Annotated in this window: 46 protein-coding genes and 2 pseudogenes; 20 read left to right on the top strand and 28 right to left on the bottom strand. The window is 58.3% G+C overall.

The annotated features are described in order from the left end of the window. Nucleotides 1–450 (bottom strand): DUF2066 domain-containing protein (locus L9059_RS25910; protein ID WP_247293707.1); only part of this gene is annotated, 450 nt, incomplete at its 3' end. 381 nt (nt 451–831) lie between these two features. On the opposite strand from L9059_RS25910, the gene purM reads away from it, so the two are divergent. The 4 genes and pseudogenes from purM to L9059_RS25890 all read left to right on the top strand — a co-directional run. Beyond that, nucleotides 832–1,890 carry a phosphoribosylformylglycinamidine cyclo-ligase gene (purM, locus tag L9059_RS25905; RefSeq protein WP_150581682.1) on the top strand — a complete coding sequence of 353 codons (1,059 nt, stop codon included), beginning with the start codon at nt 832–834 and terminating at the stop codon, nt 1,888–1,890. Next, the gene (gene purN, locus L9059_RS25900) at nt 1,890–2,540 is read left to right on the top strand and encodes a phosphoribosylglycinamide formyltransferase (protein WP_247293704.1); all 651 of its coding nucleotides are present in this window, start codon (nt 1,890–1,892) and stop codon (nt 2,538–2,540) included. The genes purM and purN overlap by 1 nt, the downstream gene beginning before the upstream one ends. 8 nt (nt 2,541–2,548) lie before the next feature. Then, a complete protein-coding gene (locus L9059_RS25895) occupies nt 2,549–3,262 on the top strand; it encodes a DUF3108 domain-containing protein (RefSeq protein ID WP_122837993.1) in 714 nt (237 codons plus the stop codon). 232 nt (nt 3,263–3,494) lie between these two features. Then, nucleotides 3,495–3,572: pseudogene (locus tag L9059_RS25890) on the top strand (outer membrane lipoprotein carrier protein LolA); the annotation flags it as partial. Here L9059_RS25890 and L9059_RS25885 read toward each other — a convergent pair. Continuing rightward, nucleotides 3,568–4,572 carry an amidohydrolase family protein gene (locus L9059_RS25885; protein ID WP_247293702.1) on the bottom strand — a complete coding sequence of 335 codons (1,005 nt, stop codon included), beginning with the start codon at nt 4,570–4,572 and terminating at the stop codon, nt 3,568–3,570. The pseudogene L9059_RS25890 and the gene L9059_RS25885 sit on opposite strands and share 5 nt — an antisense overlap. 155 nt (nt 4,573–4,727) lie before the next feature. Between L9059_RS25885 and L9059_RS25880 the strand changes: the two genes are divergently transcribed. Then, nucleotides 4,728–5,144 carry an OsmC family protein gene (locus L9059_RS25880; RefSeq protein ID WP_247293700.1) on the top strand — a complete coding sequence of 139 codons (417 nt, stop codon included), beginning with the start codon at nt 4,728–4,730 and terminating at the stop codon, nt 5,142–5,144. Between the two features lie 61 nt (nt 5,145–5,205). Continuing rightward, nucleotides 5,206–6,066: a pirin family protein gene (locus tag L9059_RS25875; RefSeq protein WP_247293698.1), complete on the top strand. Its 861-nt coding sequence runs from the start codon at nt 5,206–5,208 to the stop codon at nt 6,064–6,066. 147 nt (nt 6,067–6,213) lie between these two features. Here L9059_RS25875 and htpG read toward each other — a convergent pair whose 3' ends face one another. The 3 genes from htpG to L9059_RS25860 form a co-directional block, all read right to left on the bottom strand. Further along, nucleotides 6,214–8,118 carry a molecular chaperone HtpG gene (gene htpG / locus L9059_RS25870; protein WP_247293696.1) on the bottom strand — a complete coding sequence of 635 codons (1,905 nt, stop codon included), beginning with the start codon at nt 8,116–8,118 and terminating at the stop codon, nt 6,214–6,216. A gap of 81 nt (nt 8,119–8,199) precedes the next feature. Further along, a complete protein-coding gene (locus tag L9059_RS25865) occupies nt 8,200–8,652 on the bottom strand; it encodes a PaaI family thioesterase (protein WP_247293695.1) in 453 nt (150 codons plus the stop codon). Beyond that, the gene (locus tag L9059_RS25860) at nt 8,649–9,125 is read right to left on the bottom strand and encodes a PaaI family thioesterase (RefSeq protein ID WP_247293694.1); all 477 of its coding nucleotides are present in this window, start codon (nt 9,123–9,125) and stop codon (nt 8,649–8,651) included. Before L9059_RS25860 ends, L9059_RS25865 begins: the two co-directional genes overlap by 4 nt. Before the next feature lie 158 nt (nt 9,126–9,283). Between L9059_RS25860 and L9059_RS25855 the strand changes: the two genes are divergently transcribed. Continuing rightward, nucleotides 9,284–9,520 (top strand): hypothetical protein, encoded by a 237-nt coding sequence (locus L9059_RS25855; protein WP_247293693.1) that lies wholly within the window; start codon nt 9,284–9,286, stop codon nt 9,518–9,520. Nucleotides 9,521–9,597: 77 nt separating this feature from the next. Here the strand turns inward: L9059_RS25855 and L9059_RS25850 are convergent, their stop codons facing one another. The 12 genes from L9059_RS25850 to sdhC form a co-directional block, all read right to left on the bottom strand. Beyond that, a complete protein-coding gene (locus tag L9059_RS25850; RefSeq protein ID WP_247293692.1) occupies nt 9,598–9,999 on the bottom strand; it encodes an MAPEG family protein in 402 nt (133 codons plus the stop codon). Continuing rightward, complete coding sequence (locus L9059_RS25845; protein WP_247293691.1) at nt 9,999–10,736, bottom strand: DUF599 domain-containing protein; 738 nt, start codon at nt 10,734–10,736, stop codon at nt 9,999–10,001. The genes L9059_RS25850 and L9059_RS25845 overlap by 1 nt, the downstream gene beginning before the upstream one ends. A 276-nt stretch (nt 10,737–11,012) precedes the next feature. Beyond that, nucleotides 11,013–12,326 (bottom strand): branched-chain amino acid transport system II carrier protein, encoded by a 1,314-nt coding sequence (gene brnQ / locus L9059_RS25840; protein ID WP_247293690.1) that lies wholly within the window; start codon nt 12,324–12,326, stop codon nt 11,013–11,015. A 421-nt stretch (nt 12,327–12,747) separates the two neighbouring features. Beyond that, nucleotides 12,748–13,629: a succinate--CoA ligase subunit alpha gene (gene sucD / locus L9059_RS25835; protein WP_010166265.1), complete on the bottom strand. Its 882-nt coding sequence runs from the start codon at nt 13,627–13,629 to the stop codon at nt 12,748–12,750. Further along, the gene (gene sucC, locus L9059_RS25830; protein ID WP_045057762.1) at nt 13,629–14,795 is read right to left on the bottom strand and encodes an ADP-forming succinate--CoA ligase subunit beta; all 1,167 of its coding nucleotides are present in this window, start codon (nt 14,793–14,795) and stop codon (nt 13,629–13,631) included. Before sucC ends, sucD begins: the two co-directional genes overlap by 1 nt. Before the next feature lie 199 nt (nt 14,796–14,994). Beyond that, a complete protein-coding gene (gene lpdA / locus L9059_RS25825; protein ID WP_247293689.1) occupies nt 14,995–16,431 on the bottom strand; it encodes a dihydrolipoyl dehydrogenase in 1,437 nt (478 codons plus the stop codon). 98 nt (nt 16,432–16,529) lie between these two features. Further along, entirely contained in the window at nt 16,530–17,753 is a 1,224-nt protein-coding gene (gene odhB / locus L9059_RS25820) for a 2-oxoglutarate dehydrogenase complex dihydrolipoyllysine-residue succinyltransferase (RefSeq protein WP_247293688.1), read from the bottom strand. A gap of 42 nt (nt 17,754–17,795) precedes the next feature. Further along, on the bottom strand, nt 17,796–20,627 hold the full coding sequence (locus tag L9059_RS25815; protein ID WP_247293686.1) for a 2-oxoglutarate dehydrogenase E1 component: 2,832 nt from the start codon (nt 20,625–20,627) through the stop codon (nt 17,796–17,798). Nucleotides 20,628–20,880: 253 nt separating this feature from the next. Further along, nucleotides 20,881–21,585, bottom strand: a complete 705-nt coding sequence (locus tag L9059_RS25810) for a succinate dehydrogenase iron-sulfur subunit (protein ID WP_045057758.1) — start codon at nt 21,583–21,585, stop codon at nt 20,881–20,883. An 11-nt stretch (nt 21,586–21,596) separates the two neighbouring features. After that, nucleotides 21,597–23,369 (bottom strand): succinate dehydrogenase flavoprotein subunit, encoded by a 1,773-nt coding sequence (gene sdhA, locus L9059_RS25805; protein WP_247293685.1) that lies wholly within the window; start codon nt 23,367–23,369, stop codon nt 21,597–21,599. Nucleotides 23,370–23,372: 3 nt separating this feature from the next. After that, on the bottom strand, nt 23,373–23,741 hold the full coding sequence (gene sdhD / locus L9059_RS25800) for a succinate dehydrogenase, hydrophobic membrane anchor protein (protein WP_007977503.1): 369 nt from the start codon (nt 23,739–23,741) through the stop codon (nt 23,373–23,375). Beyond that, nucleotides 23,735–24,109 (bottom strand): succinate dehydrogenase, cytochrome b556 subunit, encoded by a 375-nt coding sequence (gene sdhC / locus L9059_RS25795; RefSeq protein ID WP_247293684.1) that lies wholly within the window; start codon nt 24,107–24,109, stop codon nt 23,735–23,737. The genes sdhD and sdhC overlap by 7 nt, the downstream gene beginning before the upstream one ends. Before the next feature lie 362 nt (nt 24,110–24,471). On the opposite strand from sdhC, the gene gltA reads away from it, so the two are divergent. Continuing rightward, nucleotides 24,472–25,761 carry a citrate synthase gene (gene gltA, locus L9059_RS25790; RefSeq protein WP_003222994.1) on the top strand — a complete coding sequence of 430 codons (1,290 nt, stop codon included), beginning with the start codon at nt 24,472–24,474 and terminating at the stop codon, nt 25,759–25,761. A 173-nt stretch (nt 25,762–25,934) separates the two neighbouring features. On the opposite strand, the gene L9059_RS25785 is transcribed toward gltA, so the two are convergent. The 5 genes from L9059_RS25785 to L9059_RS25765 all read right to left on the bottom strand — a co-directional run bounded on the left by L9059_RS25785 (nt 25,935) and on the right by L9059_RS25765 (nt 31,210). Beyond that, nucleotides 25,935–26,066, bottom strand: coding sequence for a putative transporter small subunit (locus L9059_RS25785; protein ID WP_247293683.1), 132 nt, complete (start codon nt 26,064–26,066; stop codon nt 25,935–25,937). Continuing rightward, the gene (locus tag L9059_RS25780; protein WP_247293682.1) at nt 26,048–27,718 is read right to left on the bottom strand and encodes a sodium:solute symporter family protein; all 1,671 of its coding nucleotides are present in this window, start codon (nt 27,716–27,718) and stop codon (nt 26,048–26,050) included. Before L9059_RS25780 ends, L9059_RS25785 begins: the two co-directional genes overlap by 19 nt. 434 nt (nt 27,719–28,152) lie before the next feature. Beyond that, complete coding sequence (locus L9059_RS25775) at nt 28,153–29,811, bottom strand: cation acetate symporter (protein WP_247293681.1); 1,659 nt, start codon at nt 29,809–29,811, stop codon at nt 28,153–28,155. Next, entirely contained in the window at nt 29,808–30,119 is a 312-nt protein-coding gene (locus L9059_RS25770) for a DUF485 domain-containing protein (RefSeq protein WP_008148580.1), read from the bottom strand. Before L9059_RS25770 ends, L9059_RS25775 begins: the two co-directional genes overlap by 4 nt. A 239-nt stretch (nt 30,120–30,358) precedes the next feature. Continuing rightward, nucleotides 30,359–31,210 (bottom strand): glycine betaine ABC transporter substrate-binding protein, encoded by an 852-nt coding sequence (locus L9059_RS25765; RefSeq protein ID WP_247293680.1) that lies wholly within the window; start codon nt 31,208–31,210, stop codon nt 30,359–30,361. Nucleotides 31,211–31,512: 302 nt separating this feature from the next. Here L9059_RS25765 and L9059_RS25760 point away from each other — a divergent pair, with 302 nt between their 5' ends. Next, complete coding sequence (locus L9059_RS25760; RefSeq protein WP_247293679.1) at nt 31,513–33,108, top strand: glycoside hydrolase family 17 protein; 1,596 nt, start codon at nt 31,513–31,515, stop codon at nt 33,106–33,108. 57 nt (nt 33,109–33,165) lie between these two features. On the opposite strand, the gene L9059_RS25755 is transcribed toward L9059_RS25760, so the two are convergent. After that, the gene (locus tag L9059_RS25755) at nt 33,166–34,158 is read right to left on the bottom strand and encodes an RHS repeat-associated core domain-containing protein (RefSeq protein WP_247293678.1); all 993 of its coding nucleotides are present in this window, start codon (nt 34,156–34,158) and stop codon (nt 33,166–33,168) included. Between the two features lie 83 nt (nt 34,159–34,241). Continuing rightward, entirely contained in the window at nt 34,242–34,604 is a 363-nt protein-coding gene (locus L9059_RS25750; RefSeq protein WP_247293677.1) for a hypothetical protein, read from the bottom strand. 223 nt (nt 34,605–34,827) lie between these two features. Between L9059_RS25750 and L9059_RS25745 the strand changes: the two genes are divergently transcribed. Both L9059_RS25745 and L9059_RS25740 read left to right on the top strand, forming a co-directional pair. Continuing rightward, the gene (locus tag L9059_RS25745) at nt 34,828–36,126 is read left to right on the top strand and encodes a serine/threonine protein kinase (RefSeq protein WP_247293676.1); all 1,299 of its coding nucleotides are present in this window, start codon (nt 34,828–34,830) and stop codon (nt 36,124–36,126) included. Continuing rightward, nucleotides 36,119–36,907 (top strand): MlaA family lipoprotein, encoded by a 789-nt coding sequence (locus L9059_RS25740; protein WP_247293675.1) that lies wholly within the window; start codon nt 36,119–36,121, stop codon nt 36,905–36,907. Before L9059_RS25745 ends, L9059_RS25740 begins: the two co-directional genes overlap by 8 nt. 145 nt (nt 36,908–37,052) lie before the next feature. Here the strand turns inward: L9059_RS25740 and L9059_RS25735 are convergent, their stop codons facing one another. After that, complete coding sequence (locus L9059_RS25735; RefSeq protein ID WP_247293674.1) at nt 37,053–37,967, bottom strand: DUF808 domain-containing protein; 915 nt, start codon at nt 37,965–37,967, stop codon at nt 37,053–37,055. A 133-nt stretch (nt 37,968–38,100) separates the two neighbouring features. On the opposite strand from L9059_RS25735, the gene L9059_RS25730 reads away from it, so the two are divergent. Further along, nucleotides 38,101–38,706 carry a TetR/AcrR family transcriptional regulator gene (locus L9059_RS25730; protein ID WP_247293673.1) on the top strand — a complete coding sequence of 202 codons (606 nt, stop codon included), beginning with the start codon at nt 38,101–38,103 and terminating at the stop codon, nt 38,704–38,706. A gap of 246 nt (nt 38,707–38,952) precedes the next feature. Here the strand turns inward: L9059_RS25730 and L9059_RS25725 are convergent, their stop codons facing one another. Further along, a complete protein-coding gene (locus tag L9059_RS25725) occupies nt 38,953–39,411 on the bottom strand; it encodes an REP-associated tyrosine transposase (RefSeq protein ID WP_247293672.1) in 459 nt (152 codons plus the stop codon). A gap of 197 nt (nt 39,412–39,608) precedes the next feature. Further along, nucleotides 39,609–40,049: a GlcG/HbpS family heme-binding protein gene (locus tag L9059_RS25720; protein ID WP_247293671.1), complete on the bottom strand. Its 441-nt coding sequence runs from the start codon at nt 40,047–40,049 to the stop codon at nt 39,609–39,611. Between the two features lie 267 nt (nt 40,050–40,316). Here L9059_RS25720 and gcl point away from each other — a divergent pair, with 267 nt between their 5' ends. The 8 genes from gcl (at nt 40,317) to L9059_RS25680 (ending at nt 49,949) form a co-directional block, all read left to right on the top strand. Continuing rightward, nucleotides 40,317–42,092, top strand: a complete 1,776-nt coding sequence (gene gcl / locus L9059_RS25715) for a glyoxylate carboligase (RefSeq protein WP_247293670.1) — start codon at nt 40,317–40,319, stop codon at nt 42,090–42,092. A 127-nt stretch (nt 42,093–42,219) separates the two neighbouring features. Next, on the top strand, nt 42,220–43,002 hold the full coding sequence (gene hyi / locus L9059_RS25710) for a hydroxypyruvate isomerase (RefSeq protein ID WP_045061177.1): 783 nt from the start codon (nt 42,220–42,222) through the stop codon (nt 43,000–43,002). Nucleotides 43,003–43,161: 159 nt separating this feature from the next. Then, complete coding sequence (locus tag L9059_RS25705; RefSeq protein WP_247293669.1) at nt 43,162–44,052, top strand: 2-hydroxy-3-oxopropionate reductase; 891 nt, start codon at nt 43,162–43,164, stop codon at nt 44,050–44,052. 151 nt (nt 44,053–44,203) lie between these two features. Then, nucleotides 44,204–45,484 (top strand): glycerate kinase type-2 family protein, encoded by a 1,281-nt coding sequence (locus L9059_RS25700; protein ID WP_247293668.1) that lies wholly within the window; start codon nt 44,204–44,206, stop codon nt 45,482–45,484. After that, nucleotides 45,474–46,889 carry a pyruvate kinase gene (gene pyk, locus L9059_RS25695; protein ID WP_247293667.1) on the top strand — a complete coding sequence of 472 codons (1,416 nt, stop codon included), beginning with the start codon at nt 45,474–45,476 and terminating at the stop codon, nt 46,887–46,889. The genes L9059_RS25700 and pyk overlap by 11 nt, the downstream gene beginning before the upstream one ends. Nucleotides 46,890–47,077: 188 nt before the next feature. Beyond that, complete coding sequence (locus L9059_RS25690; protein WP_247293666.1) at nt 47,078–47,992, top strand: urea transporter; 915 nt, start codon at nt 47,078–47,080, stop codon at nt 47,990–47,992. Between the two features lie 21 nt (nt 47,993–48,013). After that, a complete protein-coding gene (locus L9059_RS25685) occupies nt 48,014–48,838 on the top strand; it encodes an ion transporter (RefSeq protein WP_247293665.1) in 825 nt (274 codons plus the stop codon). 112 nt (nt 48,839–48,950) lie between these two features. After that, nucleotides 48,951–49,949, top strand: coding sequence for a sulfate ABC transporter substrate-binding protein (locus tag L9059_RS25680; RefSeq protein WP_247293664.1), 999 nt, complete (start codon nt 48,951–48,953; stop codon nt 49,947–49,949). A gap of 82 nt (nt 49,950–50,031) precedes the next feature. Here the strand turns inward: L9059_RS25680 and L9059_RS25675 are convergent. Beyond that, nucleotides 50,032–50,178: pseudogene (locus L9059_RS25675) on the bottom strand (group II intron reverse transcriptase/maturase); the annotation flags it as partial.

The raw sequence follows: 50,178 nt of genomic DNA, 5'->3' as shown, positions 1-50,178 counted from the left end.
CGCACGACGCAGCGGCGCCGCGCTGGCCTGGCCATCGCCGACCAGGCTCGAACCCTCGGTGGCGTCGTTCAACCACCACCCCAGGATCGACGGCCGATTGGCACCCCACAGAGACAAACCGGCACGACGCAGCGCCTGCTCAGTGGTCGCAGGGTCAAAATCGACTTTCAACACCTGCGGCGGCCCCGCCTCGAAGCCGTACTGGCTGATGATCTGCTGCGGGTCCTTGCGGAGGGCGGCCAAGCCGGGGTTTTGCGCGGCCTTGGGATCGCCCGTCAGGCGCAACACCAGTGTGTCCAGTGCTTCCTGGGTCGCCTGGTCGCGAATCTCCGATGACTGGGCGCTCACAGGTTGACGCACTTGATAAAGACTTTTAACCGTTTCGGCATGACCTGCCAGGCTGAATAGCGACAAACAGCCCACAAACAAACATTTCGGAAAAAAAACCATGAAATATTCCTGAATATTGGAGCGGCTGGAACAGGCCGCGTGATCCGGACGAACATGGCTGTGACCACACCCTTCGACAGAACACTCACCCGGCCTGGGCAAGTTTTGCACTGTCATAACGATAGACGGTTAATAGCGCTACCTTATACAGGCATGAGCGAGACGACCAATACGGGATATGACGGTTTTTTTCGGCCGATATGCCCCTGCCGTCGGCGTGAGGATGGTCGCTGCCCTTCAAGCCTGATAAAATCGCGCGCCTTCGCAGACCGGCAACAGCCGGGCAGTGTCCGAATAGCGCACAAGGCTCTCGCCTTCGCAGTTTCGGCGTTCCCGCTGGACTCGGTCGTTACCCAGAAATCCCCCCTAAAGGCCTGGATCATGAGCAAGCAACCCTCCCTGAGCTACAAGGACGCCGGTGTAGACATCGACGCCGGTGAAGCATTGGTCGAACGCATCAAGAGCGTCGCCAAGCGCACTGCGCGCCCGGAAGTCATGGGCGGCCTGGGCGGTTTCGGCGCCCTCTGCGAAATCCCGGCCGGCTACAAGCAGCCTGTTCTGGTTTCCGGCACCGACGGCGTCGGCACCAAGCTACGCCTGGCGCTGAACCTGAACAAACACGACAGCATCGGCATCGACCTGGTGGCCATGTGCGTGAACGACCTGGTGGTCTGCGGCGCCGAGCCACTGTTCTTCCTCGACTACTACGCCACCGGCAAACTTAACGTCGAGACCGCGACCCAGGTTGTGACCGGCATCGGCGCTGGCTGCGAATTGTCGGGCTGCTCCCTGGTGGGCGGCGAAACCGCTGAAATGCCGGGCATGTACGAAGGCGAAGACTACGACCTGGCCGGTTTCTGCGTCGGCGTCGTTGAAAAATCCGAAATCATCGACGGTTCTAAAGTCGCTGCCGGCGATGCCCTGCTCGCCCTGCCGTCTTCCGGCCCGCACTCCAACGGTTACTCGCTGATCCGCAAAATCATCGAAGTGTCCGGTGCCGATATCGAAAACATCCAGCTCGACGGCAAACCGCTGACAGACCTGCTGATGGCCCCGACCCGCATCTATGTGAAGCCGCTGCTCAAGCTGATCAAGGACACCGGCGCCGTCAAGGCCATGGCCCACATCACCGGTGGTGGCCTGCTGGACAACATCCCGCGCGTTCTGCCAAAAGGCGCCCAAGCGGTGGTTGACGTTGCAAGCTGGACTCGCCCTGCTGTGTTCGACTGGCTGCAAGAGCAAGGCAACGTCGACGAAAACGAAATGCACCGCGTGCTGAACTGCGGCGTCGGCATGGTCATCTGCGTGGCTCAAGAGCACGTCGAGACTGCGCTCAATGTGCTGCGTGAAGCCGGCGAGCAGCCTTGGGTCATCGGTCAGATCGCCACCGCTGCCGAAGGCGCGGCTCAGGTTGAACTGAAGAACCTCAAGGCTCATTAATGTCCCAGACCTGTGATGTGGTGGTGCTGTTGTCCGGCACCGGCAGTAACTTGCAGGCCTTGATCGACAGCACGCGGACCGGCGACAGCCAGGTCCGCATCGCTGCGGTGATTTCCAACCGCGCCGACGCCTTCGGCCTGCAACGTGCCAGGGAAGCGGGTATCGACACCCGCTCCCTGGATCACAAGGCTTTCGATGGCCGCGAAGCCTTCGATGCCGCGCTGATCGAACTGATCGACGCCTTCAACCCCAAACTCGTGGTGCTGGCCGGATTCATGCGCATTCTCAGCGCTGATTTCGTGCGTCACTATGCGGGTCGCCTGCTCAATATCCATCCCTCGCTGCTACCCAAATACAAAGGGTTACACACACATCAGCGCGCGCTGGAAGCCGGCGACACTGAACACGGCTGCTCCGTACACTTCGTCACCGAGGAACTCGATGGCGGACCACTGGTCGTACAGGCAGTAATACCGGTAGAGTTGCATGATTCGCCGCAGAGTCTGGCGCAGCGAGTCCACACCCAGGAACACCTGATCTACCCGATGGCCGTACGCTGGTTTGCCGAAGGTCGCTTATCACTCGGTGAGCAAGGTACTTTACTGGACGGGCAGTTACTCGCCGCCAGCGGCCACTTGATTCGAACCTAGGAGATATTATGCGTCGTGCCCTGCTCTTCGCTTGCGCTCTGCTCGCCTTGCCATTGGCACAGGCTGCAGAACTTCAACCTTTCTCCGCCAGCTACACCGCCGACTGGAAACAGTTACCCATGAGCGGCACGGCATCGCGCAGCCTGACCAAGGAAGCCAATGGCGTCTGGAAGCTCAGCTTCAAGGCTTCGATGATGATCGCCAGCCTGTCCGAAGAAAGCACCCTGACACTGGACAAGGACACCCTGCTGCCGCAGTCCTACCACTTCGAACGTGGCGGCCTGGGTAAAGCCAAGAAGGCAGACCTGGATTTCGACTGGACCACCAAGATGGTCACCGGCACCGATCGCGGTGATCCGGTCAAACTCCCACTGAACCGCGGAATGGTCGACAAATCCACTTACCAACTCGCACTGCAGCATGACGTGGCTGCGGGCAAGAAAAGCATGAGCTATCAGGTGGTCGATGATGGTGAAGTCGATACCTATGACTTCCGCGTGCTGGGCTCAGAAAAAGTCGACACCAAGGCTGGCCAGATCGACGCGATCAAGGTCGAGCGCGTGCGCGACCCAACTCAGAGCAAGCGCATTACCGTGCTGTGGTTTGCCAAGGATTGGGATTACCTGCTGGTCCGCCTGCAACAGGTTGAAACCGACGGCAAGGAGTACAACATCATGCTCCTAGACGGTACGGTGAACGGCAAGGCTGTCAAAGGCAGCTGAGCCACAGTAGAAAAAAAAGCCCCGCAATCGCGGGGCTTTTTTCGTTTCGACTTCAGACAACCCATACCGCCCTCGGGCTCTTCGCAAGCAAGCGCCGGCAATGCAATTGTAGGCGCGAGCTCGCTCGCGATGGTGGTTAACGATGACGTTGGGCACCTGACACCCCGAGGCGCCCTCAGGTTTTTCGCGAGCAAGCGCCTGCAATGCAATTGTAGGAGCGAGCTCGCTCGCGATGGTCGCTAACGATGACACAGGGCACCTGACACCCCGCGGCGCCCTCAGGTTTTTCGCGAGCAGGCTCGCTCCTACAAGGGGCGCGGCAGGATTGCGAGGAAATTGTCGCGGGCGACCTTTTTGGCAACGTCCTCGGGCAGCGCATCCAGAAACGGATCGAAGCTGCGCATTTCCTTGCCGAGCTTATTGAAGCGCCCCACCACGTCAGAACCGACCATGAAACGCTCCGGAAAGCGCTCCACCAGTGCCAGCCACTCTCGGCGCGGCTTGCCTTGCTCATCCAGCAGATACGGGGTCAGCAGGCTCCAGGACAGGTCGATGAATAAATTGGGATAGGCCTCCAGCATGCGGGTCAGGGTCGGCAACAGGAAATCCAACTGAACCTGGTGCCGGTGAATTTCCGCACTGGTACCGGCATGGGCCCAGATGAATCGGGTGTGCGGATGGTTGCGCAACGGCTCTTCGATTTCCGCGAGGTAGAGCGGATTTTTCTCGCGCTTGGAGGTGATGTTGGAATGCACCATCACCGGCAGATCGTTTTCCGCAGCCAGGTGATAAATCCGCGTCATGGCCTCGTTGTTGGCCCTGGGCGTGTCACCGGAGGTCAAAGCGGTCAGGTCGTCGTGCCGGGTGAAGACCTCGCCGATGCCCTGCCACAAGCCGGGATACAGATCGAGCATGCGCTGGATATGCGCCGCAGAGTTTTTGTCGTTGGGATTGAAGCCGGCCAGAAACGGATGAAAGCGCTGACGCTGTTCCGGCGTCAGCTTGCTCACTGCCGCCGCCACTATGACGTCGGTTGCACTGTACCAATAGGCATCCGCGTCATCCCCTGCGTAGTAACGGGGTCGCTTGGGCTCATCCTCATGCCATTTCTTCGCCACCGGAATACCGGAGATCATCACATGCTCGATGCGATTGTCAGCCATGGCCTTGAGCAACTTGGGCATGCCCGCCGTTTCCTGGAAGAAATCCACATAATGCAGATGAGCATCGCTGTAGGCATATTCGCGCGCACTGGCAGCAGCGCTTGATAACGCCAGCAAGCAGGCAACGCTGAGTCGGAACGGATGCAAGGGGGCTATCTCCAACAGTCAGGAACAGCGTAGACCCTCGTGCGAGCATCAGGTTCAGCGGACAGGAAAGTGGAACGCTCAGCGAACGCAATGTTCTATAACTTCACGGTCCGTTTTCATAGGATGGATTTTTCCTACCGCCAGCGAGGTTTGCCATGACAGTTACCGTCAATACCGTATCCGCCGAAGGTTTTCGCCACAGTGTACAAATCGACGACCACGAGCTCTTTGCCGACGTGCCCACCACTTCAGGGGGTGAAGGTACGGCGCCCGAGCCGCACGACTACTTCGACGCGGCACTGGGGGCCTGCAAGGCTCTGACCCTGAAGATGTACGCCAAAAAGAAAGACATCCCGCTGACCGGCGTAACGGTTGAGGTCAAGCGCGACAACAGTGAAGAGCCGAAAGGTAAGTACGCCCTGCACGTCAAGCTGACGCTCAAGGGCGTGCTCACCGACGCCCAGCGCGAAGAACTGCATCGTGTGGCCGATCGCTGCCCTGTCCACAAGCTGATGACCACCACCGACGTCAGCATCGAAACCCACCTGTCCGAAGGTGCTTTCAGCCAATAGCGGCAAGGGCTGTGCAAGCGGGTTATGCTCTTCGCGTCACCCGCTCAGCCTGGAATGCACCATGAACTCTCCACTCGTGATCCGCCCTCGCCCCGAAGACGTCGAAGGCCAGCCGATTCTTCGCCCGTTGCCGTCGGCCAAGTGCCGTAGCGTCGGGCCCTTCGTATTTTTCGACCACATGCTCGAAACCCGTTATGCCGCAGGAACGGGCATGAATATCCGCCAGCACCCGCACATCGGCCTCTCCACCCTCACCTACCTGTTTCAAGGTCAGCTGCAGCACAAGGACAGCCTTGGCTCCGATCAGGTGGTGGCGGCCGGTGACGTCAGCTGGATGACAGCGGGCAGCGCCATTGCCCACGTCGAGCGTACGCCGGCCTCCCTGAAGGAAAGCGGCTTCACGATGCATGGCCTGCAGGTCTGGCTCGCCTCTCCCAAGGCGCATGAACAGGGGCCGGGGCATTACAGCCACCATCCAGCGGCCAGCTTGCCGGTCAGTGACAATCTTGGAGTGCAGATACGGATGATTGCCGGGGCAGGCTTTTGCCTGGAATCGCCAGTGCCGGTGCTTTCTCCTACGTTGTATGCCGAACTTCACCTGCAGACCGCAACCACTTTGCTGATTCCCACCGAGCATGCAGAGCGGGCGTTGTATGTACTCGACGGCGAGGTACAACTCGATGGCGAGCGGGTTGAAGCGCATTCGCTGGTAGTGCTGCCGGTCGGGGAAACGATGACGTTGTTCGCCGAGAGCGACTGTCATGCCATGCTGTTTGGTGGTGCGCCGCTGGACGGCCCGCGGCGGATCAACTGGAATTTTGTCGCGAGTGATCCGGCGGCGATCGATGAGGCGCGACGGCGTTGGGCGGCTGGGGATTGGCCGACAGTGCCGGGGGAAAGCGAGCGTATTGAGTTACCTTGAGCTATGCGATGTCAATGATACCGCCATCGCGAGCAGGCTCGCGATGGCGTCCTGGAGATTGCATCGCCAGCGAGCCGGCCCTACTGGGTGAAGCGGAAATCTCGAGATAAAAAAACCCGCCGAAGCGGGTTTTTCACTGCAGCTCGGTTAAACCGACAACTCAACCAACAGCTTGTTGAGGCGACGCACATACGCCGCCGGGTCCTTCAAGCTGTCGCCGGCCGCCAGGGCCGCCTGGTCAAACAGGATGTGCGACAGGTCGCCGAAGCGCTCGTCGCTCTGCTCGCTGTCGAGTTTCTCGATCAACGGGTGAGCCGGGTTGAATTCGAAAATAGGCTTCGAATCCGGCACCTTCTGCCCGCTGGCTTCGAGGATCTGGCGCATCTGCATGCCCAGGTCCTGCTCGCCGATGGCCAGGATCGCCGGGGAATCGGTCAGGCGGTGGGAAACCCGAACTTCGGCAACCGAATCGCCCAGTGCAGCTTTCAGACGCTCAACCAGCCCTTCTTTGGACTTGGCGACTTCTTCAGCGGCTTTCTTGTCCTCTTCCGAGTCCAGGTTGCCCAGGTCCAGATCACCGCGCGCCACGTCTACAAACGACTTGCCATCGAAATCGCTGAGATAGCTCATCAGCCACTCGTCGATACGGTCAGTCAGCAGCAGCACTTCGATGCCTTTCTTGCGGAAGACTTCCAGGTGCGGGCTGTTCTTGACCTGGGCATAGGTTTCGCCAGTCAGGTAATAGATCTTGTCCTGACCTTCCTTGGCGCGAGCCAGGTATTCGGCCAGGGACACCACTTGCTCGCCTTCTTCGCCCTGGGTGGAGGCGAAACGCAGCAGACCAGCAATTTTTTCCTTGTTGGCGAAATCTTCTGCCGGGCCTTCTTTCATGACCTGACCGAAGTTTTTCCAGAAGCCCTTGTATTGCTCAGGCTCGTTCTTCGCCAATTTTTCCAGCATGTCGAGAACGCGCTTGGTCAGCGCCGATTTCATCGAGTCGATGATCGGGTCTTTCTGCAGGATTTCCCGCGACACGTTCAGCGACAGGTCATTGGAATCGACCACGCCTTTGATGAAGCGCAGGTACAGCGGCAAGAACGATTCGGCCTGGTCCATGACGAACACGCGCTGCACGTACAGCTTCAGGCCTTTAGGCGCTTCACGCTGGTACAGGTCGAACGGGGCGCGGGCCGGTACGTAGAGCAGCGAGCTGTATTCAAGCTTGCCCTCGACCTTGTTATGACTCCAGCTCAGCGGGTTTTCGAAGTCGTGGCCGATGTGTTTGTAGAACTCCTGATATTCCTCGTCCTTCACGTCGTTGCGCGGGCGGGTCCACAGGGCGCTGGCGCGGTTGACGGTTTCCCACTCAACGGCCGGCTGCTCTTCGCCTTCTGCGGCCGTCACTTCTTTTGGCAGCTCGATCGGCAAGGCAATGTGATCTGAGTACTTCTTGACGATGTTACGCAGACGCCAGCCATCGGCGAACTCGTCTTCGCCGGATTTCAGGTGCAGGACGATGCGCGTGCCACGCTCGGCTTTCTCGATGGTCGCGACCTCGAAGTCACCTTCGCCCTTGGACGACCAGTGCACGCCTTCGCTGGCGGCATCGCCGGCACGACGGCTGTAAACATCGACTTTGTCGGCAACGATGAACGCAGAGTAGAAACCGACGCCGAACTGACCGATCAGGTGCGAGTCTTTCTTCTGGTCGCCCGACAGGTGCTTCATGAAGTCGGCAGTGCCGGACTTGGCGATAGTCCCCAGGTGGGTAATCGCGTCTTCGCGATTCATGCCAACGCCGTTGTCTTCGAGGGTGACGGTTTTGGCGTCTTTATCGAAGCTCACGCGGATTTTCAGTTCGGCGCCGCCTTCCAGCAGCTCTGGCTTGGCCAGGGCTTCGAAACGTAATTTATCGACAGCGTCAGAGGCGTTCGAGATCAATTCGCGAAGGAAGATTTCCTTGTTGGAATACAGCGAATGGATCATGAGGTGCAGCAATTGCTTCACCTCGGTCTGGAAGCCCAGGGTTTCCTTTTGAGTTTCCACACTCATGGTCATCAAACTCCAATCAGATGGCAGTGGCCACGACCTTCAGGGTCGGCGGCGGGTTGTCATCAAAGTTGGGGGCATGGTTCAGGATTTCAAGGGCTCATCGATTTTGAAATGCGCTCGCGCCGTGGCAATGGGTTCGGCTTCGGTGCTTTGCCAGGCGGTAATGGCCACATTGGCGACCCGACGCCCCTGGCGGCATACCTGGCATCTGGCCCAGGTATCACGAAACTGCCCGGCCCGCAGGTAATCCAGGGAAAAGTCGATGATCTTCGGCACGCCCGGCGAACCGGTAAACACCAGCAGGTGCAGCGCTGCGCACAACTCCATGAACCCGGCAATCACCCCACCGTGGATAGCCGGTAATAAAGGGTTACCAATGTTGTCTTTGTTGGCCGGCAAGCGAAACAGCAGCTCATCTCCCACCCGCGAACATTCGACCCCGATCAGCTTGGCGTAGGGAATAAGGTGCAACAGCGAGGCATAGTCGCCCTGCTCATGAGCCAGTTGCAGTTGCGTCTTGAAGGCATCATTCATTTTACACCTCCAGCAACCGCACCGCCGAAGCCTTTGGTGCCCTTGATAGCCTTGCCCATGCGCATGAATGTGCCCACCACATGAGCAATGGGTTGCCCGGGATCGTCCTGATAAGCGAAGCCGCGGGCAAAGATCACGTCGGTGGTGACCCGGTAGCATTGCGCGAAGCCGTAGACATCCTTGTGCGGTTCAGCCGCATGCATGTAGTCAATACGCAGATCGAGCGTGGGACAGACTTCGAACTCGGGCAGCACGCAGAGCGTGGACATGCCGCAGGCAGTGTCCATCAGCGTGGTCAGGGCACCGCCGTGGATCACGCCCGTCTGCGGATTGCCGATGATTTGGGCGCTGTAGGGCAGGATGACAGTGAGTCCCTCCTGGCTGGCGCTGTGGACACTCAACCCAAGCACCTGACAGTGCCTCAACGCCGAAAGAAACCGCGTTGCACGCTCAAAAATGGGGTTTTCAGTCATTTCTCAAATATCCTTCCAAATGTTAAAGAATCGCATCAGACAATGTCACCAAAAGTTCCTGTAAGAATATTCTTATATATCTGTGCGATAGGAGGAACTTAACGATGACAGGCATGCTCGAAAGGCCAGTAGATACTTTCCATAAGGAGAAATACCCCATGCAGAAGACTTTAGCTATTGCCTTGATGTTGACCGCCTCCCTCGGTCTCGCAGCCTGCGATAAAAAATCTGAGGACAAAGCTCAAGACGCTAACCAACATGCTGAGCAAGCTCAGCAAGACATGAACAAAGCACAGGATAAAGTGAACGACGCGGCCAAAGAAAACGCCGAAGCGGCCAAAGCTCAGGCCGAATCGAACGAAGCAGCTGCAAAAGAAGAAGCGCCTAAAAACTAAGACAGTTTTTAGCGTGGTCAAGAAAACCCGCCAAGTGCGGGCTTTCTTTTGCCTGTCATTTATTCTTTGGGCTGCAGTCAGAGCAAAATTGTTCTAAAAGTCGGACTAATCATCAACAGTAACGAACACACTAGTCCAACCACCCACACCAGACTGCGCTGCCAGGCCAGGTCTGCCCAATAGCACAACAAGTAGATTAGGCGGGCAATCACGAAGATAATCGCCAGCGAGTCGATCAGCCATCCCGCCGTTTGCGTGGTATGGGCCATCAATACACCCACGGCAAACAAAATGAAGGCCTCGATGCTGTTTTGATGCGCCGCCAATGCCCGTGCGCCAAACCCGGTGAGTTGCGCCTGTTGTTGACGTGGCAGGTGATTATTGTAGCCCCCCTGCTCTTTCATGGCCTTGGCCACCGGCATACGGGCCACGTATATCAATAGCGCACTGATAAACACGCACCAGAACGGAATACTCATCAAACAGTCTCCTTGTTCGCGTCAGGCAATGGTGCCTCTGTAGGTGTATAGACCATCACGTCAAGAACGTCGGAATGGAACTCGCGGCGATAGAGCACCAGCACCACGCCGGTGCTCATCAACATGAACAGCCACGGGCTGACAAACCAGGCCAGCATGGTCATGCCGAAGTAATAAGAACGCAGGCCGAAGTTGAACTGGTTGGCGGCCATCGAGATAACTCGCGCCGCTCGCGCGGCGAAGGCCTTGCGCTCCTGCTCGGAGACGTGGCGCTCTCCCACCATCGGTGCCGAGCCAATGAGGATGGCCGCGAAGTTGTACTGGCGCATGCACCAGCTGAAGGTGAAGAACGCGTAGACGAAGACCATCGCCAGGCACAGCAATTTGATCTCGGACATGCCCTGCGACGCCTGCTGAACCATGGGAATATCGGCCAACAGCGACACCGCCCGCTCCGACGCGCCGAGTACGGTCAGGATACCGGCGAGGATAATCAGGGTACTTGAGGCGAAGAACGACGCGTTGCGTTCCAGGTTGCCCACCACACTCGCATCCGCGATACGGTTGTCGCGCAGCAGCATGCGGCGCATCCAATCTTCTCGATACAGGTGCAGCACACTGGCCAGGCACGCGGTATCCCGGGCCTTCCACGTGGCATAACGGGTGTACCCGCCCCAGCAGATAACGAACCAGAGCGCGGCAAGAAGGTGGATCAGGTTGGCGTGGATGAACGACATGCAGGTCCTTGTGATGTAGTGGCAGGAACACCATACCCCTGTAGTAGCGGGCTTGCTCGCGAAGAACCTGAGAGCAACGCGTTTATCCAGAAAACACGTGCCATGGTTCGCGACCTTCGCGAGCAAGCTAGCTCTTACAATGGGTTTTGCAGTGTTTCGACGTTAGCGCAGAAGAAAAGGCACCGCATCACCCCATAAAAAAATGCCCCGTATCGATTGATACGGGGCATTTCCATGTGGGCTCCAGGCCCGCTTGTGACGGGCTGGAAAAGCAGTTTAAGCCAGCGCCTCTTCGCGCTTGCCCAGCAGGCGGTCACACACCACGGCGACCACCAGGGTCATCACCGACGGCACCAGCCACGCCAGGCCTTGCTCGCTCAACGGCAGGTGGCTCAGTTGGGTCGGCATCCAGTCTGCCAGACCCGCACCCTTGAGAGCGTCGATCAGGCCGAAGATGAACGACACCAGCATCACCGGACCGACAATACGACCCTGCTCCAACCAGAAGTCCTTGCAGAAGCTCAGTGCTACCAAGGCGATGCATGGCGGATAGATTGCGGTCAGGACCGGGATCGAGAACGCGATCAGGTTGGTGAGGCCCAGGTTGGACACCAGCAGCGAGAATGCCGCGAGGATGATCACCAACGTCTTATAGGACAGCGGCAGCACCCGGCTGAAATATTCTGCACAGGCGCAAGTCAGGCCAACCGCAGTCACCAGGCAGGCCAGCGAGATGAGCACCGCCAGGAAACCACTGCCCAACGAGCCGAAGGTGTGCTGGACATAGGCATGCAACACAGCCGCGCCGTTGGTTGCACCGGCCGCCACTTCATGGCTGCCCGAGCCCAGACGGAACAGGCTGATATACACCAGCGCCAGGCCCACACCGGCAATAAGCCCGGCGATGATCGCGTAGCGGGTGATCAAGGCAGGCGACTCGACACCGCGGGAACGAATGGCATTGACGATCACGATGCCGAACACCAGTGCGCCCAGGGTATCCATGGTCAGGTACCCATTGATAAAGCCCTGGGAGAACGGTGCCGCCACGTACTCGGGGGTGGCCACGCCGATATCACCAGCCGGCAGCGCGAACGCGGCAATGCCGAGGGCCGCCAGGGCGATGATCTTCAGCGGCGCGAGGAATCGTCCCACGGTGTCCAGCAGGCGTCCCGGATACAACGAGATGAAAAACACCAGCAGGAAGTACACCGAGCTATAGAGGAACAGCGCCAGCGGGCTTTCGCCGGTCAACGGTGCCAATCCTACTTCGAAGGACACGGTGGCCGTACGCGGCGTTGCGAACAGCGGACCAACGGCGAGGTAGCACGCGGCGGCAAGCAGGCCACCGGCAACTTTGCCGATTGGGCTGCTCAATGCATCCATTGCACCGCCGACCTTGGCCAGCGCGACCACAGTGATCACCGGCAGGCCAACTGCCGTGATCAGGAAACCCAACGCCGCCATCCAGACATGTGGCCCGGACTGCAAACCGACGATGGGCGGGAAGATGATGTTGCCAGCCCCGACAAACAGGGCAAACGTCATAAAACCAAGTGCCAGGATGTCCTGGCCTTTCAACACTTTCATTAAGGAAATACCACACTACTGAATCGGAATTTAGAGAGGGGTTTCCCTTGTGGGTGAGGGAAATGCTGTCGGTCCGTGTGGGACTGACCGGTTAAGCGCGTGGCTACCTTGTGGGCGGCGGACGCAAAATGGCGGCTAGACTAACGAATTCGCGCGAAAAGCGCACTGTTAGGGGGCGAACTATCCGATACACGACATTTCCATGTCGCGTTTTTGCATGTAAATGGTTGGCGACTGTAAGTCCGCCATCGCGGGCAAGGCCGCTCCCACAGTTTTTGTGCCGGACACTTAATTGTGGTTCGACCTAAAGCCTGTGGGGCTTGCCCGCGATAGCGTCCGCACGGTCGACACAAACTCCACAAACGACAAAGGCCACCCGAAGGTGGCCTTTGTCAGCAGAGCTACAAGCTAAGCGCGAGGCTTACTTGACTGCCCAACCGGTCAGCTCGGACAGAGCCTTGCCGATATCTGCCAGCGAACGCACGGTTTTCACGCCTGCGTCTTCCAGGGCAGCAAACTTTTCGTCTGCAGTGCCCTTGCCGCCAGAGATGATTGCGCCAGCATGGCCCATGCGCTTGCCCGCAGGGGCAGTCACACCAGCGATGTAGGAAACAACCGGCTTGGTTACGTGTGCCTTGATGTAGGCTGCCGCTTCTTCTTCAGCCGAACCGCCGATCTCACCGATCATCACGATCGCTTCGGTCTTCGGGTCTTCCTGGAACAGCTTCAGGATGTCGATGAAGTTCGAACCCGGGATCGGGTCACCACCGATGCCGACGCAAGTCGACTGACCGAAACCGGCGTCAGTAGTTTGCTTCACAGCTTCGTAGGTCAGGGTGCCGGAACGGGAAACGATACCGACCTTGCCCGGCAAGTGAATGTGACCTGGCATGATGCCGATCTTGCACTCGCCCGGGGTGATAACGCCTGGGCAGTTAGGGCCGATCAGGGTAACACCCAGCTCGTCGCACTTAACTTTAGCGTCCAGCATGTCCAGGGTAGGAATGCCTTCAGTAATGCAAACGATCAGCTTGATGCCGCCGAAAGCTGCTTCCAGGATCGAGTCCTTGCAGAAAGGAGCTGGAACGTAGATCACGCTGGCGGTGGCGCCAGTGGCAGCTACAGCGTCTTTCACGGTGTTGAACACTGGCAGACCCAGGTGCTCGGTGCCGCCTTTACCAGGAGTCACGCCGCCAACCATCTTGGTGCCGTACTCGATGGCTTGCTGGGTGTGGAAACTACCTTGCGAACCGGTAATACCCTGGCAGATAACTTTGGTGTCTTTATTGATCAGGACGCTCATTATTTGCCCTCCGCAGCTTTAACGACTTGTTGAGCAGCGTCGGTCAGGCTGGTAGCAGCGATGATGTTCAAACCGCTTTCTGCCAGTACTTTAGCGCCCAGTTCAGCGTTGTTGCCTTCAAGGCGAACAACAACCGGGATTTTCACGCCGACTTCTTTCACTGCACCGATGATGCCTTCGGCAATCATGTCGCAACGAACGATGCCGCCGAAGATGTTGACCAGTACTGCGGCGACGTTAGTGTCGGACAGGATGATCTTGAACGCTTCGGTAACGCGTTCCTTGGTAGCACCACCGCCCACGTCGAGGAAGTTGGCTGGTTTGCCGCCATGCAGGTTGACGATGTCCATGGTACCCATGGCCAGGCCAGCACCGTTGACCATGCAACCGATGTTGCCTTCCAGCGCTACGTAGTTCAGTTCGAACTTGGCAGCGTGCGCTTCGCGCGGATCGTCTTGCGACGGATCGTGGAAAGTCTTCAGCTTAGGCTGACGGTACATGGCGTTGGCGTCGATGTTGATCTTGGCGTCGAGGCAATGCAGATCGCCGTCAGCCTTGATCACCAGCGGGTTCACTTCCAGCAGGGCCAGATCGTGATCCTGGAACAGTTTGGCCAGACCAACGAAGATCTTGGCGAACTGGGCGACTTGCTTGCCTTCCAGACCCAGCTGGAAAGCCAGCTCACGACCCTGGAATGGCTGAGCGCCAACCAGTGGATCGATAGTGGCCTTGAGGATTTTCTCAGGAGTATCGTGAGCGATTTTCTCGATGTCCACGCCACCTTCGGTGGAAGCCATGAACACGATGCGGCGGCTCGAACGGTCAACAACAGCGCCCAGGTACAGCTCTTTGGCGATGTCAGTGCACGATTCAACCAGGATCTTGGTGACTGGCTGACCGTTGGCATCAGTCTGGTAGGTCACCAGACGCTTGCCCAACCACTGTTGGGCGAATGCTTTGGCGTCTTCTTTGCTGCGAACCAGCTTTACGCCGCCCGCTTTACCGCGACCACCTGCGTGAACCTGGGCTTTGACAACCCATTCGGTCCCGCCGATTTTGTCGCACGCTTCTGCTGCTGCTTCCGGGGTGTCTACGGCGAAACCCTGGGATACTGGCAGGCCGTACTCAGCGAACAGCTGCTTACCCTGATACTCGTGAAGATTCATGCTTATTACCGTCTTCGTTAGGTACTGCGCATTCGGTGCTGCACTTGTTCAGTGCCGCACCACCTGTGACTGCTGCTTGCGTAGGTGTTCCGGATAACCGGTGAGACTACGCAAGGCTGCGTCCGGCGGACATTCCGCGGTGAGTCTTGCACGCAAGGCTCACGACGGGCCTTCCGCCGTGGTTTCTTATTGTCTTGTCTTAACGCTTCTTGCGGTTGGCAATGTGGATGGCGCCGCCATTCACTGCCAGAGCTGCTTCGTGCAAGGCTTCGGACAGGGTCGGATGGGAGAAAACCATCATGCCCAGGTCTTCAGCGCTGGTGCCGAATTCCATACCGATCGCGCCTTGTTGAACCAGTTCTGCAGCGCTCGGGCCAATTACGTGGACGCCCAATACGCGGTCAGTCTTGGCATCGGCGATGACCTTGACGAAACCACCGGTATCGTTGGCTGCCATGGCACGGCCAGACGCTGCAAACGGGAAAGTGCCGACGTTAACTTCAACGCCTTCGGCTTTCAAGGTCTGCTCGGTTTTACCAACCCACGCGATTTCCGGGTGAGTATAAATAACAGACGGGATCAGGTCATAGTTGATTTGGGCTTTATGGCCCTTGATGCGCTCAACCACCATGATGCCTTCTTCGGACGCCTTGTGCGCCAGCATCATGCCGCGAACCACGTCACCGATTGCGTAAACGCCCGGCACGCTGGTAGCGCACTGGTCGTCAACGAAAACGAAGCCACGTTCGTCGATGTTCACACCGCTGTCAGTTGCCAGCAGCTCGGTGGTCACTGGACGGCGACCAACGGCAACGATCAGCTTGTCGAAGGTGATGTTCTGTTCGCCATTGGCATCGGTGTAGTTCACCACGACTTCGTCGCCGTTCACTTTCGAACCGGTGACGCGAGCGCCCAGCTTGATGTCCAGACCTTGTTTGGTCAGGGTCTTGAAGGCTTCCTTGGAAACGGCTTCGTCAGCGGCTGGCAGGAACTTCTCCAGCGCTTCCAGAACAACCACTTCAGAGCCCAGGCGCGACCATACCGAACCCAGTTCCAGACCGATCACGCCAGCGCCGATGACGCCCAGACGCTTGGGTACGGCTTGGAATTCCAGCGCGCCAGTCGAATCGACGATCACGTTCTGGTCAACCGGAGCCGGTGGAATGTCGATAGGACGCGAGCCGGATGCCAGGATCACGTTCTCGGCTTCGATGATTTCCACGGTGCCGTCTGGCTTGGTCAGCTCGACTTTCTTGCCGGCCAGCAGTTTGCCGTGGCCTTGCAGGGAAGTAACGCCGTTGGCCTTGAACAGGGTGGCAACGCCAGAGGTCAGGCCTTTGACGATGTTGGCTTTACGGCCAACCATTGCGGCCACATCCATGGTCACGCCAGCGTGATTGATACCGTGGATCGCGAAGCCTTCTTTGGCTTCCTTGTATTTCCAGGAGCTGTCCAGCAGCGCCTTGGACGGAATGCAGCCGACGTTCAGGCAAGTACCGCCCAGAGCCAGCTTGCCTTCCTTGTCGGTGTATTTCTCGATGCAGGCAGTCGAAAGGCCCAGCTGCGCTGCCTTGATGGCAGCCACGTAGCCGCCAGGGCCCGCACCGATCACTACTACGTCAAATTTCTGCGACATTCAAAAAATCCTCTTTTGGCAACAAGCTTGAAGCCACAAGCCTCAAGCCAGACTGCAATTTTTTGCAGCGCGCGGCTTAAGACCTGTGGCTGCTTCTATCAGATATCCAGCAGCAAACGAGCCGGGTCTTCCAGCAGGTTCTTGATGGTAACCAGGAAGGTCACAGCTTCTTTGCCATCGATCAGGCGGTGATCGTAGGACAGAGCCAGGTACATCATCGGACGGATAACGACCTGACCGTTGATCGCCATAGGACGCTGCAGAATGTTGTGCATGCCCAGGATGGCCGCTTGCGGCGGGTTGACGATCGGGGTCGACATCATCGAACCGAAGGTACCACCGTTGGTGATGGTGAAGGTGCCGCCGGTCATTTCGTCCATGGACAGTTTGCCGTCACGCGCCTTCTTGCCGAAGGTGGCGATGCCGCCTTCGATTTCAGCCAAGCTCATCAGTTCGGCGTTACGCAGAACCGGAACAACCAGGCCGCGGTCGCTGGAAACAGCGACACCAACGTCGGCGTAGCCGTGGTAAACGATGTCGGCACCATCGATCGACGCGTTGACGGCCGGGAAGCGCTTCAGCGCTTCAGTGGCAGCCTTGACGAAGAACGACATGAAGCCCAGGCGTACACCATTGTGGCTCTTCTCGAACAGATCCTTGTACTTCGAACGCAGGGCCATGACTTCAGTCATGTCGACTTCGTTGAAAGTGGTCAGCATCGCCATGTTCGATTGCGCTTCAACCAGGCGTTTGGCCACGGTAGCGCGAACGCGGGTCATCGGTACACGCTTCTCGATGCGGTCACCAGCGGCGAATACTGGAGCAGCGGCAGCTGGAGCAGCGGCCTTGGCAGGCGCGGCAGCCGGAGCGGATTTCTTGGCGGCAACAGCAGCCACCACGTCTTCCTTGGTCACACGCCCGCCTTTACCGGTGCCGGTAACGGAAGCGATGTTGATGCCGTTCTCTTCAGCCAGCTTGCGAGCGGCCGGTGCAGCAACCGGATCGTCTTCACCTTCGGCAGCAGGAGCAGCAGCTTGTGCAGCGGCCGGAGCAGCAGCGGCAGCCGCTGGAGCGGCAGCAGCGCCGCCCGCTTCGATCGAGCCCAGGACTTCGTCGGACAGAACGGTTTCGCCTTCGTTCTTGACGATTGCGCCCAGTACGCCGTCGGCAGTCGCCAACACTTCCAGCACAACCTTGTCGGTTTCGATGTCGACGATCAGGTCATCACGCTTTACAGCGTCGCCCGGTTGTTTGTGCCAGGTGGCAACGGTGCCATCGGCAACCGATTCCGGGAAAGTGGGGGCTTTGATTTCGATAGCCATTATCTGTGGGTCCTTAAATTCGGTTTCAGGTGCGCGAAGGCGTTAAACAGTAAAGGCGTCTTGCAGCAGTTTTTCCTGCTGCTCGGCGTGCATCGATGCATAACCACAAGCAGGTGCAGCGGAAGCATCACGACCGGCGTACTCGAGTACGAGTGCCTTGTTGTGATTACCAACGATGCGGCGCATGTGATGCTGGCTGCAGTACCAGGCACCCTGGTTCATCGGCTCTTCCTGACACCAAACGATATGTTTGAGGTTGGTGTACGGAGCCAGGACTTCGTTCAAGTCGTCCTCAGGGAATGGGTACAGCTGCTCGATGCGCACGACGGCGATGTCGTCACGACCTTCGGCACGGCGTTTTTCCAGCAGGTCGTAGTAGACCTTGCCGCTACACAGAACAACGCGCTCGACCTTGGACGGGTCCAGTGCATCGATTTCCGGGATAACGGTCTGGAACGAACCTTCGGCCAGATCTTCCAGGGTCGAGATGGCCAGTTTGTGCCGCAGCAACGACTTTGGAGTCAGCACGATCAACGGCTTACGCAGAGGACGGATCACCTGACGACGCAACAAGTGGTAGATCTGTGCCGGCGTGGTCGGTACCGCTACCTGGATGTTGTGCTCGGCGCACAGCTGCAGGTAACGCTCCAGACGAGCCGAGGAGTGCTCCGGACCCTGACCTTCATAACCGTGCGGCAGCAACATGGTCAGACCGCAGAGACGGCCCCACTTGTGCTCGCCACTGGTGATGAACTGGTCGATAACCACTTGGGCACCGTTGGCGAAGTCGCCGAACTGGGCTTCCCAGATCACCAGCGCCTCAGGCGTGGTGGTCGAGTAACCGTATTCAAACGCCAACACGGCTTCTTCGGACAGGAACGAATCGTACAGGTCGAAACGAGGCTGGCCCTTGTACAGGTTCTGCAGCGGGACGTAGGTACCCGCGTCTTTCTGGTTGTGCAGCACAGCGTGACGGTGCGAGAACGTACCGCGACCGATGTCCTGGCCCGTCATGCGAATCGGGTGACCTTCGAACGCCAGGGTAGCGTACGCCATGGTTTCGGCGTAACCCCAGTTGATCGGCAGGCCGCCGGCTTGCATTTTCTGACGGTCTTCGTAGATCTTCGAAACCTGGCGCTGAACCACGAAACCTTCCGGAATTTCCAGCAGCTTGGCGGACAGTTCCTGCAAGGTCTTGAGGTCGAAGCGAGTGTCGTGACGCGCGGTCCAGGCGTGGCCCAGATACGGACGCCAGTCCACGAACAATTCTTTGTTCGGCTCTTTGACCAGGCTTTTAACAACATGCAGGCCGTTGTCCAGCGCATTGCGGTATTCATCGACTTTCGCCTGAACACGCTCTGCGTCGAGCACACCGCCCTGGGTCAGGCGATCAGCGTACAGCTCACGGGTGGTGCGCTGCTTGGTGATCTGCTGATACATGATCGGCTGGGTGCCGCTAGGCTCGTCGGCCTCGTTGTGGCCGCGACGACGGTAGCAGACCAGGTCGATCACTACGTCACGCTTGAACTGCATGCGGTAGTCGATCGCCAGCTGGGTCACGAACAACACGGCTTCCGGATCATCGCCATTCACATGGAGGATCGGCGCCTGGATCATTTTCGCAACGTCGGTGGCGTACTCGGTGGAGCGCGAGTCCAGCGGGTTGCTGATGGTGAAACCAACCTGGTTGTTGATCACGATGTGCACGGTACCGCCGGTCTTGAAACCGCGGGTCTGCGACATCTGGAAGGTTTCCATCACCACGCCCTGACCGGCGAACGCCGCGTCACCGTGGATGGAGATCGGCAGAACCTTCTCGCCGGTAGGGTCGTTACGACGATCCTGGCGGGCGCGCACCGAACCCTCGACCACTGGAGATACGATTTCCAGGTGGGACGGGTTGAATGCCATGGCCAGGTGAACTTCACCGCCGGTGGTCATGACGTTGGACGAGAAGCCCTGGTGATATTTAACGTCACCGGAGCCCAGTTCGACCTTCTTCTTGCCTTCGAACTCGTCGAACAGCTCGCGCGGGTTCTTACCGAAGGTGTTGACCAGCACGTTCAGGCGACCACGGTGGGCCATGCCGATCACGATTTCCTTGGTGCCGTAGGAACCGGAACGCTGGATCAGTTCGTCGAGCATCGGAATCAGGCTCTCGCCGCCTTCCAGGCCAAAACGCTTGGTACCCGGGTATTTGGTACCCAGGTATTTTTCCAGGCCTTCGCCGGCGGTGACGCGCTCGAGCAGGTGGCTCTTGATGTCGGCGGAATAGGTCGGACGGCCGCGTACGCTTTCCAGACGCTGCTGGAACCACTGGCGCTGCTCGGAATCGGTGATGTGCGTGAATTCAGCGCCGATGGTGCGGCAATATGTCTGCTGCAACGCCTCGTGAATTTCGCGTAGGCTCGCCTCCTCTTTGCCGATGAACAGGTCGCCGGCACGGAAGGTCGTATCAAGATCGGCATTGGTCAAGCCGTAATGATTGATCGACAGGTCTGCAGGTGCAGGACGCTGCCACAGCCCCAGCGGGTCAAGCTGGGCTGCCTGGTGGCCACGCATACGGTAGGCCTGGATCAATCGCAGCACTTCAACTTGCTTCTTCTCGTGCTCACTGCTCACGCTGCCGGCGGAAACCGGTTGGGCGCGGCGCTGGTTCTTTGCCAGCAAGACGAAATGATCGCGAATCGTGGAGTGCGAAACATCGGTAGCAGTGTTGCCATCAGCAGGCAACTTCTGGAAGTAGGTGCGCCACTCTTCTGGCACAGCGTTAGGGTCGTGCAGGTAGAGCTCATAGAGCTCTTCCACATAGGCAGCGTTACTACCGGATAGGTAGGCGCTGTTCCACATGCGCTGCATCACGCTTTCTTGCATGCTTGGTCACCCTCGGTTAGGGGAACACCACCGGCGTCGACACCGAGCACGCTTGCAGAAGTCCGAATGCAGCGACTAAAACAAGCCACCTAGGATCACGCTGATAGTCCGGGTACCAGCCCGGATGCCCCTGCTTGTCTCATTTCTTCAAAATAAGAGCTGCAGCTTTTTGAGCTGCTGCCCAGGTTAAAACTACGGCGCCGGTTGAAGCCTGCGCCGTAGCATCTACGGGTACAGCGGTACTACAGCTGAATCAAACGCCGCTTTGCAGCAGCATGTTACGGATGTGACCGATGGCCTTAGTCGGGTTCAGGCCTTTCGGGCATACGTTGACGCAGTTCATGATCCCGCGGCAGCGGAATACGCTGAACGGGTCATCCAGCGAAGCCAGACGCTCGGACGTCTTGGTGTCACGGCTGTCTGCCAGGAAGCGGTACGCTTGCAGCAGGGCAGCTGGACCCAGGAACTTGTCCGGGTTCCACCAGAAGGACGGGCAAGAGGTCGAGCAGCAGGCGCACAGGATGCACTCGTACAGACCGTCGAGCTTTTCACGTTCTTCAGGGGACTGCAGGCGCTCGATGGCCGGAGCCGGCGTGTCGTTCTGCAGGTAAGGCTTCACCTTCTCGTATTGCTTGTAGAAGATGCTCATATCGACGACCAAGTCACGGATAACCGGCAAACCTGGCAGCGGACGAACAACCAACTTGTTACCTTTTACTACGGCGGACAACGGCGTGACGCACGCCAGACCGTTTTTGCCGTTGATGTTCATGCCGTCGGAACCGCAAACACCTTCACGGCAAGAGCGACGATAGGAGAAACCCTCGTCCTGCTCTTTGATCAGGGCCAGCACGTCCAGCACCATCAGGTCTTTACCACCGGTATCGACCTGGAATTCCTGCATGAACGGCGCGGCGTCCTGATCAGGGTTGTAACGATAAACGCTGACTTTCAACATGGCAGCCACCCTTAATAAGTCCGAATCTTGGGTTCAAAAGTCGGAACAGTTTTCGGCGAGAAGTTCACGGCACGCTTGGTTACGCGCTTGTCACCCGGGAAGTACAGGGTGTGGCACAGCCAGTTTTCGTCGTCGCGATCTTCGAAGTCTTCACGGGCGTGAGCACCGCGCGACTCTTTACGCACTTCAGCAGCGATGGCAGTGGCTTCGGCCACTTCCAGCAGGTTCTGCAACTCCAACGCTTCGATGCGCGCGGTGTTGAACGCCTGCGACTTGTCGTTGATCTTGACGTTGGCGATGCGCGCGCGCAGGTCAGCCAGCTGGGCAATACCCTTCTGCATGTATTCGCCAGTACGGAATACACCGAAGTAGTTCTGCATGCAGCTTTGCAGCTCGCGACGCAGGGTTGCCACGTCTTCGCCGTCGGTACGCTCGTTCAGGGCGGACAGACGCGACAGGGCCGCTTCGATATCGGCGTCGGTGGCGTCATCGTATTCGATGCCGTCAGTCAGCGCTTTCTCCAGATGCAGGCCAGCAGCACGACCGAATACCACCAGGTCGAGCAACGAGTTGCCGCCCAGACGGTTGGCGCCGTGAACCGATACGCAAGCCACCTCGCCTACAGCGAACAGGCCGTGAATGATCTCGTCCACGCCTTCGGCGTTCTGGGTGATCGCCTGGCCATGAATGTTGGTCGGAACACCGCCCATCATATAGTGGCAAGTCGGAACAACCGGAACCGGAGCAACAACCGGGTCAACGTGTGCGAAAGTCTTCGACAGTTCGCAGATACCTGGCAGACGGCTGTGCAGCACTTCCTCGCCCAAGTGGTCGAGTTTGAGCATCACGTGGTCGCCATTTGGACCGCAACCGTTACCGGCGATGATTTCTTTAACCATCGAACGGGCAACCACGTCACGACCAGCAAGGTCTTTCGCGTTCGGAGCATAACGCTCCATGAAACGCTCGCCGTGCTTGTTGATGAGGTATCCACCTTCACCACGGCAACCTTCGGTAACCAGCACACCGGCGCCGGCGATGCCGGTTGGGTGGAACTGCCACATTTCGATGTCTTGTACCGGAACGCCAGCACGCAGGGCCATGCCGACGCCGTCACCGGTGTTGATCAGGGCATTGGTGGTCGAAGCGTAGATACGACCGGCACCACCGGTCGCCAGGACGGTAGCCTTGGCGCGGATGTAGCTGGTTTCACCGGTTTCGATGCAGATAGCGATCACGCCGACGAATTCGCCTTGAGCGTTTTTCACCAGGTCAACCGCGTAGTACTCGTTCAGGAACGTGGTGCCAGCTTTCAGGTTGCCCTGATAAAGCGTGTGCAGCAGCGCGTGACCGGTACGGTCGGAAGCGGCGCAGGTACGGGCAGCCTGCCCGCCTTTACCGTAATCCTTCGACTGACCGCCGAACGGACGCTGGTAGATTCGGCCTTGCTCGGTACGGGAGAACGGCAGACCCATGTGGTCCAGCTCGAACACCGCTGCCGGGCCTTCCTGACACATGTATTCGATAGCGTCCTGGTCTCCGATATAGTCGGAACCCTTGACGGTATCGTACATGTGCCAGCGCCAGTCATCGTTTGGATCAGCAGAGGCAATGGCGCAAGTGATGCCACCCTGGGCCGAAACGGTGTGCGAACGGGTCGGGAACACCTTGGTGATCACGGCAGTCTTGTGACCGCCCTGAGCCAGCTGCAGCGCGGCGCGCATGCCGGCACCGCCACCACCAATAATGATGGCGTCGAATGAAATCGTTGGAATGTTAGCCATGGATCAGATACCCCAGAGAATCTGCACACCCCAGACGAAGTAAGCGAACATCGCAACGCCGCATACTGCCTGGAAAAGGAAACGTACTGCAGTCGCGGACTTGCCCAACGCCATCGGCGTCAGGTAGTCGGTCGCGATGGTCCACATACCGACCCAGGCGTGAGCGCCCAGGGCAACGAGGGCCAGCAGACTGAAGATACGCATCCCGTTGTGGGCGAACAGGCCATGCCACTGGTCGTAGCCAATGCCCGGGTTCGCTGCGAGGTACCCGATCAGGAAAATGAAATAAGCCGCGAGAACGACCGCAGACACACGCTGCGCCATCCAGTCATAGAGGCCCGAACGCGAAAGGTTCGTAACGCTGGTTACCATATCCAAACTCCTGCCAGAACGATCAACACCACGGAAATGGCGATGATAATTTTCGAGCCCAGGCGGCCGCCTTCCAGCGTCTCACCGATGCCCATATCCATGATCAAATGGCGCACACCGGCTACCAGGTGATAAAGCAGAGCGGACAGGAGGCCCCATGCTACGAACTTGGCCAGCGGGCTGGTCAAGGTTGCCTTCACCTCGGCAAAACCTTCCTCGGAACCCAGGGATTTGCCCAATGCATAAAGCATGAAGCCAAGGCCCAGGAAGAGGATGATGCCGGAAACACGGTGAAGAAACGACGTAACGCCGGTGATGGGGAGTTTGATGGTCCTTAGGTCTAGGTTTACAGGTCGTTGGCTTTTCACGGCTTTTTTTCACACTGAAGAGCCCCTAACAATCAGGGCAAAGTTGTTGGGGAGTGCACTGGTCAGGTAACCACCACCCAGGGATGCGACCCCCAATAAAGCAGGCCCAAAAGCCCCTGGCGGTCGGTGGCCGAGTATAGACAGTTAGGCTACTAATGACAACGCGTACACCTTCCCCTAATAGCGCATTGCACAAGTTGGGTAAAAGGCGTAAACGGCGGGCAATTTCGAGGAAAAAGTCCGGCTAAAGCCTTCTGGAGCAAGACTTTAGGCAAATTGACATTCGAATTTATCTCACTATAGTGGTGCGGGCCCTGCGTGGGGGGTCTGTCTGATGATTTCAAGCATAAATAGGAGGCCACATGGCTGACAAAAAAGCGCAGTTGATCATCGAGGGCGCAGCCCCCGTCGAGCTGCCCATTTTAACCGGCACCGTTGGTCCCGATGTTATCGACGTTCGGGGCCTGACGGCCACGGGCCGTTTCACCTTTGACCCAGGTTTCATGTCGACCGCTTCGTGCGAGTCGAAGATCACCTATATCGACGGTGACAACGGCATTCTGTTGCACCGCGGTTACCCGATCGAACAGCTGGCTGAAAAATCGGACTACCTGGAAACCTGTTATCTGCTGCTCAACGGCGAACTGCCGACCGCAGAACAGAAAGCCCAGTTCGTCAGCACCGTGAAGAACCACACCATGGTTCACGAGCAGCTGAAAACCTTCTTCAACGGTTTCCGTCGCGACGCCCACCCGATGGCCGTCATGTGCGGTGTAGTCGGCGCCCTCTCGGCCTTCTACCACGACTCCCTGGACATCAATAACCCGCAGCATCGCGAAATTTCCGCGATCCGCCTGGTTGCCAAGATGCCAACCCTGGCAGCGATGGTTTACAAGTACTCCATGGGGCAACCCATGATGTACCCGCGCAACGACCTGACGTACGCGGAAAACTTCCTGCACATGATGTTCAACACCCCGTGCGAGATCAAACCGATCAGCCCGGTACTCGCCAAGGCCATGGACCGGATCTTCATCCTCCATGCCGACCACGAGCAGAACGCATCGACCTCCACCGTACGCCTGGCTGGCTCATCGGGTGCCAACCCGTTCGCCTGTATCGCCGCCGGCATCGCTGCACTGTGGGGCCCTGCCCACGGCGGCGCGAACGAGGCTGTCCTGACCATGCTGGATGAAATTGGCGATGTGTCGAACATCGACAAGTTCATTGCCAAGGCCAAAGACAAAAATGATCCGTTCAAACTGATGGGCTTCGGTCACCGGGTTTACAAGAACCGCGACCCACGTGCCACAGTGATGAAACAGACCTGCGACGAAGTATTGAAAGAGCTGGGCATCAACAACGATCCGCAACTCGAACTGGCCATGCGCCTGGAAGAGATCGCCCTGACCGACCCTTACTTCATTGAACGCTCGCTGTACCCGAACGTCGACTTCTACTCGGGGATCATCCTCAAGGCGATCGGCATTCCAACCAGCATGTTCACCGTGATCTTCGCTCTGGCGCGGACCGTCGGCTGGATCTCCCACTGGAAAGAAATGCTCTCCAGCCCGTACAAGATTGGCCGTCCTCGCCAGTTGTACACCGGCTACGAGTCGCGTGACATCACCAAGCTGGAAGACCGTAAATAAGACCTGTCTTGCGATAATGTCTTGAGCTGTACCGAAAACGGCCTCTATTTATATAGAGGCCGTTTTGATTTGTGCGCGACGCAAAGCCTTCAAACGGTGAACTTCCTTAACGAGACGCGGGCCTGCGATAGATAGCAGGCCCGCCTAACGCGCGCTTAAAGCGCCAAAAAAGCCTACACCAGGTCGGCGCCGTTACGCTTGGCCTTTCGAATGTCGCGGTACAAGCTGACGCATAAGGTAATCATCACCAGCGCCGCGATGGCCGGCCAGATCAACACGTAAAGGGTCAATGCGAAGTTGGACATGAAGGAACTCCTTTGTCTTCAGTGACGGAATCGGTGTTGTAGTGGAAGGCCACGACCCGCTCGTTGATGCATTCAAAATCAAAATCTTCGTTGGACAACAAACTCACAAATACGCAGACCACCGTACTGACGCCGTAGGCGGTCAGCGAGCTAAGCAGTACCGGGTAATCGCGCAAAAAGCCGAACGCAAACGGGGCCAGAACCAAAAACGCAAGCCCGCCCAAGGTGAACCCTACTTTGCGCCCAAAGAAACCAAAGGCCATCAACCCAATCACTACGCCGCCTCCGATAGAGGCAAATAACTCGAAGAACAGTGCGACCACCCCTTGTAATTCCAGGACCTCAAAGCGCGCAGCCAAAAACATCAAGAAGCCCGCAATAGCTGCACTGGTGAAGCCAGCATTGGTAATCCGCCCCCAATACAGGCTGGCAATGACCGGGAACACGATGGCGCCCCATAACGCGCCCACAAAAATGAGCATGGTCAGGATATCCAGCTTGAGGCTGGCGAACACCACGGCGAGCATGGTCGCAACGACCATGGTCAAGCGTCCGACAAACAGCATGGTTTTGGGGTCAGGCTTGCCATTGGCCAGGTTTTTTCCATAAACATCGGTCATTACCAGCGCGGACAGGGCCGACAAGTCCGAATCGGCGGTCGACGACAGCGAACCAATCACCATGATAAAAAATAGCCCAACTGCAAACGGCGGCAGATAAGTCGAGGCCATTTGAGGGATCAGGTTGTTTAAGTCGCCGTCCACCGGTTGTACACCGGCCAGCAATGCCAGAAAACCCAGCATGCCCAAGCCAATCACAATCGAAGCATAACCAATGGTGGCCGTAATAAACGTCGACTTCATCAAGTCTTCACGCACCGCAAACAGCCGCTGGGCAATCGTTTGATTACCGATAGCGTAGGCCAGGACCGCAACGAAATAGGGAGCGCCCTGTTCCAAAATGGCCGTTTTTGAATAGAAGCTGGCTTGCTCCGCAGTTATGTTTGGCATGCCTTGAGCGAAGAGTTCAGGGCCGCCCAACTGAAAGAAGATAATCGGAATGATCACCACAGCAGCAAAGATCATTGCGATTAGCTGGCCAAAATCGGTCATTACTGAAGAGCGAAAGCCTGACCAGATGGTGTAACCGAGAATTCCGCAACCGGCGATCAATACCCCCTGAATAAAACTCAGCGGAGAGAGCACGGCCACCAACGCGCCGGCAGCCGTAAAATTGACCATCAAACTGATCATGCTCCCCACTATGTTCGAGCCCGCCAGAATCATCTGACTGGAACGCCCGTGGCGGGCGTGCATGATCTCTGCAAGCGTGTGAGCCTTGGGCGCCAATGCTCGAAAGCGCCGGCCAAAGGGGTAGATAAATAAAATCATCAACGCTCCCCAGAAGCCGTAATGCAGCGCACCGGAGAGACCAAACTTATAGCCTGAACTGGCTGACGCATAGAATGAGGCGGCCCAGATCCAGGTGGCGGTCATGCTGGCAGCCGCCATGCCAAAGCCAATTGAGTTATTGGAAACCATGTAACCGTCGACGTTTTCGTTCTTGCGACCCACGCGTAAGGACACCAAAAAGGTCAGGCCATAGAAACAGAACAGAAGCAGCAAAACGGTGGGGGTGGAAAGTTGGAACATTCCTTTCTCCTTTTTTATGCGCCAAAGTCACCGCAGATGGGACGAGAGTCCGAAATCGGCAGGCGCGTAACAACCCGGAGTCCTGACAGACAGGCAGCATCGGACAGAGGCCCGAGAGGTTGTCAATGTGAAGGCTGGCAAGAGACGGTGCGCAAAGAGCGCTCCAGGTCTAAAGGTAAAGCGTGCGCCAGCACGTTGAACCCAGTGCTTGCAGCAAAAGCCGGTAATAACCGGAAGATGAGTCCTGCATCAGAAACCGATAGCCCTGATACGGACAGCCAAAGACTATACAGACTTGGGGCGAAATGTGTTTGTTTGGAACCACCCCTGGCGCGTAAAGCGCGCTACGGGGTATTCGGCAATCAAAAAATGCCCCAGTCTATCGACCAGGGCATTTGTGTGTTAGCGCAGCTTAATCATGACTTGTTGAACACTCAGTGCGAAACAGCGCCACTCGCCCCCAACCCAGTTTGCGATCGAACAAATTGCGGGAAGAACAACGCTCGCTCATTGACCCCTGCCGCGGACTTGTCCGTGATAGAGAAGAACCAGATCCCGACAAAAGCGATCGCCATGGAGAACAGCGCCGGATACTCATACGGGAAGATCGCCTTCTCGTGATGCAGTATCTGCACCCAGATGGTCGGCCCAAGCACCATCAAGCCCACTGCACTGATCAGGCCCAGCCAGCCGCCGATCATCGCACCCCGCGTAGTCAGCTTCTTCCAGTACATGGAGAGCAGTAGTACCGGGAAGTTACAGCTCGCAGCGATGGAGAATGCCAGGCCCACCATGAACGCGATGTTCTGGCTTTCGAACAGGATACCCAGGCCAATCGCCAGCACCGCCAGGGCGATAGTGGTGATTTTCGACACGCGGATCTCGTCCTTCTCGTTCGCCTTGCCTTTCTTGATCACGCTGGCGTACAGGTCGTGCGATACCGCCGAAGCACCGGCCAGGGTCAGGCCCGCCACAACAGCCAGGATGGTTGCGAAAGCCACCGCCGAGATGAAGCCCAGGAAGATACTGCCGCCCACTGCGTTGGCCAAGTGCACCGCCGCCATGTTGTTACCGCCCAGCAGCGCGCCAGCAGCATCCTTGAAGGCCGGGTTGGTGCTGACCAGCAGGATCGCGCCGAAGCCGATGATAAAGGTCAGGATGTAGAAGTAGCCAATGAAGCCGGTTGCGTACAACACGCTCTTGCGAGCTTCTTTCGCGTCACTCACGGTGAAGAAGCGCATCAGGATGTGCGGCAGGCCAGCAGTACCGAACATCAGCGCAAGTCCCAGGGAGAATGCGGAGACCGGATCCTTCACCAGACCGCCGGGGCTCATGATTGCTTCACCTTTAGGGTGGACCTTGATCGCCTCGGAGAACAGCGCGTTGAAGTCGAAGTTGACGTGCTTCATCACCATCAGTGCCATGAACGTGGCACCGGACAGCAACAGTACCGCCTTGATGATCTGCACCCAAGTGGTCGCCAGCATGCCGCCGAACAGCACGTACATGCACATCAGGATACCCACCAGGATCACCGCAACGTGGTAGTCCAGACCGAACAGCAGCTGGATCAGCTTGCCGGCACCGACCATTTGCGCGATCAGGTAGAACGCCACCACCACCAGCGAACCGCAGGCGGACAGGGAGCGAATCTGGGTCTGCCCGAGGCGATAGGACGCCACGTCGGCAAAGGTGTACTTGCCCAGGTTACGCAGGCGCTCGGCGATCAGGAACAGAATGATCGGCCAGCCCACCAGGAAGCCGATCGAATAGATCAGGCCGTCGTAGCCGGAGGTGAACACCAGGGCGGAAATACCCAGGAAGGACGCCGCGGACATGTAGTCACCGGCAATCGCCAGACCGTTCTGGAAACCGGTAATCTTGCCGCCGGCCGCATAGTAGTCAGCCGCCGAGTTGTTTTTCTTCGAGGCCCAGTAGGTGATGCACAGGGTCGCACCAACGAAGACCACGAACATCAGAATCGCGGCAACGTTGAGCGGTTGCTTCTGAACTTCACCCGTAAGGGCTTCTGCGGCCCAAACGCCAGGAGCGAAGGCTGCGATGCTCAATAGAGCCAGTAGACGCCGGATCATTGCTGAGCCTCCTTGAGAATCGCATTGTTCAGGTCGTCGAACTCGCCATTGGCGCGTCGAACATAGATGGCGGTCAGGATGAAGGCAGAGAGGATCAGCCCAACACCGATCGGAATACCCCAAGTGATGGATGACTCAGGACTGATTTTCGCGCCCAATATATGCGGCCCGTAGGCGATCAGAAGAATGAATCCGGAGTAAAGCCCAAGCATGATCGCTGAAAGAATCCAGGCGAACTTTTCTCTCTTGCTAACCAGCTCCTTGAAGCGCGGGCTGTTTTGAATCGAGAGGTAAATGCTGTCGTTCATTGTTTTTATCCTCGCAGCACAGATTATTGTTTGAACGTTATCCACTCTATGCGGCTGCGGGCCAGGTTCCAGACGACCTTAGTATTAGAACGACATGACACATGCGCCAATGTCGAGCACACAAAAAACTGTGGGAGCTGGCCTGCCTGCGAAAGCGTCGGGTCAGTCAACTAATCAGCCAACTGACGGATCGCTTTCGCGGGCAAGCCCGCTCCCACAGGGTTCACAGTGCGTATTTGTTATTTAGTCCAGTCAGCAACGCGCTCCGGGTGCTTGGCAACCCAATCCTTTGCCGCCGCTTCCGGCTTGGCGCCATCCTGGATGGCCAGCATCACTTCACCGATTTCGTCTTTCGACGCCCACTGGAAATTCTTCAGGAACTTGACCACTTCCGGAGCCTTGGTCGCCAGCTCTTTGCTGCCGATGCTGTTCACGGTTTCAGCCGCACCGTAAACGCCTTTCGGGTCGTCGAGGAAGCGCAGTTTCCACTTGGCGAACATCCAGTGCGGCACCCAGCCGGTGACGGCGATGGATTCTTTCTTTTTCTCGGCACGGGTCAGCTCGGCAATCATGCCGGCGCCGGAACTGGCCTTAAGGGTGTAATTGCTCAGGTCGTAATCCTTGATTGCCTGGTCGGTCTTGAGCATCACGCCTGAACCGGCATCGATGCCAACGATACGACCCTTGAAGCTGTCGTCGGTTTTCAGGTCTTCAATCGACTTGGCCTTGACGTACTCCGGCACGATCAAGCCAATCTTGGCGTCCTTGAAGTTCGGACCGTAGTCGACAACCTCGTCCTTGTTCTTGGTCCAGTAGTCGCCGTGGGTCACCGGCAGCCAGGCGGAGAGCATGGCATCGAGCTTGCCGGTGGCAACGCCCTGCCACATGATCCCGGTCGCAACCGCTTGCAACTTCACGTCATAACCGAGTTTCTGCTTAATTACTTCGGCTGCCACATGAGTGGTCGCGACGCTGTCGGACCAACCGTCGACATAACCGATGCTCAGGGTCTTGCTCTCGGCATTGGCCATCGTGGAGCCAATTGCCAGTACCAGAGCGGCACCCGCGCCTAAAAGTCGTCGCATCTTCATCGTTACTTCCCCGAAAAGTGCTGCGCTCGACGGATGCCGAGTCGCGTCAACGTATTGTTTTGGTGCTCCGCGCCCCCATCACGCTTCACCGCAAGCTCGCTCGATCATCAGCTCGATTTTTCCATGAGAGCACTGACGCCTCGATAATCAACCTGACGCCGTGGGCGACCTGCTCTGCCAGCGACCTCAAGCCATCGAGAAACGACATCAGAACGCCATTAATGTTGGTCACTCACCTTCAACCGGCCAATCCGCCCGAACATTGCATGTCAAAACCACGCGAGCCACCAAGCTCGCGGCAAATGCAGGTAACATGCCCAGCTTTGCTCCCAGACGGCCCGACCATGTCCGCGACCTCGCGCTTTCCTTTTTTTGCTTATGTGTTCGCCTGCCTGCTGGGGCTTTTTGCGCTGGGTGGTTTCTGGTACGGCTTGGGCAAACCGGTGATTCTGCCGGACGTCGCCAGCGCCACGCACAAGCTGCAGTGCGCTTCCTACACTCCGTTCGACAAGGACCAGTCGCCGTTCGACGTGCCCTTCAAATTGCGCCCCGAACGCATGGACGCCGACCTTGCATTGCTCGCCACGCGCTTTGAATGCATCCGCACCTACTCGATGACCGGCCTCGAAGCCCTGCCCGACCTGGCGCGCAAGCACGGCCTGAAGTTGATGATTGGCGCCTGGGTCAACAGCAACCCGGTGGACACAGCCAAGGAAGTCGACCTGCTGATCGCCTCGGCCAATGCCAATGCCGACGTGGTGACTTCGGTGATCGTCGGCAACGAAGTGCTGTTGCGCAAGGAAATCACCGGCCCTCAACTGGCCGTGCTGATCAACAAGGTCAAGAGCCAGGTCAAGCAACCCGTGACCTACGCTGACGTCTGGGAATTCTGGCTCAAGCACCCGGAAATCGCCCCGGCGGTGGATTTCCTGACCATCCATTTGCTGCCGTACTGGGAAGATGATCCCTCGAACATCGATGCCGCACTGCAGCATGTGGCCGAAGTGCGCCAGGTGTTCGGCAACAAGTTTGCCCCCAAGGACGTGATGATTGGCGAAACTGGCTGGCCGAGCGAAGGCCGCCAGCGCGAGACCGCCCTGCCCAGCCGGGTCAATGAAGCCAAGTTCATCCGCGGTTTTGTCGCCATGGCCGAACAGCAGGGCTGGCACTACAACCTGATCGAAGCTTTCGACCAGCCTTGGAAGCGCGCCAGTGAAGGCGCAGTGGGCGGCTACTGGGGGCTGTTCGATGCAGACCGTGAGGACAAGGGCGTGCTGGCAGGCCCCGTATCGAACGTGCCGTACTGGACGCAATGGCTGGTGGTCGGCAGCTTGATTTTCCTCGGCACGCTGTTCCTTGGCGGTCGCGTGCGCAGCACTCGCTCGGCGCTGGTACTGCCACTGTTGGGCGCACTGGCCGCTTGTTCGATTGGCGCCTGGGGCGACCTGGCGCACGTCACCACCCGTTTTGCCAGCGAATGGCTATGGGTCGCGCTACTGACGGCGTTAAATCTGTTGGTGCTGGCCCATGCCGCACTGACCCTGAGCGCTCGCACCGGCTGGCGTGAACGGGCATTCAAGGTGCTGGAGCGTCGGGCCGGATGGCTGGTTGCCGGGGCAGGCTTCGCTGCTGCAGTAATGATGCTGGAACTGGTATTCGATGCGCGTTATCGCAGCTTCCCAAGCATGACGTTTATCCTGCCGGCGCTCATCTACCTGTGCCGCCCGGTGAGCGTGCCGCGCCGGGAAATCGCTTTGCTGACTTTCATTATCGGCGCAGGCATTGCGCCGCAGTTGTTTGTGGAAGGGTTGCAAAACCAGCAGGCCTGGGGCTGGGCGCTGGTGAGCGGGTTGATGGTGGTGGCGTTGTGGCGGTGTTTGAGGGTTCGTAAAAGCTGATCACAGACAAATTTTTACCTGTAAGAGTGATCGATTCTCCATAAACACCTGACTCGATCACTTCCCCCTGATCATGTGTATTAGCTTGTCTGTAGCCATCAATTCCCCGGGGTACTTTAAAACATGCTCCATAGCCACAGTCATCAATTTCTGGTCAGCTTGCTGGAAATCGGACTGGTACTTCTCTAAATCTTTGTACTTAATATCGTCAGGAAATTGATTACGCTCAGCAAATCTTTGTTGTTTTGCTGCTCTCACCTCTTGTCCACCGAGCTTTTTCGCCGCCTGCCTGTACTCTGCACCCGCTTGATACAGGTTCAATTCGTCGACTCTTACCATTGCCTCTGTAACTTTCATTCGGTGAGATTTTGGGGTTAGGTTCAACAAACTCTCTCGGCCAGACTCACCCAGAGTTGGCGCTTTGGAAAACTTGGTCACCACGGCTTTCTTCACTGCACTGAGTTGTTTGCGGACGGTCTGCCCGATAGTGACTAATTGATCGATCCCACGAGCGAACATTCCGAACTCTCCCCTCGGGTCCACCATATTTACGGGATCCCCCAGACAATACGCATACCCATTCACCCCACCCCTACCAAACGGACTCAAGCGGTCGGAACTGTTAAATCGCATCAACACCGGATTGAACGCGCGGTAACCCTGACCCAGCAAGTAATGCCCGGTCAACGGGTCCCTGCGCTCGCCATTGAAACCCAGCAGGCTCAGCAAGCCACTTTCGGGAGAGCGATGACCGTAGGGCGAATAAACGGGGTTTTGATGATTGCCAACGGCAATGGAGTGCAAAACCGAACGCTGCAGATCTGTTGCCAACAAAGCGCAGTCCACACTCCCCGACTGATGCTGCTGTGCCAATAGTTGTTCTTCGTGTTCAAACACCGAGTACCGCGCCGGCCCCTGAATTTCAGTGGCCAGCCGATTTTTTCGGTAATAGCGCTGCAGGGATTCCTGGTTCAGCGGGGCACAACCCACCACCCGATCCAATGGGTCGTAGCTGTAGAGGCAAAGCAATGTTTCTCTCTGACCTGTCATCACACCACTCCGCATCAAATCCCCAAGGCAATGCGGTTAGCTTCGGAGTTATCGGGATGACTGTCTACTATCAGAACGGCTAGTCAGCGGGTCGCCCGCACCAGCCGCAAAGCTGCAATCACCACCGCAAACACCGCCAAAGTGGTGTTGTACAACGCCAGCGCCGGAAACCCCAGCGCCAGTGCCAATACCGCCAACCACCACCCAGCGCGGCCAGGCACGACAAATCCCAGCACCGCCACGACGATCGCCGACCAACCCAGCACCTTGTAGTGAATCAGCAAACCCAGGCTCGAACGCGCCTGGCATTCCCAACGACTTGCCTCATCCACGCAGATGCCCACCCATTGCGCGTCTTCCATGAAGCCATAACGCGCGCCGTAACTGACGGCCAGCCACAATGGCAGCAGAACAAGCAGCAGGATCACAGGAAGACGGCGGGACATGGGGCACTCCAATAGGCGCAAACGGCCGCCAGCTTAATCCCCCAGACGATTTAAGCAAACGCACGTGACAGATAAGTAGTCATGAAATGGCGGCAAAGTGTATCGTCCAGCTACTATTACTCAAAATTACGCCTGTTTCGCGCCAATGCGTGGCACTTTGGCGGCAAAGCTGTGGTCATAGCCTGCGAACTTCATCCGGCACCTTCCTCTAAGGGATCTAGTCATGCTCCGTTCCTTGCGCTTCGCCGCCCTGTTTGGCGGCCTTATTTTGAGTGCGTCCGCACTGGCGGTCGACATCGACGCCGCCAGTTATGGCTACCCCTTGACCAACCCGTTCGAGGCCACCATTGCCACGACGCCACCGGACTTGCGCCCGGAGTTGCCACTGGACGACGACATCAATCAGGAAGACCGCAGCGTCACCCTGCGGCCGGAGCGTGCATTCGAACTGCCGGACAACTTCTGGGCGGTGAAAAAACTCACCTATCGCATCGCGACCCAGGACAAGCCGGCCCCGATGATCTTCCTGATCGCCGGTACCGGTGCGCGGTATGACAGCAGCCTCAACGAATACCTGAAAAAGCTCTACTACAAAGCCGGCTACCACGTGGTACAGCTGTCCTCGCCGACCAGCTTCGACTTCATCAGTGCCGCCTCGCGCTTTGCCACCCCGGGTATCACCAAGGAAGATGCCGAAGACATGTACCGGGTCATGCAGGCGGTGCGGGCGCAGAACCCGAAAGTGCCGGTGACCGAGTACTACCTGACCGGTTACAGCCTGGGCGCCCTGGATGCAGCGTTTGTCGCACACTTGGACGAGACCCGCCGCAGTTTCAATTTCAAGAAAGTGCTACTGCTCAACCCGCCGGTCAACCTCTACACCTCCATCACCAACCTGGACAAACTCGTCCAGACCGAGGTTAAAGGCATCAACAACTCCACCACCTTTTATGAGCTGGTGCTGAACAAGCTGACCCGCTACTTCCAGCAGAAAGGCTACATGGACCTCAACGATGCGCTGCTTTACGACTTCCAACAGTCCAAGCAGCACTTGAGCAACGAACAGATGGCCATGCTGATCGGCACCTCGTTCCGTTTCTCGGCGGCCGACATCGCCTTTACCTCGGACCTGATCAACCGCCGCGGCCTGATCACTCCGCCCAAGTACCCGATCACCGAAGGCACCAGCCTCACGCCGTTCCTCAAGCGTGCGCTGCAGTGCGACTTCGACTGCTACATCACCGAACAGGTCATCCCGATGTGGCGTGCCCGCACCGACGGCGGCAGCCTGCTGCAACTGATCGACCAAGTCAGCTTGTACGCGCTCGAAGATTATCTGCGCGACAGCCCGAAAATTTCTGTCATGCATAACGCCGACGACGTAATCCTGGGTCCCGGCGACCTGGGCTTCCTGCGCAAGACATTTGGTGACCGCCTGACCGTTTATCCACTGGGCGGCCATTGCGGCAACCTCAATTACCGCGTCAACAGCGACGCCATGCTGGAGTTCTTCCGTGGCTAAATCTCTCCTGCTTATCGCAGCGTTACTCTGTGCAGGCGTCGCCCATGCCGACAACAGCAAAGCCAATGCGCCCATCGTCGTCGATAGCGATGGCTTCAAGGAGCCGCTGAGCAAACTCAAGTTCAACCCGGGCCTGGATCAGCGCGAGTTCGAGCGCTCGACGCTCAACGCGCTGAACGTCTATGACCCGCTGGAAGAGTGGAACCGCCGGGTCTATCACTTCAACTACCGCTTCGACCAATGGGTGTTCCTGCCGGTGGTCGATGGCTATCGCTACATCACTCCGAGCTTCCTGCGCACTGGCGTCAGCAACTTCTTCAACAACCTCGGCGATGTACCGAACCTGATGAACAGCCTGCTGCAGTTCAAGGGCAAGCGCTCGATGGAGACCACCGCACGCCTGCTGCTGAACACCACGATCGGTATCGCCGGCCTGTGGGACCCGGCCACCGCCATGGGCCTGCCGCGCCAGAGTGAAGACTTCGGTCAGACCCTGGGTTTCTATGGCGTACCGGGCGGTGCCTACTTCGTGCTGCCAATCCTCGGCCCGTCCAACATCCGCGACACCGGCGGCCTGGCCGTGGACTTTACCGCCGAGTCGGCGATCAACTTCCTCAACGTTTCGCAAGTCAGCTCTGACCATCCGGAAGTCTTGATGCTGCGCGCCGTTGATCGGCGCTACCAGACCAGCTTCCGTTACGGCCAGCTGAACTCGCCCTTCGAGTACGAGAAAGTGCGCTACGTGTACACCGAGTCGCGCAAGCTGCAGATCGCCGAGTAATTCCGGCAACATCAAAACCAGTTGTGGGAGCGGGCTTGCCCGCGATGGGGCCACAACATTCAACCTCTACGTTGAATGTCGCGCCGCCATCGCGGGCAAACCCGCTCCCACAGGGTCAGGTGTTAACTTTGAAATGCGTACTGCTTCAGCTCTTCAGCGCTTTCCAGATTTTGCCCACCACCATAACCCCCGCCAGCACCACTGCGCCCGCGACAATACCGGCCACGGCATTGAGCAACATCGGCACGATAAACCCGACCCCACCGGCGCTCGAGCTGACCTGTTCGATCCAGTGATGAATCACCGGCACACCATGGGTCAGGATCCCGCCACCCACCAGGAACATCGCCGCCGTACCAATCACCGAAAGGCTTTTCATCATGTAGGGCGCGGCACGCAGGATCCCGTTGCCGATGCTCTTGGCCATCTGGCCGGGCTTCTGAGTCAGCCACAGGCCGAGATCATCGAGCTTGACGATGCCCGCTACCAGACCGTAAACGCCCACGGTCATCACGATGGCGATCCCCGACAGTACGATGACCTGCTGGGTCAACGAAGCACCTGCCACAGTACCCAGGGTGATGGCGATAATTTCCGCCGACAGGATGAAGTCGGTACGGATGGCGCCCTTGATCCTGTCCTTCTCGAAAGCCACCAGATCGGTTGCCGGGTCGGCTACTGCTTTGACCAAATGGGCATGTTCGGCCTGGTCTTCAGCCTTGTTGTGGAAGAATTTATGCGCAAGTTTCTCGAATCCTTCAAAGCACAGGTAAGCACCACCGACCATCAACAATGGCGTGACCAGCCAGGGAATGAATGCACTGATGGCCAGCGCCGACGGCACCAGGATTAGCTTGTTCAGGAACGAGCCCTTGGCCACGGCCCACACCACTGGTATTTCCCGCTCGGCACGGACTCCAGAGACTTGCTGGGCATTGAGTGCCAGGTCGTCGCCGAGCACTCCCGCAGTCTTTTTGGCGGCCATTTTGGTCATCAACGCCACATCATCGAGTACCGCGGCGATGTCGTCGATCAGCAATAGCAAACTGCTTCCTGCCATGGATGAAATTTCCAGCAAAAAATGAATGCAGCTAGCATAGCCTGCCAGAGGCGCTGCGGGGCATTCTTGAGCGGTGCGCAAAGCCGGTGCTACCATGCGCCACCGCCAGTACAGGCAAGGAACCACCTGGTTTATGAGCACTATCCGCGAGCGCAACAAAGAACTGATCCTGCGTGCCGCCAGTGAAGAATTTGCCGACAAGGGCTTCGCTGCGACCAAAACCAGTGACATCGCAGCCAAGGCGGGATTGCCCAAGCCCAACGTCTACTACTACTTCAAATCCAAGGAAAACCTCTACCGCGAGGTCCTGGAAAGCATCATCGAGCCGATCCTGCAGGCCTCGACGCCCTTCAATGCCGACGGTGTGCCCAGTGAAGTGCTGAGCGGCTATATCCGCTCGAAAATCCGCATCTCCCGCGACCTGCCATTCGCCTCCAAGGTCTTCGCCAGCGAAATCATGCACGGCGCCCCGCACCTGAGCGCCGACCTGGTCGAACAACTCAACAGCCAGGCCAGGCACAACATCGACTGCATCCAGACCTGGATCGACCGCGGCCAGATCGCCCCCATCGACCCCAACCACCTGATGTTCAGCATCTGGGCCGCGACCCAGACCTACGCCGACTTCGACTGGCAAATCACCGCCATTACCGGCAAGACCAAGCTGGATGAAGAGGATTATGAAGCGGCGGCACAGACGATTATCCGGCTGGTGTTGAAGGGGTGCGAGCCGGACTGATGTCATCGCCAGCAGGCTGGCTCCCACAGTTGAACTCTGACAATCAGATAACACCCTGTGGGAGCCCGGACTCATGTCATCGCCAGCAGGCTGGCTCACACAGTTGACTCTGACAATCAGATAACACCCTGTGGGAGCCCGGACTCATGTCATCGCCAGCAGGCTGGCTCACACAGTTGACTCTGACAATCAGATAACACCCTGTGGGAGCCAGCCTGCTGGCGATGGGGACGACTCCGATTCGGGTCAAACCCAGATAGCATCCCACAACGGATAGTCGCCAAGCTTCTCTACCAGTCCAGCCCGCAGCGGGTTGGCTACAACATATCGAGCCATTTTCACTAAATCCTCTTCCCGCCGCAGCGCCCGGTCGTGAAACCCTCTCTGCCAGAGACTGGTGGTTCGACCGGTAGACTGCTTCACTGCCTTGGTGCTCAAGGATTTAGTCCTTTGCACCAGTCCACCCAACGACCCCTGCCGCAACTCAATCAACCAATGAAAGTGATCGGGCATGACAACCCATGCCAGTGAGTGGGCGAAGCCTTGATCCTGAGCGCAGCGAAATTGATTGACCACCCCTCTACCCAAGGAGAAGTCCTTGAATATGGGCTCTCGGTCGCGAGTATTGATAGTCAGCAGGTAAATGCGGCTGGATTCAGCATAGCGGCCGATTCGCAGGCGCTTTGAAGCGGGTAAATCAGGCATTCCTTTGCCCTTTGCATGATTGATTCAGGAACTAGGCTAGTCCTGATATTCCCCAAGGGCGGGGCAGACAGTTAGCTGGATGTGTCTGAATGTCCGTCATCGCCAGCAGGCTGGCTCCCACAGTTGATCTCTGACACTCCAGATAAACCCCTGTGGGAGCCAGCCTGCTGGCGATAGCGGTATCAATCACCCATAGATCAAGCCACTACTCCCGCATCCGCCCGCAACCCCGACGCCTCGATCGCACTGATTGCACACTGCTCATCAACATCCGAAAGATCGCCGCTGATCCCCACCGCTCCCAGTACATTCCCGTCCTGATCCCGAATCAACACACCACCCGGTGCCGGCACTACGCTGCCCTGCCCCAGGCTGTTCAAGGCCGCGATGAATGCCGGGCGTTGTTGTGCGTCCAGCGCCAGCAGGCGCGAACCCTTGCCCAAGGCGATGGCGCCCCAGGCCTTGCCGATGGCCACCTGCGGGCGCAGCAGGCTGGCGCCGTCTTCGCGTTGCAAAGTGATCAAGTGCCCGCCGGCATCCAGTACTGCAATGGTCAGTGGAGCCGCAGAGATTGCACGCCCTGCCGAAATGGCCTGACTGACCAGGTTAACTGCAACTTTCAAGGTTAAAGCGCTCATGGTGCCGTCCTCATTTTGTTATAGGGAAAGCCAGTGGCCTGCGCGCAAGTGCCGCAGGCCGATGCAACAAATAGAACACAATGAGTTATTTTTTTGTATACAATAATTATCGAAAAGCGCCACATGCGACGAAAAGCCACAGTAAGCAGGGCTTCCGACGAATGAAACAGTCGCTTGAGAAAATGGATTGACCTGCGCCGTCCGCCGTGAATACACTCTGCGCAAAGCCACTTGTATACAATTACAAAACGTAAGAGGCACAAAACCATGAGCAAAATGAGAGCAATCGAAGCCGCCGTTCTGGTGATGCGCCGTGAAGGGGTTGATACCGCTTTTGGCATCCCGGGCGCCGCGATCAACCCGCTGTACTCCGCCTTGCAGAAGGTCGGTGGCATCGATCACGTCCTCGCTCGCCACGTTGAAGGCGCCTCGCACATGGCTGAGGGCTACACCCGCACCAAGGCTGGCAACATCGGCGTGTGCATCGGCACTTCGGGACCGGCCGGGACTGACATGGTCACCGGGCTGTACAGCGCCTCGGCCGATTCGATTCCCATCCTGTGCATCACCGGCCAGGCCCCCCGCGCCCGTATGCACAAGGAAGACTTCCAGGCGGTTGACATCACAGCCATCGTCAAACCGGTGACCAAGTGGGCGACCACTGTCATGGAGCCAGGCCAGGTGCCATACGCCTTCCAGAAAGCCTTTTACGAGATGCGCTCAGGCCGTCCAGGCCCGGTGTTGATCGACCTGCCGTTCGACGTGCAGATGGCTGAAATCGAATTCGACATTGACGCCTACGAACCTTTGCCACTGGCCAAGCCGACCGCTAACCGCGTGCAGATCGAGAAGGCCTTGGCCATGCTCGACCAGGCTGAGCGTCCATTGCTGGTCGCCGGTGGTGGCATCATCAACGCCGATGCCGCCGAGCTGCTGGTGGAGTTCGCCGAGCTGACCGGAATTCCCGTTATCCCGACCCTGATGGGCTGGGGCACGATTCCGGACGATCACCCATTGATGGTGGGCATGGTCGGTCTGCAGACCTCGCACCGCTACGGCAACGCCACGATGCTCAAGTCCGACCTGGTGCTGGGCGTGGGTAACCGTTGGGCCAACCGTCACACCGGTTCGATCGACGTCTACACCGAAGGCCGCAAATTCATTCACGTCGACATCGAGCCGACCCAGATCGGCCGCGTGTTTACCCCGGACTTGGGCATCGTCTCCGATGCGGCCGCCGCGTTGACCGTGTTCATCGAAGTCGCTCGCGAATGGCAAGCCGCCGGCAAGCTGAAAAACCGCAGCGCCTGGCTGCAAGATTGCCAGCAGCGCAAGGCGAGCCTGCACCGCAAGACCCACTTCGACAATGTGCCGGTCAAGCCGCAGCGCGTGTATGAAGAAATGAACCAGGTGTTCGGCAAGGACACCTGCTACGTCAGCACTATCGGTCTGTCGCAGATTGCCGGCGCGCAGTTCCTGCACGTCTACAAGCCGCGTCACTGGATCAACTGTGGCCAGGCCGGACCATTGGGCTGGACCATTCCGGCGGCACTGGGCGTGGTCAAGGCCGATCCAACCCGCAAGGTCGTGGCGCTGTCGGGAGACTATGACTTCCAGTTCATGATCGAAGAACTGGCCGTGGGCGCGCAGTTCAAGCTGCCGTACATCCACGTTGTGGTCAACAACTCGTACCTGGGACTGATCCGTCAGGCCCAGCGCGGTTTCGATATGGACTACTGCGTGCAACTGTCCTTCGATAACCTGAACGCTCCGGAACTCAACGGTTACGGTGTCGATCACGTCGCAGTCGCCGAGGGCCTGGGTTGCAAGGCACTGCGCGTGTTCGAACCGGCTCAGATCCAGCCTGCCCTGCGCAAGGCCCAGGAACTGATCGAAGAGTTCAAGGTGCCGGTGATCGTGGAGATTATCCTGGAGCGTGTGACCAACATTTCCATGGGTACCGAGATCAACGCCGTCAACGAATTCGAAGACCTGGCGCTGGTCGGCAACGACGCACCGACGGCGATTTCGTTGCTTGATTAAGATGAACTGACGACTGTTCCCGCGGTGGGAGCGGGCTTGTGTGGCAAGGGAGCTTGCTCCCTCGCACACAAGCCCGCTCCCACAGGAACCCGGGGACACTCACCACCTACTTATACGGGAGACCACCATGCCGCGTTTCGCAGCCAACCTGTCCATGCTGTTCACCGAACAGGATTTTCTTGCCCGTTTCGAAGCGGCCGCCAAGGCCGGTTTCAGTGGTGTCGAATACCTGTTTCCTTACGATTTCAGCTCGGCCGAGATCAAGGCCACCCTCGACGCCAACGGCCTGACACAGGTGCTGTTCAACCTGCCGGCCGGTGACTGGGCCAAAGGCGAGCGCGGCATCGCGTGCCTGCCGGATCGGGTTGAAGAGTTCCGCGCTGGTGTCGACCTCGCGATTGCGTACGCGCAAGTGCTGGGCAATACCCAAGTCAACTGCCTGGCGGGCATTCGTCCACAAGGCGTGGATGACGCCACCGTGGAAAAAACCTTCGTCGCCAACCTCAAGTACGCAGCCGACAAGCTGCAGGCGGCGGGGATCAAGCTGGTCATGGAAGCGATCAACACCCGCGACATTCCGGGTTTCTACCTGAACAACACGGCGCAGGCCCTGTCGATTCGCGAACAGGTGGGCAGCGCCAACCTGTTCCTGCAATACGACATCTACCACATGCAAATCATGGAAGGCGACCTGGCCCGCACCCTGCAATCGCACCTGGGCGAGATCAACCATGTGCAGTTGGCCGACAACCCGGGGCGTAACGAACCAGGTACCGGTGAGATCAACTACCGCTTCCTGTTCGAACACCTGGACCGCATCGGTTACCAGGGGTGGGTGGGCTGCGAGTACAAGCCGTTGACCACCACTGAAGCCGGCCTGGGCTGGCTCAAGACCCACAACGCAATCTGACGCAATCTACTGTAGGAGCGAGCTTGCTCGCGATGGACGTCAACGAAGACGCGGGAAGCCTGGATGCCCGCAGTGTTCCGAAGTTGTTCGCGAGCAAGCTCGCTCCTACAAGGGCAATCCAATTTGTCGTAGCAGCAATAAAAACAAGAGGATTTTCTCATGGCTAAAATCGGATTTATCGGCACCGGCATCATGGGCCACCCAATGGCAGCGAACCTGCAGAAAGCCGGTCACAGCCTGTTCCTGTCGGCGCACCACGATGCGGCGCCTGCCGACCTGATTGCTGCAGGCGCGATCGCCCTGGCGAACCCGAAAGAGGTCGCCCAGGAAGCAGAAGTCATCATCATCATGGTGCCGGATACTCCACAAGTCGACGACGTGCTGTTCCGCGCCGACGGTATCGCCGCCGGTGTCGGCAAAGGCAAGATCGTCATCGACATGAGTTCCATCTCGCCAACCGCGACCAAGGCCTTTGCTGCAAAAATCAATGAAAAAGGCGCCCAGTATCTCGACGCACCAGTATCCGGCGGTGAAGTCGGCGCAAAGGCCGCGACCCTGAGCATCATGGTCGGCGGCGATACCGATGCCTTCGAACGCGTACTGCCGCTATTCCAGGCTATGGGCAAGAACATCACCCTGGTAGGCGGCAATGGCGACGGGCAAACCGCAAAAGTGGCCAACCAGATCATCGTGGCGCTGAACATCCAGGCCGTGGCAGAAGCGCTGCTGTTTGCCTCGAAAAACGGTGCAGACCCGGCCAAGGTGCGTGAAGCGCTGATGGGCGGTTTTGCTTCCTCGAAGATCCTCGAAGTGCACGGCGAGCGCATGATCAAAGGCACCTTCGATCCGGGCTTCCGTATCAGCCTGCACCAGAAGGACCTGAACCTGGCCCTGGCCGGTGCCCGCGAGTTGGGCATCAATCTGCCGAACACCGCCAACACCCAGCAAGTGTTCAGTACCTGCGCGGCGATCGGTGGCAGCAACTGGGACCACTCGGCACTGATCAAGGGCCTGGAGCATATGGCCAATTTCTCGATTCGCGATAAGTAAACCCTGCACAAACCCTGTGGGAGTTAGCCTGCTAGCGATGAAACCAACGCGGTGTGTCTGTTAGACCTCAGCGCCTGAACCGCCAGCAGGCTGGTTCCCACAAGGAGCAGAGTTGCTCCACCTCCAATAACAAGAATTCCGGGAGCCCGCCATGTCGGTCGATCCGCAACAATTTCTTCGCGACTTGTTCGCCACCGCCATCGACGCGGCCCATCCGCAACAAGTTCTCGAAGCTTACCTGCCACTTGATCGCACGGGTCGGGTGATCGTAATCGGCGCTGGCAAAGCCGCTGCTGCCATGGCTCAAGTGGTCGAACGCTGCTGGCAAGGCGAAGTCTGCGGCCTGGTGGTCACCCGTTACGGCCATGGCGCCCCCTGCGCAAAAATCGAAGTGGTCGAAGCCGCGCACCCGGTGCCCGACGCGGCCGGCCTGGCTGTGGCCAAGCGCGTGCTGGAACTGGTCAGCAACCTGACCGAAGACGACCGCGTGATTTTTCTGCTCTCGGGTGGAGGCTCGGCGCTGCTCGCCCTGCCAGCCGCCGGCATTACCCTGGCTGACAAGCAGTCAATCAACAAAGCCCTGCTCAAATCCGGCGCCACCATCGGCGAGATGAACTGTGTGCGCAAGCACCTCTCGGCGATCAAGGGAGGCCGTCTCGGCAAGGCCTGCTGGCCTGCCACCGTTTATACCTACGCTATTTCCGATGTGCCAGGCGACCTCGCCACGGTCATCGCTTCCGGCCCGACCGTGGCCGATCCAAGCACCAGCGCCGAAGCCCTGGCCACTCTCAAGCGGTATGCCATCGAAGTCCCGGCGTCCGTACGCGAGTGGCTGCAAAGCCCGGAATCGGAAACCGTTAAACCTGGCGACCCGAGCCTGGCTCGCAGCCATTTCCAGCTGATTGCCCGGCCACAACAGTCGCTGGAAGCGGCCGCTGTGAAAGCCCGACAAGCCGGGTTCAGCCCGTTGATCCTCGGTGATCTGGAAGGCGAATCCCGGGAAGTGGCCAAGGTTCACGCCGGCATTGCGCGGCAAGTGGTACTTCATGGTCAGCCCTTGCCGGCCCCGTGCGTGATCCTTTCCGGTGGCGAAACCACCGTGACCGTGCGTGGCAATGGCCGAGGTGGCCGCAACGCCGAATTCCTCCTCAGCCTGACCGACAGCCTCCAAGGTCTGCCCGGTGTCTACGCCCTGGCCGGCGACACGGATGGCATCGATGGTTCCGAGGACAATGCCGGCGCGATCATGACACCGGACAGCTACGCCCGCGCAGCAGCCCTGGGCCTGAGCGCCAGCGATGAACTCGACAACAACAATGGCTACGGTTATTTCGAGGCGCTGGACGCCTTGATCGTCACCGAGCCGACCCGCACCAACGTCAACGATTTCCGCGCCATCCTGATTCTCGAGAGCCCTAAAAATGACGCCTGACAAGAAGGTTAAAATCCTGGCCACCCTCGGCCCCGCCACCGACGGCATTGACGACATTCGTGAGCTGGTCGAGGCCGGGGTCAATATTTTTCGCCTGAACTTCAGCCATGGCGATCACGCCGATCACGCGCAGCGCTATCAGTGGATTCGTGAAGTCGAGCGCCAGCTGAACTATCCGCTGGGCATCCTGATGGACCTGCAGGGCCCAAAGCTGCGGGTCGGCAAGTTCGCCGAAGGCAAGGTGCAACTGGTGCGAGGCCAGGCCTTGCGTCTGGACCTGGATGCGACACCGGGCGATGAGCGTCGAGTCAACCTGCCCCACCCGGAAATTATCGCCGCGCTGGAGCCGGGCATGGACCTGCTGCTCGACGACGGTAAGCTGCGCCTGCGGGTGGTGACCAAATACGCCGACGCCATCGACACCACGGTGCTCAATGGCGGCGAGTTGTCGGACCGCAAAGGCGTAAACGTGCCGCAAGCGGTGCTGGAATTGAGCCCGCTGACAGCCAAGGATCGCCGCGACCTGAGTTTCGGCCTGGAGCTCGGTGTGGACTGGGTGGCGCTGTCGTTTGTACAACGCCCGGAAGACATCCGCGAGGCCCGGTCACTGATTGGCGACAAGGCGTTCCTGATGGCCAAGATCGAGAAACCCTCGGCGGTCACCCAGTTGCGCGAAATCGCCGAACTGAGCGACGCGATCATGGTGGCTCGCGGTGATTTGGGCGTGGAAGTGCCAGCCGAAAACGTCCCGCAGATCCAGAAGAACATCATCAGCACCTGCCGCCAGCTCGGTAAACCGGTGGTGGTGGCCACCCAGATGCTCGAATCTATGCGCTTTTCCCCTGCGCCAACCCGCGCGGAGGTGACCGATGTCGCCAACGCCGTGGCTGAAGGGGCTGACGCGGTGATGCTCTCGGCGGAAACCGCATCCGGCGAATACCCCCTGGAAGCCGTGCAGATGATGAGCAAGATCATCCGCCAGGTGGAGAACGGCCCGGACTACCAGACGCAACTGGATGTAAGCCGGCCAAAAGCCGAGGCCACGGTGTCCGATGCAATCAGCTGTGCGATTCGCCGCATCAGCAACGTGCTGCCGGTGGCGGTGCTGGTCAACTACAGCGAATCGGGGGCGTCCAGCCTGCGCGCGGCGCGGGAGCGGCCGACGGTGCCCATCCTCAACCTGACGCCGAATCTGCAGGCCGCCCGCCGCTTAACCGTGGCATGGGGGGTGCACTCGGTCGTCAACGACCGGCTGCGGCAGGTAGACGAGGTGTGCTCGACTGCACTGGAGATCGCACAGGCTCAGGGCATGGCTCAGCGTGGCGATACCTTGCTGATCACGGCGGGTGTGCCGTTTGGGCAGCCGGGGTCGACTAACTCGTTGCGTATCGAGACGTTGATCTAGCGAACCACCCTGTGGCGAGGGAGCTTGCTCCCGCTGGGCTGCGCAGCAGCCCCAAATAGGCCAATGCGGTCTGCCTTTTGGACCGTCATGCAAAAGCGACGACTGCTTCGCAGCCCAGCGGGAGCAAGCTCCCTCGCCACAGGTTTTGTGCAAGACCTTTTGATTTCCCTCGGCCCCCAGACTCCCTCATGCCTGCCAACCACTTCAACACCCATTGCCCCGATTGGGCGACGGCCCTGCTCAACGGCTTCAGTCAGATTTTCCTCCAGCGTCACCCGCTGTTTGGCTTGCTGTGCCTGCTGGCAATACTGTTTACCGTGCCTGTCCTGCTAGGCGGCGCACTGCTGGGCGGGGTCGCCGGATTGCTCACCGCGCAACGCCGCGGCTACCCCAAGGCCGACCGCCAGGCCGGATTGTTCAGCTACAACGGCGTGCTACTCGGCTTGTTGCTGAGCCTGTATTTCCCCTGGTCCGCGTTACTGCCACCGCTGATCATTGCGGCCGGCGGGCTGAGTGCGATGCTCACGCAACAGTGGCTCAAGCGCGTGCAGCTCAGCCAATACCTGCCCGCCTATACCGCGCCCTTCGTGGGCCTGGGCTGGTTGCTGCTTTGCTTCGCCACACCCTCCACCACTGCGCACCTGATTGAAATCAATCTGCAGAACATGCTCGCCGCCCCCCTCAAAGGCCTCGGTCAGGTGATGTTCCTCGGTCATCCGCTGGCCGGGGCGATGATCGCCGCGGGTCTGCTGATCGCCGATCGCCGGGCATTCTGCTGGGCGATGCTGGCGTCTTTCGCGGGCATGGGCTGGAGCCTGTTGCATCACGATTTCTATAGCGCGTTGATCGGCCTCGGTGGCTACAACGCCGTACTCGCCGCCCTCGCCTGCCACTCGCGGCAGCACAAGCCCTGGCTGCCGCTGATCGGTATTGCACTCGCGCTGGTGCTGACCCCGGTGTTCGCCGCCATCGGCCTGCCGACGCTGACGGCGCCGTTCATTCTCTCCTGCTGGCTGATCCGCACACTTGTGCAAATGCTCGGCAAGGCCACTGTCACCCATACGCCTTGCGCTCTGGAGGAGAATCAACCTAGGCTTCGCTGATCATTGGTTCAGGCGGTATCCATGGACAGCAGCAAAAACTGGCGTGAAGAGCTTTACGTCATGATTTTCCAGAGCGACACCAAGGCCGGGCTGCGCTTCGATGGCATTTTGCTAGTGATCATCCTTGCCAGCATCGTGGTTGTCATGCTCGACAGTATCGGGCGCGTTCATCAGCACTACGCCAACGTGCTGGCGTACATCGAGTGGGGCTTCACGGTTATTTTCGCCATCGAGTACTGCTTGCGGCTGTACTGTTCTCCCAAACCGTTGCGCTATGCGTTCAGCTTTTACGGGCTGGTGGATTTGCTGGCGATCGTGCCCGGCATCCTCGCGCTGTACTACGCGGACGCGCAGTACCTGCTGATCATCCGCATTATCCGCATGCTGCGGATCTTCCGCGTGCTCAAGCTCAGCCCGTACCTCAAGCAAGCCAATTACCTGATGTCGGCGCTGCGCGGCAGCAAGCAGAAAATCGTGGTGTTCCTCGTCAGCGTCTGCACCCTGGTGACGGTGTTCGGCACGCTCATGTACGTGATCGAAGGCCCGGAACATGGCTTCACCAGCATCCCCAAGGGCATCTATTGGGCAATTGTCACCCTGACCACCGTGGGCTTTGGCGATATCGTGCCAAAGACGCCGCTGGGCCAGGTAGTTTCGTCGCTGGTGATGATTACCGGTTACTCGATCATCGCCGTACCCACCGGGATTTTCACCGCCGAACTGGCCAACGCCATGCGCGGTGAGCAACTGCAACACGACTGCCCGGTGTGCCTCAAGAAAAATCACGAACACGGCGCCGCATTTTGCTCTCGCTGCGGCAATGCGTTGTTCAATAAATTGGAATAAGCACAGAGCTTTTTAATCTTTAAAGGACTATGCGGCTGCCGTTATAGTCGCTGGCAAATGGCCTCACTTTGAAAAAAACTTAGAACACAAAATCCAGAACAAGGAATGCGCAGTGAAAAAATTTTTTGGCGCCTCACTTCTCGCCGCTGGCCTGGCACTGACTGGCATGGCTCAGGCCGCACCGACCCTGCTCAACGTTTCCTACGACGTGATGCGCGATTTCTACAAGGACTACAACACTGCCTTCCAGAAACACTGGCAAGCCGAGCACAACGAAAATATCACCGTGCAGATGTCTTTCGGCGGCTCCAGCAAACAGGCGCGCTCGGTGATCGATGGCCTGCCCGCTGACGTCATTACCATGAACATGGCGACCGACATTAATGCCCTTGCAGACAACGGCAAACTGATCCCCGACAACTGGGTCACCCGCCTGCCGAACAACAGCGCGCCGTTCACTTCGGCCACCGTGTTCATCGTACGCAAGGGCAACCCGAAAGCCCTGAAAGACTGGCCCGACCTGCTCAAGGACGGCGTGCAAGTCATAGTGCCAAACCCGAAAACGTCCGGTAACGGTCGCTACACCTACCTTTCGGCCTGGGGTTATGTGCTGAAAAACGGCGGTGACGAAAACAAGGCCAAGGACTTCGTCGGCAAGCTATTCAAGCAGGCACCGGTACTCGACACTGGCGGCCGCGCAGCCACCACCACCTTCATGACCAATCAGATCGGCGACGTGCTGGTCACCTTCGAAAACGAAGCGGAAATGGTTGCCCGCGAGTTCGGCCGCGACCAGTTTGAAGTCATCTACCCAAGCGTCTCCGCCGAAGCCGAGCCACCGGTGACCGTAGTCGACAAGGTCGTCGAGAAAAAAGGCACCCGCGCCGCCGCCGAGCAATACCTGAAATACCTGTGGTCCCCGGAAGGCCAGGAAATCGCTGCCGCGAACTACCTGCGCCCGCGTGACCCGGCAGTACTGGCCAGGTACACCGACCGCTTTCCGAAAGTGGATTTCCTCTCGGTAGAGAAAACCTTCGGTGACTGGCGCACTGTGCAGAAGACTCACTTCATTGATGGTGGGATTTTTGACCAGATCTACGGCGGAAATTGATCGCTGAGTTGATCGAGTAGGAGGCGGATTTACATCCGCCGTCCTCTCACACCACCGTACGTACGGCTCCGTATACGGCGGTTCAAGTTATGCGGCTAAGCAGGTTTATCGTATCCAGTATCGAGACCAATCCGAGGCTATCCCACAACTTCTTCGGTAGGGCCTGATTCATATGTGACGCTCCCGAATTCCACCATGGACCTCGTCCATTGAAGGCTGATTTGCAGGC

This window comes from Pseudomonas violetae (genome assembly GCF_023072615.1).
GTDB classification, from domain to species: domain Bacteria; phylum Pseudomonadota; class Gammaproteobacteria; order Pseudomonadales; family Pseudomonadaceae; genus Aquipseudomonas; species Aquipseudomonas violetae.
The sequence above is the reverse complement of the archived record's forward strand: the minus strand, read 5'-3'. Positions and strand labels throughout refer to the sequence as shown.

What these genes read in the sequence shown, in the direction of transcription:
- gcl (WP_247293670.1), top strand. Translation starts at nt 40,317, where the DNA reads ATGAGCAAAATGAGAGCAATCGAAGCCGCCGTTCTGGTGATGCGCCGT.
- L9059_RS25775 (WP_247293681.1), bottom strand. Translation starts at nt 29,811, where the DNA reads ATGATCCGGCGTCTACTGGCTCTATTGAGCATCGCAGCCTTCGCTCCT.
- L9059_RS25785 (WP_247293683.1), bottom strand. Translation starts at nt 26,066, where the DNA reads ATGTCCAACTTCGCATTGACCCTTTACGTGTTGATCTGGCCGGCCATC.
- gltA (WP_003222994.1), top strand. Translation starts at nt 24,472, where the DNA reads ATGGCTGACAAAAAAGCGCAGTTGATCATCGAGGGCGCAGCCCCCGTC.
- L9059_RS25760 (WP_247293679.1), top strand. Translation starts at nt 31,513, where the DNA reads ATGCAGGTAACATGCCCAGCTTTGCTCCCAGACGGCCCGACCATGTCC.
- L9059_RS25700 (WP_247293668.1), top strand. Translation starts at nt 44,204, where the DNA reads ATGTCGGTCGATCCGCAACAATTTCTTCGCGACTTGTTCGCCACCGCC.
- purM (WP_150581682.1), top strand. Translation starts at nt 832, where the DNA reads ATGAGCAAGCAACCCTCCCTGAGCTACAAGGACGCCGGTGTAGACATC.
- L9059_RS25685 (WP_247293665.1), top strand. Translation starts at nt 48,014, where the DNA reads ATGGACAGCAGCAAAAACTGGCGTGAAGAGCTTTACGTCATGATTTTC.
- L9059_RS25850 (WP_247293692.1), bottom strand. Translation starts at nt 9,999, where the DNA reads ATGAGTATTCCGTTCTGGTGCGTGTTTATCAGTGCGCTATTGATATAC.
- L9059_RS25730 (WP_247293673.1), top strand. Translation starts at nt 38,101, where the DNA reads ATGAGCACTATCCGCGAGCGCAACAAAGAACTGATCCTGCGTGCCGCC.
- pyk (WP_247293667.1), top strand. Translation starts at nt 45,474, where the DNA reads ATGACGCCTGACAAGAAGGTTAAAATCCTGGCCACCCTCGGCCCCGCC.
- lpdA (WP_247293689.1), bottom strand. Translation starts at nt 16,431, where the DNA reads ATGTCGCAGAAATTTGACGTAGTAGTGATCGGTGCGGGCCCTGGCGGC.
- L9059_RS25780 (WP_247293682.1), bottom strand. Translation starts at nt 27,718, where the DNA reads ATGTTCCAACTTTCCACCCCCACCGTTTTGCTGCTTCTGTTCTGTTTC.
- odhB (WP_247293688.1), bottom strand. Translation starts at nt 17,753, where the DNA reads ATGGCTATCGAAATCAAAGCCCCCACTTTCCCGGAATCGGTTGCCGAT.
- L9059_RS25895 (WP_122837993.1), top strand. Translation starts at nt 2,549, where the DNA reads ATGCGTCGTGCCCTGCTCTTCGCTTGCGCTCTGCTCGCCTTGCCATTG.
- L9059_RS25845 (WP_247293691.1), bottom strand. Translation starts at nt 10,736, where the DNA reads ATGTCGTTCATCCACGCCAACCTGATCCACCTTCTTGCCGCGCTCTGG.
- L9059_RS25770 (WP_008148580.1), bottom strand. Translation starts at nt 30,119, where the DNA reads ATGAACGACAGCATTTACCTCTCGATTCAAAACAGCCCGCGCTTCAAG.
- L9059_RS25745 (WP_247293676.1), top strand. Translation starts at nt 34,828, where the DNA reads ATGCTCCGTTCCTTGCGCTTCGCCGCCCTGTTTGGCGGCCTTATTTTG.
- L9059_RS25725 (WP_247293672.1), bottom strand. Translation starts at nt 39,411, where the DNA reads ATGCCTGATTTACCCGCTTCAAAGCGCCTGCGAATCGGCCGCTATGCT.
- sdhD (WP_007977503.1), bottom strand. Translation starts at nt 23,741, where the DNA reads ATGGTAACCAGCGTTACGAACCTTTCGCGTTCGGGCCTCTATGACTGG.
- L9059_RS25875 (WP_247293698.1), top strand. Translation starts at nt 5,206, where the DNA reads ATGAACTCTCCACTCGTGATCCGCCCTCGCCCCGAAGACGTCGAAGGC.
- L9059_RS25750 (WP_247293677.1), bottom strand. Translation starts at nt 34,604, where the DNA reads ATGTCCCGCCGTCTTCCTGTGATCCTGCTGCTTGTTCTGCTGCCATTG.
- L9059_RS25755 (WP_247293678.1), bottom strand. Translation starts at nt 34,158, where the DNA reads ATGACAGGTCAGAGAGAAACATTGCTTTGCCTCTACAGCTACGACCCA.
- purN (WP_247293704.1), top strand. Translation starts at nt 1,890, where the DNA reads ATGTCCCAGACCTGTGATGTGGTGGTGCTGTTGTCCGGCACCGGCAGT.
- L9059_RS25860 (WP_247293694.1), bottom strand. Translation starts at nt 9,125, where the DNA reads ATGACTGAAAACCCCATTTTTGAGCGTGCAACGCGGTTTCTTTCGGCG.
- htpG (WP_247293696.1), bottom strand. Translation starts at nt 8,118, where the DNA reads ATGAGTGTGGAAACTCAAAAGGAAACCCTGGGCTTCCAGACCGAGGTG.
- L9059_RS25690 (WP_247293666.1), top strand. Translation starts at nt 47,078, where the DNA reads ATGCCTGCCAACCACTTCAACACCCATTGCCCCGATTGGGCGACGGCC.
- sucD (WP_010166265.1), bottom strand. Translation starts at nt 13,629, where the DNA reads ATGAGCGTCCTGATCAATAAAGACACCAAAGTTATCTGCCAGGGTATT.
- L9059_RS25865 (WP_247293695.1), bottom strand. Translation starts at nt 8,652, where the DNA reads ATGAATGATGCCTTCAAGACGCAACTGCAACTGGCTCATGAGCAGGGC.
- L9059_RS25880 (WP_247293700.1), top strand. Translation starts at nt 4,728, where the DNA reads ATGACAGTTACCGTCAATACCGTATCCGCCGAAGGTTTTCGCCACAGT.
- sucC (WP_045057762.1), bottom strand. Translation starts at nt 14,795, where the DNA reads ATGAATCTTCACGAGTATCAGGGTAAGCAGCTGTTCGCTGAGTACGGC.
- L9059_RS25765 (WP_247293680.1), bottom strand. Translation starts at nt 31,210, where the DNA reads ATGAAGATGCGACGACTTTTAGGCGCGGGTGCCGCTCTGGTACTGGCA.
- brnQ (WP_247293690.1), bottom strand. Translation starts at nt 12,326, where the DNA reads ATGAAAGTGTTGAAAGGCCAGGACATCCTGGCACTTGGTTTTATGACG.
- L9059_RS25735 (WP_247293674.1), bottom strand. Translation starts at nt 37,967, where the DNA reads ATGGCAGGAAGCAGTTTGCTATTGCTGATCGACGACATCGCCGCGGTA.
- L9059_RS25705 (WP_247293669.1), top strand. Translation starts at nt 43,162, where the DNA reads ATGGCTAAAATCGGATTTATCGGCACCGGCATCATGGGCCACCCAATG.
- L9059_RS25855 (WP_247293693.1), top strand. Translation starts at nt 9,284, where the DNA reads ATGCAGAAGACTTTAGCTATTGCCTTGATGTTGACCGCCTCCCTCGGT.
- hyi (WP_045061177.1), top strand. Translation starts at nt 42,220, where the DNA reads ATGCCGCGTTTCGCAGCCAACCTGTCCATGCTGTTCACCGAACAGGAT.
- sdhA (WP_247293685.1), bottom strand. Translation starts at nt 23,369, where the DNA reads ATGGCTAACATTCCAACGATTTCATTCGACGCCATCATTATTGGTGGT.
- L9059_RS25810 (WP_045057758.1), bottom strand. Translation starts at nt 21,585, where the DNA reads ATGTTGAAAGTCAGCGTTTATCGTTACAACCCTGATCAGGACGCCGCG.
- L9059_RS25815 (WP_247293686.1), bottom strand. Translation starts at nt 20,627, where the DNA reads ATGCAAGAAAGCGTGATGCAGCGCATGTGGAACAGCGCCTACCTATCC.
- L9059_RS25720 (WP_247293671.1), bottom strand. Translation starts at nt 40,049, where the DNA reads ATGAGCGCTTTAACCTTGAAAGTTGCAGTTAACCTGGTCAGTCAGGCC.